Below are 56,183 nucleotides of genomic sequence, written 5' to 3' on the forward strand. Positions count from 1 at the left end.
TGTTTTTCTGGATGTTTCTGGACGCGATAAAACGATGGCCGGTGAAAGTCTCGCAGCACGGTTATAAGCGCAGCACAGCGTTGATGCTGGTCGTCTGGCTTCAGGTCATTGCCGGGGCATTTGTCGCCGGATTGGGCGCAGGCCGCGTCAGTCAGGACTGGCCCGATATGGGCGGCACGTTCGTGCCGTATAATTATTACGTGGCCGAACAGGGCTATCTGAACTTTTTCGAAAATGCCGTGAACGTGCATTTCAATCACCGAATTCTGGCCTATATTTTATTGGCGGGGACAATTGCGGCGCTCTTTACCCTATCCAAACGCAAAAACTCACGCACAAAAGGCGCGGTCTGGCTGCTCCTCTTGGCCATTGTGTGGCAGGCCGGCTTGGGGATCGCAACCGTGGTTAACGCTGTTCCGCTATGGATGGCTTTGCTGCACCAGGCGAGCGCGATAGGCGTGTTTTTGATTGCTGTCTGGATGGTCTGGACAGCGCGGCTCACGCGCTAAGGTGCGGTCGCGACCCCGTCACTCAACTGGCTTTCGCCTTTGATACGGTTTAGGAAGTAGCGGCGCGAAACCACAACCACGCGCGGGCGCTCTGCATCCGTTAAAAAGACGGCGCCCTCGTTAAATGCTGTGCCGCCATAGGGCGAGGTTGCAACAAAAACTGCGCCGATCTTTTCTACGCCTGAAATAGACAGGCCGTTATCAATGGCCAGTCGCTGCGTTACACCCAAAGTTTCTGGCGCGATCTGCACGAGAGTCCCGCCTGAGACCGCGATGATTGTGTCAGGATCCAGATAGGCTGCCGTGGAATATTGTGCTTTTGTTTTGGCGATTACGAGACCGTCCGGCGCGAGCCGGGATAAGCCTGCTTCGCTTGCGACAAGCACAGAGCCGTCCGGTCCCGCGACGCAGTATTGCGTATTGCTTATTTTTGTCACGCGCGGCTTTCCAGCGCTCAATGTCAGAACGCCATCGGCGGATATAACCGACGAGTAACTGACTAAGGCTTCATCTCTAATGGTCGACAATGTGGTCGTGGCCGAGCCATATGGCGTACAGATGATGGTATCCGCACTCGGCGCGCCGACAATGGGCGAGGGGGAGAAGTCGAACGTGTCACTGCTTTCGACATAACCCCGCCATGTTCCCGCTTCACTCAAGACGGCGAAAAGCGCCGGAGCTTTGGGGCGGTCAAAACCAATGGCTGTGCGGTAACGTCCCGAGGCGGTCGTGCTGTTAATGGCTTCAATGTCTGAAAAACGAAGCGCTCCATCCTCTCCAATCATGGCGAGCGCGCCAAGCCAGCTGGCCACGTCATTTGGTGCAAATGCGATATGCGCGATTTTAGACCGTGTTTCAAATTCATAAGTCGCTGTGATGGGCATGATCTCTGCAGCGTCAGTGTCAGATGTATCCGCTTTATTAGAGTTGCTCTTCCCGCAGGCGGAAAGTGCAAGCAGGGCGGCAGTCGATATAATCAGGGCGTGTTTTGTCATGCTTATGATTTAAGGGGGCCGCCACGCCCTTGCAATGGGCAATTTACAGCGTGCAACAATAAGGTATTATTATACCGTATTTGTAAGCTATTGAAAGAGTTCATGTTCTGCTATTTATGCAGAAACAAAGTTGACTGCGACCCCGCGTCTGCTATGCGGCGCCATCGTAAGCGGCGGGGCAATAGCTCCGCCAAAGTCTTTATAAGGTCTACACCATGAAAACCAAGTTTTTGAAGGTTGCCGACATTGATAAGAAATGGATTCTTATCGATGCCGAGAATGTCGTGACAGGTCGCCTTGCCAGCTTTGTGGCAATGCGTTTGCGCGGCAAGCACCTCCCCACATATACGCCGCATAATGATTGTGGTGACCACGTCATCATAATCAACGCTGATAAAGTTGTCTTCACCGGCAAAAAGCGTAGCAACAAGACATATTACCGTCACACAGGCTATCCCGGTGGTTTGAAAGAGACGACAGCAGGAAAAGTCCTCGACGGACGCTTCCCTGAGCGCGTTATGCGCAAAGCTGTGCAGCGTATGCTTCCCAAAGAAAGTCCGCTGGCTCGTAAGCAGCTGTCTAACCTGAAAATCTATGCCGGTAGCCAGCATCCACATGAAGCTCAGACGCCTGAAGTCATCGACTTCAAATCTATGAGCCCCAAAAATACAATAGGAGCCTAGATCATGGCTGGATTAGAAGATCTTAAAAACGTCATGGACGGCGGCGAAGTCGCTGCTGACGGCACAGTCACGGCAGCGCCCGAAGCTGTCATGGCCGAGCCTAAAATTGACGACCTTGGCCGTTCATATGCAACAGGCAAGCGTAAAAATTCTATCGCCCGCGTCTGGATTAAGCCCGGTAACGGCAAGATCACAGTCAATGGCCGCGATCAGGAAACATATTTTGCGCGCCCTGTTCTGCGTCTGATTATCCGTCAGGCTTTCGAAGTGACAGAGCGCGTTGACGGTTATGACGTTATCGCCACTGTTAAAGGCGGGGGCCTCTCCGGTCAGGCTGGCGCAGTGCGTCACGGCATTTCCAAAGCTCTGACATATTACGAGCCTGCTTTGCGTCCCGCGCTGAAAACAGCCGGCTTCCTAACGCGCGACTCACGCGTTGTTGAGCGTAAGAAATACGGCCGCGCGAAAGCCCGTAAGAGCTTCCAGTTCTCAAAGCGTTAGAGCTCGCGATATATTTACGGAAAAGCGCCTCCATTGCGGGGCGCTTTTTTTATGCAGGTTTGTTTTTTAATGCCATTTTTAGGCGTCATCCTGTAAGGAGCGAATATGAGCAATATACTCAAAACAGCCATACTCGGCGCGTCGGGTTATACGGGCGTGGAATGTGTGCGCCTGATATTGGGCCATCCTAATCTCGAGCTGACAGCTTTGAGCGCCCATAGCCGCGCGGGGGAGGTGTTTGGGGAGGTGTTTCCAAGCTATGCGGGGATGGATTTACCGCGTCTTCAAAAGTGGGACGAGATTAACTGGGATGATATTGACGTCGCTTTTGCCTGTCTTCCGCACGGCGCAAGCCAGGACACGATTGCGCAAATATTGCCCAGAGTTGGCACGGTGATTGATCTGTCGGCTGATTTTCGTCTCCGCGATCCTAAGGTCTATGAGAGCACATATGGGCGCAGTCATGACGCGACGGATATTCTGAAAGATGCCGTTTACGGCCTGACCGAATTTGCGCGTGATAAATTGCCCGGCGCAAAACTTGTGGCGTGTCCGGGATGCTACCCGACAGCGGCGCTGCTGACGCTTATTCCGGCGGCGCAAAGCGGATTGATTGATCTGGATGATATCATCATAGACGCCAAATCCGGCGCGACAGGGGCAGGGCGCAAAGCGACGCTCGGCTTGTCGTTCACTGAATTGGCCGAAGGCGCACAGGCTTACGGCGTCGGCACACACCGCCATGCGCCGGAAATCGACCAAATTTTGCAGCGCGTATCCGGTCAGGCAATGCAAGTCAGTTTTACCCCGCATTTGCTGCCGATGAACCGCGGCGAGATCGTCACAATCTATGCCAAGCTTGCCAAAGGGCAGAGCGCGAAAAGCGTTCGCCAGGCCTATGCTGAGCGCTATGCTGATGAGCCTTTCGTCCATGTCGAGGCTAAAGGGGTTGTGCCGCAAACACGTCACGTGCGCGGCTCAAATCATTGCCGCATAGGTATTTTTTCGGATCGCCGTGCTGATCGCGTTATCCTCATCGGCGTTATTGATAATCTGGTCAAAGGCAGCTCCGGACAGGCTGTGCAGAATTTAAACGTTGTCATGGGCTGGGATGAGACGACCGGACTTGGGCATTCTGCGCTCTTTCCGTAAAAAAGACGTGCTTTGACGCGCAAATTACAGCATATCGTGTGTATGTTTGATTTACCGAAGCTAACACTTATATTTGCGGCCATACTGACAGTGACAGGATGCATGTCCATGCCCGATTTTGGCGGTAATGACGTTCCACCTGAGTTTGCAGAACAAATTCGCAATGCCTATAATTATCCGGATGTTGCCGATGCACCCGGTAAACCTGCGCAGCCGCCTGCGGCGTCGGTTTTTGACGGCAAGGCCCGCCAGCTTATGATGGAGCGCGGAAGTTTTGCCGGCATAGAAGTTCCGAATGAAAATATTACAGCGCAGATCCTTCGCGAAATCGAAATTTTGTCTGCGCAAGTCAATGCTTACAAAGCGGATGATCCAAAATGATCGAGCCCTTACCCGGCGAAAAAAAATACGAAGAGTTCTTCCGCATTAAACGCCTGCCGCCTTATGTTTTCGAGAGTGTAAACACGCTTAAAGCCGAGCTGCGCAAAGACGGTGCGGATATTATCGATTTCGGCTTTGGAAATCCCGATATGCCAACACCGCGCCATATTATCGACAAGCTTATTGAGACGGTTCAAAAGCCGAAAACAACGGGTTATTCTGTCTCGCGCGGTATTTTGGGCCTGCGCCAATCCTGCGCGCGATACTATAAACGCCGCTTCGGTGTTGATCTGGACCCCGCTGATGAGATCGTCGCGACCATTGGCTCCAAAGAAGGCTTTGCCAATCTGGCGCAGGCGATCACCGCGCCCGGCGATATTATCTATGCCCCCGACCCGTCTTATCCGCTTCATGCTTATGGCTTTATTATAGCGGGCGCGACTATTCAGGGCATTGCGGCGCTGTCCGCAAATGAATATCTGGCCGGCGTGAAAGCCGCTTTGGCCGCGGCGGATAAGCCGCCTATGGCGGTCGTGGTATGCTTTCCGTCTAACCCGACGGGCTATATTGCCGATTTGTCTTTTTATGAAGAGATTGTGGCTCTCGCTAAACAACATGATTTTATCGTGCTCTCCGATCTGGCCTATTCGGAGATTTATTTTACCGCAGAGCCGCCCTCTATTTTTCAGGTTGAGGGCGCAAAAGACGTTGCGGTTGAGACAATCTCGCTATCGAAAACTTATTCAATGGCCGGATGGCGGATGGGCTTTGCCGTCGGCAGCAAGCGCCTTATCGCCGCGCTGGCGCGGGTCAAAAGCTATCTGGATTATGGCGCGTTTACGCCGATACAGGTTGCGGCCTGCGCCGCGCTTGACGGGCCGCAGGATTGCGTTGAAATGGCCCGCGCCGTTTACCGTTCGCGCCGTGACGTGATGATTGAAAGTTTTGCGCGCGCCGGGTGGAACATGCCGTCTCCGGACGGGTCAATGTTTATCTGGGCGCCGATACCTGAGCCGTTCAGGCATCTGGGTAGCGTTGACTTTGCCAAGCTCCTCATGCGCGAAGCCGATGTTGCCGTGTCACCGGGCGTCGGATTTGGCGCTAATGGTGAAGGCTATGTGCGCTTGGGACTGGTTGAGAACGAGCAGCGCATTCGGCAAGCGTCGCGCAATATCAAAGCGTTTTTCATGCGGCACGCCGCTTCGGACGCAAAATCCGTATAATATACGGTGTGACACCGCTGTCATAAATAATCAGATATGGCTTTGGCGCGAAAATGGCGATATTGCAGCCGCAAAATGGAGATGATTAATGGTGGATATAACCCGATTTGATGCAGCATTGGCTTTGGAAGCGGCGCTGGTCACGGAAAAGGCGGCGATTGCGGCCCATGCTATGGTTGGACGCGGCGATGAGAAGGCGGCGGATCAAGCGGCTGTTGACGCAATGCGTACGGCGCTGAACGCTCTGGATATTAAAGGCCGCATCGTGATCGGCGAAGGCGAGCGCGACGAAGCACCTATGCTCTATATCGGCGAAGAAGTCGGCACGGGAAAAGGCATGGCGATTGATATCGCGCTTGATCCACTCGAAGGCACGACCCTGACCGCCAAAGCGATGGCCAATGCACTCGCCGTTATGGCCTTTGCGCCTAAAGGCGGTCTGTTATATGCGCCCGACACCTATATGGATAAAATTGCGCTCGGCCCGGGCTATCCTGAAGGCATTATTGATCTGGATAGCGCTCCCGCCGATAATGTCCGCGCTGTTGCGGAGCATAAAGGCGTCAGCACAGATCAGATTACGGTTTGCGTGATGGACCGCGCCCGGCATAGCAAAATCATCGCCGAATTGCGCGAGCTCAACTGCCGCATTTATCTGATTACCGATGGCGATGTTCAGGGCGTTATCAACACCACAGATGCGTCTACGGGCGTTGACCTTTATATCGGCACGGGCGGCGCGCCGGAAGGCGTCCTCGCGGCGGCCGCGCTGAAATGTACCGGCGGGCAAATGCAGGGCCGTCTTGTGTTTCGCAATGATGACGAAGTCGCGCGCGCGCGGCGTACGGGCATTGATGATCTGGACGCGAAATACGATCTTTCGGGTTTGGCTTCGGGTCCGACAATTTTTAGCGCAACCGGCGTGACAGCAGGTAGCCTTCTGGACGGCGTTCGCTATGAGGGCGGCTTTGTCAGCACAGAAACGCTGGTCATGAATAGTGTGGATGGCACCGTATCGCGGCTGCGCTCGCGCCGCCCCGTATAGGTGGCCGGCGCGGCTCGTTTTGAGGCCTGCCTGGGCGTAGAAAATTCCGCCGCAGGTAAACGCTGGCGGCTACGCCCTGCCGACGAGCAGCACATCAAAGACTTGCAACAGCGCGCGGGCCTATCCGATTTTACGGCGCGCTTGCTGGCCTCTCGCGGCATTACTGCGGGTGAGGCGGGCAATTTTCTCTCCCCGACTTTAAAACGCGGTCTGCCGGACCCGTCCAGCTTCGCGGATATGGATAAGGCTGCGGGCCTCATTCTCGACGCGCTTGCGGCAGGTCAGTCCGTCACAGTCTTCGCAGATTATGACGTAGACGGCGGCAGCAGTGCCGCGCAGCTCATAAGATGGTCTCGCGACATGGGCTATTCCATGGGGCTATATGTGCCTGACCGCGTAACTGAAGGCTACGGCCCCTCGGCTAAAGCCTTACTTGCGCTAAAAGATGAAGGCGTCGATTTGGTCATCACTGTTGATTGCGGCGCGGCGGCTTATGACGCGCTGACGGCGGCGCATGAGGCCGGACTGCCTGTTATCGTTATTGACCATCATCTTATGGCCGCCGGCGAAATGCCGCCCTGCGCCGCTCTTGTTAATCCCAACCGTGCTGATGATAAAAGCGGGCAGGGACATATGGCGGCGGCGGGCGTGACCTTTATGATGCTTGTGGCCTTATCGCGTGAGGCACGGCGGCGCGGCACGAATGATGTGCCCGATTTACGCCGTTTTTTGGGCATGACCGCCATGGGTACGATCTGCGATGTTGTTCCGCTGACAGGGGTGAACCGGGTGATTACGGCGCAGGGCCTTAAAGTTTTGACCCAGCGGGTAAACCCCGGAATTGCAGCGCTGTGTGATGTTGCCGAGTTGTCCATGGAGGGAGGGTTTACGCCCTATCACGCCGGATTTATTGTCGGCCCGCGTATAAATGCCGGCGGGCGCATCGGGCAGGCTGATATGGGCGCAAAGCTTTTAGCCACAGACGATCCGGATGAAGCGCGCAGTTACGCTAGGCAGCTTGATGTCGTCAATCGCGAGCGGCGCCGCATGCAGGACATGATGCATGTTGAGGCGCTGCAAATGGCGGAAGCTTTGCCGGATGACGCGCCGATGATAATTGTTGCGCGCGAGGGCTGGCATCCCGGCCTGATCGGCATTGTCGCGGGGCGGCTCAAAGACCGGTTCGACCGGCCGGCTCTGGTCATTGGTATTGACGGTGAGGGCATGGGCAAAGGCTCTGGGCGCTCCATGTCGGGGGTTAATCTCGGCGCGGCGATTTCGGTGGCCAAAGACGCCGGACTGCTGGTCAGCGGCGGTGGTCACGCTATGGCGGGTGGGTTGTCCGTAAAAGCAAATAAAATCAAAGATTTAACTGAATTTCTTAATTCATATTTATCCGATGATATCACGGCTGCACGCGCGCAAAGCGGGCGCAATATAGACGCGATCATCACGCTTGGCGCGGCGGGGCCTGAGCTCATCAATGAAATTGATGCCGTAGGGCCTTTCGGAATGGGCAATCCCCAGCCTGTTTTTGCCTTTGAAAATGTGAGAGTCGCCTATTCAAAACGTCTAAACGGAGGCCATGTCCGCGTGACATTTGAAGATGCCGGTGGAGGCCGGTTGAGCGGAATATGTTTTCGCGCAGAAGAGCAGGGCTTTGACACATTGCTGCTGTCTCCCGAATCAAAGCTGCTTCATATAGCGGGACGGCTGAAACGTGATAGCTGGAAAGGGCGGGAGCGGATTGATTTGCAACTCGTCGATATTGCGCCTGCACGCTGACTTTTATATGAAATTTCTGAAAATCTTCCACATATAGGGCTTGCACCCCAAAAACGAGTAAACTATATGGGCGCTCTGCTTGAGTGGTCCCTTCGTCTATCGGTTAGGACGCTAGGTTTTCAACCTGGAAAGAGGGGTTCGATTCCCCTAGGGACTACCAGCAGATGTTTTCTCACATCTGCTACAGAAGTCCCTTCGCAGAAAATGTGACTACCAGCAGCTTTCTTTATTGATGCGCAGTCCTCCCCTTAACCAAACATAATGAGAGGATCGGCAGATATTTTCTGCATCTGCACCATTGTGCCGACCCTTATAGATATGACAACGTGCAGCGTGCACAGCAACCATGGCTTGTCAAAACTCGCAGTTTTGATTATGCGGGGTCTATGATGAAATTTACTACCTTTTTGACCGCTCTTTTTCTTTTTATGAGCGCTTGCGCATCCGCGCAAACGACGCCTGCTCCTTTGGATTTTGGTCCGAAAGAGCCGCTGTCCATTACGTCTCAAGATGGCACGCATGAATTCATGGTTGAGATTGCCGACACAGATGAGCTTCAGGCGCGCGGGATGATGTATCGCGAAGATGTTGCCAAAAATGAGGGCATGTTATTTGAGTTCGACAGTCCTAAAGTCGCGACGATTTGGATGAAGAATACGGCTGTTTTTTTGGATATCATATTCGTACGCGAAAATGGCGAAATCTTGAAAATTGAGCATTATGCCCGCCCTTATACGTTGCGTAGATCCAGTTCCGAAGCGCCTGTTGCTGCGGTCTTAGAATTGCGCGGCGGGGCCTCTAAAGCGCTCGGAATTGCGCCCGGTGACACGGTCAATCATAGTTTTTTTGACAAGAAATAGCATACATAGCGTAATTGCCCCCTTGCGCGGGCAAATCAAATCTTTATGAAGCCCTTCGTCGGGGAGTAGCGCAGCCTGGTAGCGCATCTGTTTTGGGAACAGAGGGTCGCAGGTTCGAATCCTGTCTCCCCGACCATTTTTTTTATGAATTTCAGCGTTCTAGCTTTGCTCTCGCTACCGAGTAAAGATCGCGTTGCGACCCGTGCTCATTTTCTTCGTGGCACTCATTATACCCTTTAAATTATGCTTTTCTCCTTGAAAGTAAGGGAATGCTAACGCGTTTGCCTCTATTTTGGTACAGGGCTTTGTCGCCTTGACCGGGATTTGGAATAGAGCATGGTACCACATAACACTCAGGCGCAATCTCCGGCGAACCATCAACTCGCGCCCTCTAATGCACAGCCGCGCCGAACCTTCAAACAAGTCGAAATCGGGCGGGTTTTGTCAGTGGGTTCATCCAATGCCCGCATTCAAATCGGTCCCCAGATTATCCGTGCAAATTTGCTACATATGGCGCAATTGGGCACTGTGCTTAAGATTATCACAAATGAGTCTATTGTTGTCGCAATGGTGTCATCACTGGATATTGCCGGCACGGATGACGAGGGCATGAGCGATGGCTGCATAGCCAAAATCGATATTCTCGGCGAAATCTCGACAAATGCGACTACGCGTGAGACGAAATTCTTTCGCGGCGTGCGCAGCTTCCCTGTGCTCGGGGCTGCCGTCTATAATATGTCGCCGGACGAGCTAAAGCTTATTTTCTCTAATCAGGACAAACAGACCATTGAAATCGGGCGTTTGCAGCAGGATAAGAATATTGTCGCGCAAGTTCGCACGGATGATCTTCTGTCAAAGCATTTCGCGATTATCGGCTCTACCGGGTCGGGAAAATCCTGCACGGTGGCTCTCGTCTTACAGGCCATTCTTGATAAAAATAAAGACGCCCATGTTGTGCTGTTTGATCCGCATAATGAATATTCCAAATCCTTTGGGGATATGGCGGAAGTCATTAGGCAAGACACGCTTGATTTGCCGTTATGGATGTTTGACTTCGAAGAATCCTGTGAATTGATGACCAGTGATATTGCCCGTCATCGCCATGAAGAAACTGAGGTTCTTTCGGACGTCATTCTAAAGGCCAAGCAGCTTTACGATCGATCACAATCGCAATCCGGCGATACGTCTTCACAAACAAAATTTGACGATATAGAGCGCGATCTGCATCGCACGGCATCCCATATTAGCCTCGACAGCCCTGTACCCTATCGCATCCGCGATCTTCTACGCTTGATTGATCATTATATGGGTAAGCTGGAAAATTCCGGTAATTTACAGCCCTATAAGCGCCTGAAACGCCGTATTGAATCCCTTATGACGGATCCGCGCTACGCTTTTGTGTTTCGCAACCAAGCTTCCCCGCGCAATATTGAAGAGATTATCGGACGTATTTTTCGTATACCGGTTGCGGGAAAGCCAATCTGTATCCTCGATTTCAGCGCTATTCCTTCCGAAGCCCTTGACGTCGTCGTTTCTGTTGTGAGCCGACTGGCCTTTGAACTGGCGATGTGGAGCAAACGCTCCATCCCAATTCTGTTAGTGTGTGAAGAAGCGCATCGGTATATTCCGGCTGATGAGAGCAAAGGTTTTAACTCAACGCGAAAAGCGATCGCGCGAATCGCTAAAGAGGGCCGGAAATACGGTGTGTCGCTGGCGATTATTTCACAGCGCCCCTCTGAGCTTGAAGCGTCAACCTTGTCACAATGTTCGACAATTTTCTCAATGCGGCTTTCAAATGAACGTGACCAAAATTTCGTGAGGGCCGCCATTCCGGACGGGGCAGGGGAACTGCTCACCTTCCTGCCGTCACTCGGCACGGCGGAGACGATGGTCTTTGGAGAAGCCGTCAATTTGCCTATGCGCATCGTGCTCAACACGCTGCACGAAAGTCGCCGCCCGCACAGCAGCTCCGCACAATTTACCGATCTTTGGAATGCAGGCGAGGTCTTGCCCGACTATATGACCAAGGTCTTTGCCAATTGGCGCGGACGTACATTTGACGCCACCGGCAATAGTGCTGCAACGCGAAATAACGGTGGTCAGGCTCCCGTCGTAGATAACCGTTCCCAGCTACGCCGCAGCGTCACACCGACTGTTACAAATATTGGAAAAATTGACCCAACAAAGGCGCGTACGCTGGCCGAGATGAAGGCGATGCTTAATCAGGCGCTGGGGCCAAATCAGTAAGATTTCACCGCCTAGGACAGTTTACAGCGACGCAATTTTGGCTAATGTCCCGCACGTAAGTCTTTCATGGAGCGACGTATATGTTTGCCAAAATTTACCAACCTGCCCGCAGCGCCATGCAGTCCGGTCTGGCCCACACGCAGCATTGGCTACTCGAATTTATGGGACCGGAGCGGCGTTTTATTGATCCGCTGACGGGAACAGCCAGTTCAACAAATACACTGAAACAGGTCGAGCTGAAATTTGAGAATAAAGATGATGCGATTGCTTACGTAAAAGCGAGAAATATCCCCTACCAAGTTAAAGAGACGCAAAAACGCACAAGAATATCAAGGTCATATGCTGAGAATTTCGACTATGATAGAAAGCTGCCCTGGACGCATTAATCTTTGGACCCTTAGCTCAACTGGATAGAGCAGCCGCCTTCTAAGCGGCAGGTTACAGGTTCGAGTCCTGTAGGGTCTGCCATTTTCTTAAAGCCTCTGATTTAAATATAACGTGTGGCCCATGCCGCCAGAACCCGCGCGACATATTCCGCATCTGCCGGGTTTTTAAGCAGTAAATGATCCGCTCCGTCCAGGCTGACAAAGCTTTTAGGGTGGCGGGCTTTGGTATAAATATGCGAGGCGTTTTGAATGCCGACGACTTTATCCTGCGGGCTGTGAAAAATCATCAACGCACAATCAAGGTCGGCGATTTCTGCGGCGATATCATGATTGGCGACATCATCCAAAAACTGTTCACGAATGATGAAGGGCCGTCCGGCCAGCATGACCTGTGCCTTGCCTTCTATCTCAATCTCTTCAAGTTGGTCAGCAAATTGGTGGACGATATGGGTCGTGTCACACGGGCTTCCTATAGTCGCGACAGCTTTGCAATTTTCGATTTCGTCTGCGGCTTTCAGGGCTGCCGTGCCGCCGAAACTATGTCCGATCAGCACGCTGGGCGCAGTCTTATATTCTTCCAAATAGCGCGCGCAGGCCAGAAGGTCTGCTACATTTGTTGAAAAATTTGTCTCAGAAAAATCGCCTGCGCTTTCGCCAAGACCTGTAAAGTCGAACCGCAACATGCCAAAGCCTTCTTCAACAAGCGTTTTTGAGATCGTGCGTATCGGTTTAAGGTCCTTACCGATTGAAAAACCGTGAGCGAATAAGACCCAGCTATGCACGTCTCCATCTGGGCTGTCGATTTTGGCCGACAACATATGGCCTGCGCCGCCCATAAAGCTTACTTTTTCCGTCGGCATAATTCCTCAATAGCTGCTTCGGTCACCCAGAAGGTACCGGATGAGGTCGATAGAATCGAGAGCAAAGGAAATCCCGTTCACAATCAGAAATATCACGATGAACCGGTTGGTCCATTTGCGGTGTGACGGGATGTTTCGGCGTGGCCACAAATAAAGAAATAAGGGCGTCCAGACGATCAAATGTCCGAGACCCAGGATGCGTGTGTAGCCAAAGGCCTGATATAGCCCCAATACGATCAGAGAAAGCGCAATGACAGACGCCGCCATCCACCTCGCCCTCTTGTCAAATATTGCAAAGCCGAAACTTGCTAAATTGACAACGGCCAAAACCGTGAACCAAATATTGAGCAGTCCTTCGGCATTTCCCAGATGATCAGACAAAGTCATAAAAAGCGGCTCATATGGTATATCTCGCTGCCATAGCAATTATAAAGCGCGCCAGATCCGCGCTTGGCAAATGATTAATCCCTGCAGCTGCTGCGCGTCCACCCCCTGTTTCAAAATCAATGGCAATTTTATCCGCGCCTAAAGATGCGTTTTTCGGCGCGCGGATGGACACTAGCCAGCCGCCATCCTGTGCTGTCAATATGGCATGAGCGCGGGCAGGATGGTCCAAGGCAAGACGGTTTCCCAGCGTGCCGGAAATGCGCCGCGACGCTGCTGCATTCGGGAGTTCCAATATATGGACAGCCGATGTGTCGTGAATAATTTTACCATCCCGTGCATGATCCCAATCACTGTCAAATCCGTCCTTAAGTATCTGAAATACATCAGGACATACCGAGATAGCCTGCATTGGAGTGTCAAACTCACGTAGCGATGTAAATAGCTTTGCAGGTTGGATATGAAGGTCTGCTTCGCTGCCGCCATAGCCGTTATAATTCAGGAGTTCACCAAATTCGCGTAACTTTCCGAGCGGCAGATTATGACCGGTTGCATAGGCTTTGGCGAGAGCAGGGAAATTATCGCCATAGGCTGCAGTAACCGCCCAAGCGCGGTAGGCGCCGCCTAGGGCCATATCGATTATCGCTGCAGTGCAGATGCGCGGCGAGGTGTCGATCATAGCGGTCAGGTTTTTGTGGGCTGGAATGTCTCCGGCATTGTGATGATCGGCATAGATAATCTGTGCCCCGTCAGCGAGTAGGCGGCGAACATCATCCATATTACTGCGCATGGAAATATCCAGTGCATAGATGAGGTCCCCTGCTGCGGCCTGAACCCGTGACAGCAGGTTTATATCGCGCTTACGCCCTGTGACGACTCTGGCGTCCGGCTGCGGCGCCTCTCGGTAAAGCTGCACAGCAGAGCATATGCCGTCCGCATCGCCGTTAAAGGCGTAAATTATGCTCACAGGTCAAGACCTTCTAAATATCCGTTATCTTGCAGATATGTAACGATGACTTCTGCAGCCTCCTTAGCGCTCATATCATTTGTATTAATTATTATCTCGGGATTTTCAGGGATCTCATAATCACTGTCAATTCCGGTAAAGTTTTCGATCAATCCCGCCCGCGCTTTGGCGTATAGACCTTTAACATCGCGGGCTTCGGCCACGTCGAGCGGTGTGTTGACAAATATCTCAATAAATTCGCCGTCATCTAAAATGTCGCGGGCCATTCTTCGCTCCGCTTTAAAAGGAGAGATAAAGGAGACAAGTGTCACCAGCCCCGCATCAACCATGAGCTTTGTCAGCTCCGAGACGCGGCGGATATTTTCCACCCGGTCGGCATCTGTAAACCCAAGATCGTTATTCAGGCCATGACGAACATTATCACCGTCCAATATATAAGTGTGACGGCCAAGGTCAAACAGGCGTTTTTCGACCAGATTGGCCACGGTTGATTTTCCTGAGCCGGAGAGGCCCGTAAACCAAAGCGCTGCGGGTTTTTGGTTTTTCTGTCCGGCGCGCTCCGGCTTTGCGACTTCCAGATCCTGCCAGACCACATTTTTTGCGCGGCGAAGCGAAAAGCGGATCATACCTGCACCGACTGTGGCATTACTCTGCCGGTCTATCAGGATGAAGCTGCCCGTATTGCGGTTTTCACTATAGGGATCAAAAGCGATCGGCGCACCAAGAGAGAGTTTAACCTCGCCAATTTCATTTAGGTCAAGCGTTTTGGCCGCAGCTTTGGCGAGCGTATTGACATTTGTGCGGTGATTTATCGAACTGATCGAGGCGGGGACAGTCTTATTGCCGGTTTTCAGCAGATATTGACGGCCGGGAAGAAGCGCATCATCACTCATCCAGATGATGTCGGCTTTAAACTGATCGGATTGTCCGGCTGGATGTTCGGCGGCGCATATGAGATCGCCGCGCGAAATATCGATCTCGTCTTCAAGCGTTAGCGTGACCGCCTGATCTTCGCGGGCGACTTTTAAATCGCCATCAAATGTAACAATCGAGGCGACCGCTGAGCGTTTACCCGAGGGAATAACGATAATTTCATCGCCCACTTTGATTTTGCCGGACGCAACCGTGCCGGAAAACCCTCTGAAATCCAAATTAGGGCGGTTAACCCACTGGACAGGCAGACGGAAGGGGGCGTTTAAATCTGCGCTCTCGACATCGACGGTTTCCAAATACTCCATCAGCGTCGGGCCTGAATACCAACCGGCCCGCGCGCTTCGCGTGCTGACATTATCACCGTCAAGCGCGCTCATAGGGATGAACGCCATATCCGCAAAATCTAGCTGTGTCGCAAAGTCACGAAAATCTGTTTCAATAGCGTTGAACTTGCGTTGATCAAAGTCGAGTAAATCCATCTTATTGACAGCTATAACGACGTGTTTAATGCCTAGTAGCGAACAAATATAGGCGTGGCGGCGCGTTTGTATCTGAACGCCGTGCCGCGCATCAATGAGCAATATGGCAACGTCTGCAGTTGAGGCGCCGGTCGCCATATTACGGGTATATTGCTCGTGTCCAGGCGTGTCGGCGACAATGAATTTGCGCTTATCCGTCGAGAAAAAGCGGTAGGCTACATCGATTGTAATGCCTTGCTCACGCTCCGCAGCCAGACCGTCCACGAGTAGTGCCAGATCGATTTTATCACCCTGCGTGCCGGATTTTTTACTGTCTTTTTCAATTGTAGCGAGCTGGTCTTCATAAATCAGCTTGGAGTCGTAGAGCAGGCGGCCAATCAATGTTGATTTACCGTCATCCACGCTGCCGCAGGTGATGAACCGCAAAAAGCTTTTGCGCTCCTGTGCGTCCAGATAGCCGAGGATATCTGTCGCAATGAGGTCGTCATGATGGCTCATTAGAAATACCCTTCCGCTTTTTTCTGCTCCATGGACGCGCCGGCGTCGCTGTCAATGACCCGTCCTTGGCGCTCTGATGTCGTAGTTAGCAGCATTTCTTGAATCACGTCGGGAAGGGTTGTGGCTTCACTGCGTACTGCGCCGGTCAGAGGGTAGCAGCCGAGTGTGCGAAACCGCACCATAGCCTGTTCTGGCGTCTCGCCATCCGCCAGCGGCATACGGTCATCATCGACCATGATGAGAACGCCGTCACGCTCGACAACAGGGCGCGTCTCGGAAAGGTAAAGCGATGGAATGTCGATATTTTCTTTGTAAATATATTGCCAAATATCCAGCTCTGTCCAATTTGACAACGGGAAGACCCGCATAGACTCGCCCTTATGGACGCGGGCATTATAAATATTCCACAGCTCGGGACGCTGGTTTTTGGCGTCCCATTGATGGGTATCTGTTCGGAAGCTAAAAATGCGTTCTTTAGCGCGCGACTTTTCTTCATCACGCCGCGCGCCGCCAAAAGCGGCATCGAATTTATATTTATCAAGCGCCTGTTTCAGGCTCTGCGTTTTCATAATATCCGTGTGAACCGCGCTACCATGCGTAAATGGCCCGACGCCGCCGCGCACGCCATCTTCGTTAATGTGAACGATTAAATCCATACCGACTTCTTTGGCGCGGCGATCCCGAAACTGTATCATTTCCGAGAACTTCCATGTCGTGTCGACATGCATAAGCGGGAAGGGCGGCTTGCTGGGATGAAACGCCTTTTGCGCGAGATGCAGCATAACAGAGCTGTCCTTGCCGACACTGTAAAGCATGACTGGATTTTCGCACTGCGCGGCCACTTCACGCATAATGTGGATGCTCTCGGCCTCAAGCCGGTCGAGATGGGTTAGGCGCGGACCGTCCAGTCCGGCTTCCAGATCGGCAAGTTTGATCAGCGCTTTTTGCAATGTCTTGGGCAGTATATGTCCGCCATCGGAGAGGCGCGATATGCCCTTGCCGTCATTAAGCAGCTTGCGCGATAAGGTCGACACGCTCTGCCCGGTGTTTTGTGCCAGCCGGTTAACGCGGTCGAGAAAAGTTATTTGATCAGACATATTATCGTGGGATATTTCCCACTCCCTGTTTGTTGAGCTTGATATAGGATTTTTAAGTGCGCTGACAAGACCAAATTTTCAGCAATGACTTAATTTGAATGTGACAAGCCTATTGTGCCGCCATTATGCAATCGCGCAGGCATGCCTCTTTAGATATCTACAAAACTGTTTATATGGGGGGCAAAGGAGACACTCATGACGACTGCCAATGCAACAATTGTGATGAATACGCCCGGCGGCGGTGAATATCGCATCGGAAATGATCAGCCCATGACATTTCTGGCGGGGCCATGCGCTATGGAGAGCCGCGATCACGCTATGATGACAGCCGAGCGCCTCAAAGGTATTGGCGAGCGCGTCGGTGTGAATATAATTTACAAGACCAGCTATGATAAAGCCAATCGCACAAGCATTCACTCGCCGCGCGGGCTGGGCCTTGAAAAAGCCATGCCGATTTTTGACGAAATTCGCCGCGAAATTGGTCTGCCATGCGTCACGGATGTTCACACCGAAGAGCATTGCCGCCTTGCCGGGCAGCATGTTGACGTCCTTCAAATCCCGGCGTTTTTGTGTCGCCAGACAGATTTGTTGGTTGCGGCCGCCGAGACCGGAAAGGTCATCAATGTCAAAAAAGGTCAATTCCTTGCGCCGTGGGACATGAAAAACGTCCTCAACAAAGTTGTCGAGGCCGGGAACGGCAATGTTATGGCGTGTGAGCGCGGGGCAAGCTTTGGCTATAACACTTTGGTGACGGACTTTCGGGGTCTGCCGATTATGAAAAGCTTTGGCAGTCCGGTTGTGTTTGACGCCACGCATAGCGTGCAGCAACCCGGCGGGCAGGGTGGAACATCAGGCGGCCAACGTGAATTTGTTCCTCATCTCGCCCGCGCGGCGGCCTCTATTGGCATTGCAGCGATGTTTATGGAAACGCATCCCGATCCTGATAATGCGCCGTCTGACGGGCCGAACATGATTCCGATGGACCAGTTCGAAGATCTGCTCGAAATGATCATGAAATTTGATCGCCTATCGAAATCTTTAAATTAGTCTCACTTGGCCACTTAATCTGCAGGCGTGACCGGCACGTCTTCAACGTCGATGATGTCCAACGGCTCGAGCTTTGGCGCGCGGCGCGGAAGATCACCTGCGGCGTGGCGGGCCGCAATCCGCTCCATCATATTCTGGCGGATATCCTCTGAAAACAGATTATATGGCGGTGTGCGGTAATGGCCCCCAAACCGCGCCGGACGCCTTAGATTACTGGCTTTCGGCATATCGATAACCAGCAGACCATCCTCGCATTGTGCACCGAATTGATGGTCAATAGCGGGCGGGTCTGTGCCTTCCGGCAGGCCACTCGCCGCGATTGCGCCTTTATGGAGACGTGCAGGGGCGTAGTCGCTTGATTGCTTCCACAATAGCGGGTTGACACATATCGGGATATGTCCGTCAGTTGCTTTCAAATTGCCACCGTCGAAAAACAATGTTTTCGTGACATATTGCCGGGCCAGAAGGCCTTCGCTCTCGCTTACTGTTGTGAACGCTACAGCGCAGCCCGTTTGCCGAGCTGTTTCACAGACAGGAATATCGCCTAAAGCGGCGAGCGGGGTCGGGTGGTCGATGATATAGGCCGCGACCAATCGGGTTTTTATGTTTCGGTCCATTTTGGTTTGCAGCAGTCGCTGAACATGCAAACCGCCTTGACCGTAACCGACAATGACGATGGGACGCTCCGGCGGTGAGACTGACAGAAATACAGCAAAGGCGCGGGCAATATCGCCAAAAGCAAATGTCTGCGCGCGAACGGCGTCATCACGATTTGTAAGAAAGGAATATAGTGCAGCCTCGCGATAATAGGGCGCAAACACGCGCCCCCCGACCCCCAGTGGACGGATGTAATTGGGCGCGATAACATGTTCCACATCGGCTCTGAACTCTGCCGATCCTGCATCCGCAACCCAGTTTTTACCGCCTAAATGCTGCGTCGGTCCGACGACAAATATATCGGCTTGATCAGGGTTTAGCGTTGAACTGTCAAAAGCCCCCGGCAGCTCTATCCATGACGCGCGCGACGTATAATCCGGAGCTAAAGGCGGGTTATATGTCTGAAAAGGCTGTCCGGGATCATTGAAATACCGAAACATATCATCACGGTAAAACCATGTGGCAACAAGCAGAAGGGCCAAGGCTGCCAAGGTGCTTATCAAAAAAATAGTTTTCAGCCTATTGGATGTCATAAAGTTTCCCTGTTATCAGGAGTAGACTACAGCGCTTTGCGGTGAAAGTCATTTACAGCTTGATGAAATCGTGACCATGTTGAGCACAAAAAGGTAATGCCATGACTAAAAGTTCAAGCGCCGCAAGACGTAAACTCAAGGCGGCGCGATATAGTTTTCGCCGCTCAGTGCGCACAAATCTGATTTATGGTCTGGTTGTTGCCCTGCCGATTGCGGCGACCCTCGGTTTTATTTGGTTTGTTGTCAGTAAATTTGATTCCTTCATTAAACCCAAGCTTCCTCCCGAATTTAACCCTGACAGCTATCTGCCGTTTGAAATACCCGGTATAGGTCTGCTGATCACAGTGGTCTTTATATATTTTCTGGGCGCTCTGGCCCGCAATTTTTTCGGTCGCCAGATTATTGCGGCGGGTGAACGCTTCGTTAATCGCGTCCCGCTCATTCGAAATATCTATAATTTTGTCAAACAATTGGTCGATACCTTCACCATCAGTACGGACAAGGCTTTCCGCGAAGTGTGCCTGCTTGAATATCCGCGAAAAGATGTTTGGGTCATGGGGTTTGTGACCTCTAATGTACGCGGCGCGCCGGGCCGTGTTTTGCCGCCCGGATTTATCAATGTTTTTGTGCCGACGACGCCAAACCCGACCAGTGGGTTTTTGATGATGATTAGCCGAGATGATGTCAAAATACTGGATATGTCTCCGGAAGAGGGGGCAAAATTGATTATCTCTGCCGGTGTGGTCAGCGATCCCCAAGCTCCCACAAATGGTGCTGCGTCGTTAATCCCGCCTTTAAAGCCCGGTTAGGAACCTGCGGGTGAGCCGGGGCTATAAGCCTAGGTTCACTACCCTGAACGCATAATCTCGACGCCGCGATCCTGTTCAAATAGATACAATAGCGTGCGCGCAGCCTCGCCGCGCGGTGAAGTGAGCTGCGGATCCGTTGCCGCAATTAGACGCGCCTGTTGAGCTGCTATTTCAAGCAGAGATCTGTGTGCGTCGAGATCAGCCAGTTTAAACGCGGGCAGGCCGCTTTGCTTAGAGCCGAGTAGATCGCCTGAGCCGCGCAGTTCCCAGTCCTGCTCTGCAATGACAAACCCGTCCTCGGTCTCGCGCATGATTTCCAGGCGCTTTTTCCCGCTAACTGATAAGGGGCCTTTATAAAGCAAAAAACATGATGACGGTTTATCGGAGCGTCCGACACGGCCGCGAAGCTGATGAAGCTGCGCCAGCCCGAACCGCTCGGCATGTTCGATGACGATTATCGTCGCATCCGGCGCGTCCACACCGACCTCAATAACTGTTGTGGCAACCAAAATGTCGTAATCTCCGCGTTTAAACGCTTCGGCGATATCCGTTTTCTCCTGCGCCTTCATACGTCCATGCAAAAGTCCGATGCGCGAACCGAATATAGCGGTCAGTTGCCGGTGTCGGTCTTCAACGCTGGAGAGATCTATCAGCTCGCTGTCTTCAACCAAGGGGCAGACCCAATAGACACGCGCACCGTCTTTGACAGCGCGTTGTACGCCGTCGATCAGATCATCCAGACGCTCCATCGGCACAATACGCGTATCAATCGGACGTCGCCCGGCGGGTTTTTCATCAAGGCGCGACACATCCAAATCACCATAGCTGGTCAAAGCAAGGGTGCGCGGGATAGGCGTGGCTGTCATAACTAGAATATCGGGGCGATGACCCTTTTCCATCAGGCGCATGCGGTCATTGACGCCAAAGCGGTGCTGCTCGTCAATAATGACGAGGCCCAGATCAGCAAATTCAACCCCGTCTTGAAATAAGGCGTGGGTTCCGCAAATAACGTCGATATAACCGTCACGCAGTCCGGTCGCCAGCGCCGCACGCGGTTTGCCTTTATCGCGACCTGTCACAGCTTCAACAGTGAGATTGGCGGGCGCGAGCAGGGCCTTAAGACTGTCTGCGTGCTGGCGGGCTAAAATTTCGGTGGGTGCCATAATGGCGACCTGCGCGCCGGCCTCTGCGACATGAGCTGCCGCGAGAGCTGCAACAAATGTTTTGCCTGCGCCGACATCGCCTTGCAGCAGACGCGCCATCCTGTTTTGAGAGCCCATATCAGACTTTATATCTTCAAAGGCCCGAAGCTGGGCGCCGGTTGGCGTAAACGGTGCGCCCGCGAGTACTTCGGCGACGTAATCGCCTTTGGCCGTAAATGTCCGGCCACTGCGGGCGCGGTTTTGCTCACGCACGATCGCGATAGCCAGCTGCTGCGCCAGGAGTTCATCAAAAGCGAGGCGCCGTCGAACAAGGGAGTCCGGTGCGGTTTCCATCTTACTTTGCGGGGCATGCAGGCGCTGTATCGACTCGGCCCAGCGCGGCCACCCTTCACGCTCCATTAGGGCCGGATCCAACCACTCATCAAGCTCGGGTACGCTTTTAAGCGCCTCGCGCATAGCTTTTGCCGCCACTTTTTGCGACAGCCCTACGGTTAAAGGATAAAGCGGTTCAATATCGGGGATCAGGGCGGCGTCCTTTGGCGCGACAACGTGATCGGGATGCGCCATTTGCGCGCGGCCATTATAAATCTCCACTTTGCCAGAAATGATCCGCTGCGCGCCTTCGGGGAGTAGATTTTGCAAAAACGGCCCGCGGCTGTGAAAAAAGACAAGCTCCATATCGCCGCTCTCGTCAAACACTCTAATGCGGTAAGGGCGTCCGCGTCCGCTTGGGGGACTATGCGTGCCTATGGTCACCGTAAAGGTCGCAACAGTGCCGTTTATCGCGTCTGCTATTGCAGGGCGGGCGCTGCGGTCTATGCATCCTGATGGAGGGGTCATGACAAGATCTTTAACGCGGTCTCCCATAGCGCGCGACAAGGCCTGCGCTATCTTATCGCCCACGCCATAAAGCGTGGTGACATTAGCAAAGAGCGGAAACAGGATTTGTGGTCGAGCCATAATGCATCAATGCCGCAGCTGCGGCACGGACACAACATGTTGCGGCTATAATAATTGCCCCTTATGAAGGCCCGCTATGACACAAGAAAATACCCCAGACATAAATCTTGAGGCCCGCCGCAAGCGGTTGATCTACCGATCCAATTACCGCGGCTTCAAAGAGGCCGACATATTGCTTGGGGGCTTCGCGGCGAAATTCGTTCCTGACATGCAGGCCGATGACTTAACGGAGCTGGAAGCCTTGCTCGAAGAAAATGATCATAACATCTATGCATGGATTACGAAATCCGCGCCGTTGCCAGCCCAATTTGATACGCCGCTTTTTGCGCGACTGCAAAACTACCGTCCGTAGATCCTGATGCTCGAACACAAAACATATGCCCGTTTTGACGGCGCGCTTAGCGTTGGCGGTTTGCCCGAAGGCGCGGACGCGCTTGTTTTTGTTAAAGCGTGCCGTGCGCGCGGCGGACGTCATGTTTTTATCGCTGCTGATGACACGCGCGCTGCAAATTTTATCGCAGCGTGCCAATTTTTCGCGCCGGATATTACCCTGCTACACCTTCCGGCGTGGGATTGCCTGCCCTATGACCGCGTTTCACCCAGCCGGACTTTAGCCGCCAGACGCACCGCTACGCTTTACGCCCTGACTGATGATTTAGGCGATATTCCGCTGATCATTGTGACGACAATTAGCGGCGCCCAGCAAAAAGTTGCGCCGCGAAATGTTATGTCCCGCGCCGGCTTTCGCGCGAGAGCGGGCGAGGATATTGATCGCGACGAGTTGCAAAATTATCTGGTGTCTAATGGATATAGTCGCGCCTCGATTGCTGTCGAGCCGGGGGATTTCGCCGTGCGCGGCGGCCTGATTGATATTTTTCCACCGGAGCTGGATCAGCCTGTGCGTCTGGATTTTTTCGGCGATGAGCTGGAAAGCCTGCGCAGCTTCGATCCGCAAACGCAGCGCACGACGGGCAAAGCTCCGTCTCTTTATCTTGCGCCCGTCAGTGAAGCGCTTCTGAGCGAACAGAGTAAAAGCCTGTTTCGGACAGGATATATCGCGGCCTTTGGCGGCGGAATTTCACGCGACCCTATCTATGCGGCGGTGACCGAAGGCATTCGTCCGGCGGGCATAGAGCATTATATGCCGCTGCTCTATGACGGGCTGGAAACCGTATTTGATTATTTTGGTGCCAAGGCCCTTATCGCCATGGATGGCGGCGCAAGCGAAGCTTTGATGGAGCGCCGCACACTCATAGAAGATTATTACGACGCGCGCGTTTCATATGCCAAGACGCAATCCGATAAGGATGGCAAATACCGCGCCTTGGAGCCCGACAAGCTATATCTGTCCAGCGCGGCATGGGACGCGGCGGTTGAGCCGCATGATGTGCGCCTTCATAGTGGATTTGAACGCCCTGCCGCGCCGGGCATTATAAATTTTGGCGCGAAACTAAGCCGTAATTTCTCAGCCGAGCGCCAGACCGAAGGCGTCAATATATTCGAGGCTGCAGCGCAGCATTTAAACGCGCTCGCCAAAGATGGACAGCAAGTCTGGCTGGCCAGTTGGACAGAGGGCAGCTCCGAGCGCATGGGCACGGTTCTAACTGATCACGATCTGCGTACAGGCTTGGCCGAAAATGGCGACCAAGCGCTTGGCATTAAGCCTGGAACAATCCGCCGCGTTATCCTCCCGCTCGAACATGGCTTTACGCTCGGCGGGCTTAGCGTTATTTCCGAACAGGACATTCTGGGTGACCGCTTGGTCAATCGCGGGCGGCGTAAAAAAGCCAAGAATTTTATCTCCGATGCGACGGCGCTGCAAAATGGCGACCTGGTTATTCATATTGACCACGGCCTGGGCCGGTATCTGGGCCTGACAACCTTGCAGGTTCAAAACGCGCCGCATGATTGCCTTGAACTTGAATATGCCAAAGGAGCCAAACTCTTCCTGCCCGTAGAGAATATCGAACTGCTCTCGCGTTATGGTAGCGCGCCGGACACAGTTCTGCTGGATACGCTCGGCAGCGCGTCCTGGCAGGCCCGTAAATCCAAAGCCAAGCAGCGCCTGCGCGACATGGCTGAAGAGCTTATCAAGATCGCCGCAAAACGAGCGCTGCGAACTGCCGAGGCTGTCACGCCCCCCGAAGGGGCCTATGACGAGTTTTGCGCGCGTTTTCCGTATTCTGAGACGGATGACCAGCTCAGCGCTATCGAAGATGTTATTGCCGATTTGGGGAGCGGCCGTCCGATGGACCGCCTGATTTGCGGTGATGTCGGCTTTGGTAAGACCGAAGTGGCGTTGCGCGCCGCCTTCATTATGGCCATGTCAGGTAAGCAGGTCGCGATCGTCGCGCCGACAACCGTGCTGGCGCGGCAGCATTTTAAAACATTCGAGGCCCGGTTTAGAGGCTGGCCTGTCAAAGTGCGGCAGCTTTCACGCTTGGTAACCGGTAAAAATGCGGCGCTGACGCGCGAAGCATTGAAGACCGGGCAGTGCGATATCGTTATCGGCACCCATGCTTTGCTGGCAAAATCCGTTGGATTTCGCGACCTTGGACTTTTGGTTGTTGATGAAGAACAGCGCTTTGGCGTGCAGCATAAAGAGCGGCTTAAAGCCCTTCGCGCGGATGTTCATGTCCTCACCCTCACTGCGACGCCTATCCCGCGTACCCTACAAATGGCGCTGTCCGGTATTCGCGATTTGTCGCTTATAGCCACGCCGCCCGTGGATCGTTTGGCTGTACGGACCTATATCACGCCATGGGACCCGGTTAGCCTGCGTGAGGCGATTTTGCGCGAACGTTACCGCGGCGGACAAAGCTTTTTTGTTGTGCCGCGTATTGCCGATTTGAAACGCACAGAAGAGTTTTTGCAGCTTCATGTGCCGGAAGTGAAATACGTTATCGCCCACGGACAGATATCGGGCGGGGCGCTCGAAGATGTCATGACGGCATTTTATGACGGGCAATATGATGTGCTCTTGTCGACCTCCATTATCGAGAGCGGCATTGATATCCCGACGGCCAATACAATGATCATCTACCGCGCAGACCGCTTTGGACTCGCCCAGCTCTATCAGATGCGCGGACGTGTCGGACGGTCCAAAACCCGCGCCTATGCCTATATGACTTTGCCGGATACGCATCAGGTCACAGCCGGCGCGCAGCAGCGTCTCAAAGTGCTACAATCTCTGGATACGCTTGGCAGCGGATTCTCACTGGCCAGCCACGATCTGGATATGCGCGGGGGCGGTAACCCTCTGGGCGAAGAGCAGTCCGGGCACATCAAAGACCTCGGCGTGGAGCTTTACCAGCACATGCTTGAAGAGGCGGTCGCAGCCTTACGCGACGATGTGGAAGTGTCCGATCAAAGCTGGACGCCGCAAGTCAATTTAGGCATATCCGTGCTTATTCCGGAGAGCTATGTCGAAGACCTCAATGTTCGGTTGTCACTCTATCGCCGCACGTCAGAAATTGAGGATGATACGGGCAGCGAAAGCTTTGCAGCCGAACTCATTGACAGGTTTGGGCCGCTACCCCGTGATGTTGAAAATTTACTAAAAATCATGCAAATCAAAAGATTATGCAGAGTAGCTCATGTTGAAAAAGTTGACGCTGGACCGAAAGGCGCTGTCCTTACTGTCCGTCATGGCGATGTGAAGAAGCCGGAGGTTATTATTAATGCACTGCAGAGCCAGATGAACTGGAAGCTCCGTCCGGACCAAAGTATTTTCGTGCGCGCGCATATGGATGATGAGCGCTTGCGGATTTCAGGTGTCATACGCGCGCTAAAATTGCTCATGCCGCCTAAAGATTAAGCATAGATCTAGGCGCTGACCGACTGCCTGTCGTCATATTGCCGCGCAATCGTGTGGGGCGTTAACGTCACCTGGAATTTCCGGTCCATATCATCAAAGGCGGTTAGCTCAATCATATCTGACAGACGCGCCAAAACACTCTGGACGTCATCACTTTTCGTATCCGGAAATATAATACCTATGCAGTCGGCGGATAAACGCGCTGCAAAATCCTGCACACGAATAACCCCGGCAATCATGCGCTCAATTTCGAGTTTGGCATGAAAGAAGGCCGCATCCGATATCCGGCCGTGTTCCGGCGCAATACTCAGGCGTACGACCCCGACAGAAACGCTGCGGTTACGGCGCGCTGCATCGAGTTTTACGCGGTCCAGATGCGCGTGGAAAGCCGCTTCGGTAAATAGCCCGGTATTTGCATTTACCGACTCACCTAGATTTAACGCTGAAAAAGCTTGGCGTAAATGTTCATATGCGCGCTGCCCGCGGGCTAGTTCTAATATCCGCCCGGAAATTTCATTCGTTTCCGCTGACGCGTAAATAACATCAGTAATACCTCGCAATTGAGCGGCGGATGACAGCTCAGGGTCATCTTCCGGCGACAAAACCAAGACGGGAACATTATATAACCGGGAATTTTTACGCATTGTCGATGCTATACTATAAGCGGGTTCCTCTCCGTTTAGCCCGCTTACAACAACTGCGTCGAATTTTACGCTATGTAAGTAATCAAATGCCGTAAAACTGGTGAAAGCTGCGGTTAAATCTGCATCCGATCGATCAAGAGCGTGAAGAACGGACATAAATTCGGGAACCGGACTGCCAACAAAAAGGATCTTTAGATTTGGCAAATCAGTGGTGATGGGCTCTGCCGGAAGGTCGAAATGGGCCGCTAATGTGCGTTGGCGCAGCATAAATTCGTGATTCATTGTCTGGAGGCGAAAGAGAGATGACAGACGGCTTGATAGTTGCGCGGGATGCACGGGATGGCGCAGTACAGAATCGAATATTTTCAGATCATTATGCGGCGTGCTTGCCGGCGCAACCATGATAAGGGCGGGCGGTGATTTACGGAATGTAGATTTTATCCGTGTGGCCAGTGCCAGTATTGCTGTATCTATTTCCGTTGGAAAATAGAAAATGACCCCCCGTAATTGCCGGCTTGGCAATGCCGGCAGGGCGCGTCCATCAAATGACGCCGTAAAAATCTCGCAGCCCAATCCCGCTAGGCGGTCTTTGAGGCGCAGAATCTCGACATCCTCGCATTCCGGCCTGTGGATAATCCACAGACGCGGTAATGGCGCAGAGCTGTCCTCTGATGGCGTATTTGCGATGTCGACAAAATCGTTCACACCCCTAGTCTAGGGCAAACGCGTTATTGACCCGTTAAATTTACCCGCCTTGCGGCATATCCCAGCCGCACTGACGGCCTTCATTTTGGTCCTCTAACCAGGTTTGCAGGGGCGCGAAATACTCAAGTAATGCTGAGCCGTCCATTGTCCGCTGTCCGGTAAAGGCTTCCAGAGCATCCGGCCAAGGTTTTGACGCACCCATTTCCATCATCGCGTTAAACCGCGTGCCAACCTCTTTATTTCCATAAACTGAACAGCGGTGAAGCGGACCCTCAAATCCTGACATGTCACAGGCCGCCTTGTGGAATTGGAACTGTAAAATATGGGCCAGGAAATAGCGCATATACGGTGTATTTCCGGGAATATGATACTTAGCGCCGGCATCAAAGGCACCAGCTGGACGGGCCGCCGGCGGGCGAATGCCCTGATATTCAGTGCGCAGCTTCCACCATCCATCATTATAAGCAGATGGTGCAATCTTGCCGGAAAACACCTGCCAGCGCCATTTATCAACCATCAGGCTAAACGGCAGGAAAGCGACTTTATCCATCGCTTGACGGAGTAAAATTGGGATGTCGCCGCTGGCATCAGGAATGTCAGCTTCGTTCATAAGGCCGATTTCCACCAGATATTCGGGCGTGATCGACAGGCCAATCATATCACCAATCGCTTCATGGAAGCCGTCATTCGCGCCTGTCTTGTAAAATACAGGCTGGTTTTGATAGGCGCGTTGATAGATATTATGACCCAGTTCGTGATGTACTGTCTGGAAGTCTTCGCCGGTTATCGTCGTGCACATTTTGATGCGGACATCTGATTTATCATCAATATCCCATGCTGAGGCATGGCACTGAACATCACGGTCAGCCGGTTTTGTTATCAGCGAACGTTCCCAGAATGTGTCGGGCAGGGGATCAAAGCCCAGTGAAGTGAAGAAGGCTTCGCCGGTTTCCACCATTTTCTTTTGGGTGTATTTTTGCTTTTCTAAGAGAGACGTAATATCAATCGACTTCCCGCTAAACCCTTCTGGCTGTACGACAGGGTAGATATTCCCCCATTGCTGAGACCACATATTGCCGAGCAAATCTGCGCGGATCGGCTGATCCAACGGTACGATTTCATTGCCGTATTCATCATTAAGTTCGTAACGGACATAACAATGCAGCTGTGTGTAGAGCGGCTTAACTTGATTCCATAAGCGCTCGGATTCTTGGGTGAAATCATCCGCCGACATATCATAACCGCCGCGCCATAGCGCGCCTGTATCGGCAAATCCCAGCTCGGCAGAGCCTTCATTGACGATCTCAACCATACGGCCATATTCACTGGCCATAGGCGGCGAGATCGTGCGCCATCCTTCCCAAATTGTTTTGAGCAAGCCAGGGTCACGTGATTCGGCTATAATCTTACTGGCTTGACCAAGATGAATTGTGCCCTCCGGCGCTTCTTCGCCAAGTTTGCCGTAATCCGCGTCGCCTCTTTTGTTCTCATCAAGAATTTTGATGATGCGTTTGTCCGTAACGTCAACAGCAAAGCGGCCCTTGGCATAACGCCCGTCTAGCGATGTCATAATGGTCGATAGCTCGGCTGCTGCGCCGGGTTTTTCCGGTGCCGGAAAGTTGCTACCGCGTTTCAGCGCGCTCATTTTGCGCTCCATATCCGCAGGCAATTTGATGTCGTTGAACCGTTTTGCGCCATTGGCAAGACGGGTTTGCATTTGCGAATATTCAGTTGACGCTTTGGTAAGCAGCCAAGCTGTGTCTTCAGTGACGAAATTGGCATTCACCCAAGCCGCGCGGGACGCATATTCATTCATCCGCTCAATATCTTTAGCCGCGGCTTCAAGAAATTCTTTAGCTTGTTGCGGCGTGGCTCCATCGCCGCCGCGCAGCATTTCTGCGGCGCGTGACTGGGTTGTGCTGGCAGGTGTCGGGGTGTTGATGTCCGGATCGGTTGTGACCTCGCGCGTCGCATCCACTTGATCCTGATACGTCGATCCCGCTTCAGTTTTGCGGGTTTTTTGATCACAGCCGGAGGCTAGAATAAGCGCAATCGCGCTGACCCCCAAAGCCGTCCATTTTAGCGAAGAGCGGGTAGCAGCGGAGCGCAAAGCCATGGTCATAAACATTATCCTATTGTGCGGTTATGTCCGCCCCAGAGGCAAGACAAGTCTGTTACCTTTGTCTTGCCAGAAATTTTCCTGTAAAAAAAGCCTTTTCCTTGCGTCTATCGGTCAGGCGCATACGTAATGTGAAGTAAATTTAGTGAAAGCGCGTGTGATGACCCCAAAAACAGGACTGTTACTTGTCAATCTTGGCTCGCCGGATGCGCCGACACCTAAAGCCGTGCGCCGTTACTTATTCCAATTTTTACATGACCACCGCGTGATTGAACTGACCCGCTGGATTTGGTGTTTCATTTTGCATGGAATAATTCTGCGTGTAAGGCCGGCGCGGTCAGCGAAAGCTTATGCAAAAATATGGGGAGCCAAAGGTCGCGAAGCCCCGCTGATTGAAATTACGCGCGCGCAAGCTACGAAAATCCAAAAGAGGCTTGGGCAAAATGTGTCCGTAAATGTGGCCATGCGGTACGGCAATCCGTCAATCCCTGCGGCAATGGACGTATTTGCGGCGGCGGGTATAGACCGCATTGCGGTTTTGCCGCTCTATCCCCAATATGCGGCGGCCACGACGGCCTCTGTCTATGACGACGTTTTTAAAGCGCTAAAAAAGAAGCGCGATATGCCTGCCTTGCGGTTTTTACGCAATTATTACGAAGAGCCCGCTTATATTGCAGCTCTGGCCGACTCAATATCCGCGCAAATTGATCGTCAAGGCTGGGAGCCTGACGCGATCATTGCCAGTTTCCATGGCTTGCCCGTTGAGATGGTTGAAAAGGGCGATCCTTACAAGGATGAGTGCCAGAAGACCGCAGAGCGGCTTGGGGAAGCGCTCGGCGCTCGCGCGGATAAACTCATATTGACATTCCAATCGCGATTCGGTCCCAAAGAATGGCTACAACCATATACTGATAAAACCCTAGAGAAACTGGCTGGCGAGGGGAAAACAAAAATCATCTGTATCACGCCCGGATTTGCTGCGGACTGCTTGGAGACTTTGGAAGAGATTGCGATCGAAGCCCGAGATGACTTTATTTCGGCAGGCGGGACGCATTTTGAGATGGTGCCGTGCCTGAATGCGCAGGATGATCATTGCGACCTGCTGGCCGATATTGCGCGGCGTGAGCTTTTATCCGGTTGGGAGTGAGCGCCCAATTAAAGCTGCTATGGCCTCGCCGGACATATCACGAAACCGCTTTGATGGGATACTGATATCCGCGAGTGCAATGTAAGCGGACTTACGGCTTTCCAGAAGCTCCGGATAGCAACGCCGCATAGCCGATTTGCTATCCTCATTGGCGGATGTGGTAAAAGCGCTACGCCAGATCAAAGGTTTCGGATTTTCAAAAAACAGATCTTTCAAACGCGTTATGTCCCGCTCGCTAGCCGATATGTGCACAATTAGCGCGTCTTGTTTAAGCGCGGATAAGACTGCCGGATCGCAATAAATGGCGCTTCCCGTCAGATCAAATATCGCGCCTTTGCTAGGTTTCAGAGCCTTTTTAATTAGCCCGGTTTCTTCTGTGATATAGCGAGCGGCGCGCTCATCATGGTGCGGATGATCCGGATAGTGCATCCAATCGGCCAGAGCCTGCATATCAACAAGCCCAAAAGTTTGAGCAATCTGGGCGTCATTTTCATAAATACGCAGATCAAAGGCGTCTGCCATAGCCCGTCCGGCATAGCTTTTTCCAATATTAGACATGCCGACAAAAGCGAGCCGCAATGTGCCGTTTGCCAGATGGTTTATATAGTCCTGCTGGCTAAGCTGCATCAGGCTTTGCCGGACAGCATGTCCGAAAGAGCTGCGAGTTCCGGCTTCATTTCAGTGATATACGGCGTTTTCTTCTTAAGCTTTTTGAGCGCATTTGGCATAGCAATGTCATCATGAATGATCCGTTCAACCTCACTGTGGAATTTGGCTGGATGCGCCGTCGCAACAGTAATTTGTGTAAAATCAATATCGACATCTTCACGAAAGGCTTGGGCAGCCAAATGACCAATTGTCGTATGCGGGCACATGGCGTATCCCGTCTCGTTATAATAACGACGCATATGGCGCATGGTTTGCTCATCCGTAAAACTCGCGCCCCAGACGGCCTTGCGAAGAGCTTTGATGTCCCCGTCGAACAACTCTAAAATACGCGGGAAGTTATTGGGCCGGCCAATATCCATCGCATTAGAGAGGGTTGGGACAGACGGACGGGGCGTATATTCACCGCTGCGTAAATAGTCGATAAAAGGATCATTAGCATTATGCCCGACGACGAACCGGTCAATGGGCGCGCCCATCTTTTTCGCGATAAGTCCTCCTGTCAGATTCCCCAAATTACCTGAGGGAATTGAGAATACTAAAGGACGCTGCGGGTAGGCGGCTCTCGCCTGTAGGGCCGTCCAGAAATAATAAAAACTCTGCGGCACGACGCGGCCGACATTGATGGAATTTGCACTCATCAAATTATGCTGCGCGGTCAAGTCTTTATCTGCAAATGCGGCTTTCACCAGCGCCTGGCAATCATCAAAACTGCCTGTCACGCGCAGAGCCCGCACATTACTGCGCTTGCCCATAGTGGTGAGCTGCTGCTCCTGAATGGCGGACACTCCCCCTTCAGGATAAAGAATGAACACGCGCGTGCCAGGTTGATTCAGAAAGCTATAGCCAATGGCCCCGCCCGTATCACCGGATGTTGCGACTAATATGGTTCGCGTGTCATTTTCGCCCGAGAGGTGCGAGACGCTGCGACCCATAAAGCGGGCCGCGAAATCTTTGAAGGCCAGCGTCGGGCCGTGAAACAATTCTAAAAAGAAATCATTGCGCGGCTCATTGAGGGCAGGATCCAGTACGTATCCGTCTGCCGTCACCATAGGTACAGGGAAGTTATAAGCATCCTCGCAGATGCGTTCTAAATCTTCGTCGGAAAAGCGGTCATCAACGAAATGCCGAGCCAGTTTCGCCGCGCAGGCATGGAATGGAAGTGCGCCGAGCTTGGCCATTTCATCAAGTGTAAAAGACGGAATTTCACTTGGCATATAAAGCCCGCCATCTGGCGCGAGGCTCGAAAGCAGAGCTTCCCCGAAGCTTGAGGTCAAATCCGGATTAGAGTGCGAATAGTAATGCATGGCTGTCGCTCGCAATGTTGGGAGCGCTTTCTAGCGCAGCCCTGCTAAATGGCAAGTCAAAGACGGGCGGGTGTCGGGACGTGTGCCGCGTTTGACGTCATGTGAGGCCTTAACGCACAATTTTTGCAAGAATGTTGACCATAGATGCATGCGCCGGTTCGTTACCAATATTTGTGATGCAATGCGGACGGTCCGCGCGGTATCGCAAGGTTTCGCCCGTGCGGCCCTCAAATATCTCTCCCGCGACATCGACGCGGATATGACCCGACAAAATAGACAGGTTTTCAATAGAGCCGGCAGGATGCGGCGAGCTCTGCAACTGCCCGCCGGGTTGAGCCAAAAAGTCATACCATTGGACAAATTCGACCGTATCAATGCTGCCAAGAATTTTTAGAGTTACAAGCCCATCATCACTGCTCAGTAGCGGGATGTCTTTACGCTTGGCATGTTCAATCAATGCGGGAAGGTCCTCATCGTTTTCATTGACCGCAGACAAAACCGCTTCCACAGTCGTGCCCAGGGCAACAGACAGGCGCGTTATTGTTGCCAGCGTCGGATTAGACTCGTTTTTCTCGATTTTGGAGATCAGGCTTTTGGCAACGCCGGAATGTTCGGACAAATCGCCGAGTGACATGTCTTCAGCTTGGCGTAGACGCGAAATTGTCGCGCCGAAATGCGCGCCAATGGCGCTGCAGGCCGCATTTTTTTGTCGTTTTGGTTTGCTCATTTTGCTGTTCACAGTTCTATGATTAAAAAAACACGTATTTGATCTTTAAAAATCTTAATCGTTCTATATATAGAACACTTGAGTTAAACAAGTCCCGTTTTGGATGAAGGCCGCTATGCGTTACTTACCGATACATATTGATACCCAAGACGGGCGCATTGTCATCGTCGGCGGGGGAGCTGCGGCCGAAGCGAAATTGCGGACGCTGGTGAAGACCGAAGCCGTGCTTGATGTCGTCGCCACCCGGATCACTCCTGAAATCGCGCGCTGGGCAGAGCAGGGCAGGGTCAACCATAGCGCCCGCGAATTTGTAGAGAGTGATTTAGACGGTGCTTTGCTCGTCTATGCGGCCAGCGAGGACGACTCTGATAATGCCATGATCTCGGCTCTGGCCCGCGCACGCGGCATTCCCGCAAATGCTGCTGACCAGAAAGCCGCTTGTAGCTTTATTACGCCGGCTCTGGTTGACCGCTCACCCGTGGTTGTATCGATTGGCACAGAGGGCACATCACCGGGATTGGCGCGCGCGATTAAAGCTGAATTTGAAACATTGCTTCCCTCTACATTAGGCACACTTGCGTTACATATCAAAGATTTGAGAGCTAAAGTTAAACGCTCTTACCCCGAGCTTGCGGCGCGTCAGCGCTTCTGGGCTGCTATTTTCGGCAAGGGCGATTTGAATTCGCAGCTGCGCCTGAGTGAGGCGGCTTTAACGCAACACGTCGAGATGGCAATCGAGCAGGGCGAAGCAGCCTTAGGCGGCACGATCAGTCTTGTCGGCGCGGGTCCGGGTAATCCTGATCTATTAACCCATCAAGCGCGGCAAAAACTGCATAGCGCTGACGTTGTCATATATGACCGTCTGGTCAGTCAGGGCGTATTGGATTTCGCCCGCCGTGAGGCTGAGTACATCTATGTCGGCAAAGAGGCGGGCGGCGTGTCTACGCCCCAAGAGCATATTAATGCATTATTGATAGAAAAAGCGCGCCAAGGGCTAGCTGTCGTGCGGCTGAAAGGCGGCGATCCGCTCATTTTTGGGCGTGCAGACGAAGAACTGGACGCGGCACGTGCCGCCGGCATACCCGTGGAGATTTGCCCGGGAATCACCTCTGCGGCGGCGGCTGCGGCGGCTATCGGGCAGTCTTTGACATCACGCGGGGTGAATAAGTCTATAACCTATATGACGGGTCACGATACCAAAGGTTTTGCGGAGCAGGATTGGGCGCGATTCTCAAAGCCTGGCGCCCGTGCGGCGATCTATATGGGCGTTGGCGCGGCGCGCTTTATCCAAGGGCGGCTTATGCTGTACGGAGCAGTCCCTACGACGCCTGTCACTATAGTTGAAAATGCATCACGTCCCGAGCAGATCATTCTTGCAACAACAGTTTCCACATTGCCGGAGGCCCTGAAGCGCGGGGGCATTACGGGGCCGGCCATATTGCTTCTAGGGTTTACGCCCGCGCAATCTGTTGCCGCTTCATTGTCCAGAAAGGCCGCCTTATGAGCAGTTTGAAACATAAAGGCGTCGGCCCGCAGGCCATGACCGCCAATGGTCTTCGTAAAGGGCCGGTTGTCTATATGCGCGAGCAGCTGGATTGGAGCACGGATTATGCCGAGGCGCTGATTACCGAGGATGAAGAGATAATCGCGCATATGGACGAAGCTGCCCAATTGGCGTCTGTAAATAATCTGGTGGTGGGCGCCTACTTTATTGATATTGACGCCGATAGTCGGGAGCCTGTTCGATATAGAGAACGGTTTCGGATGAATGGTCCAAGCTTTGATCCGGGGCGTCCCACATACGCTGAGCATGCCAAAACCCACGGCGCAACGCGATTAAGCGAGAGCTAATATGTATAGATATGACGAATTTGATCATCAATTTGTGCAGTCCCGCACGACGCAGTTCCGCGACCAGGTTATGCGCCGTTTGGATGGCCGCCTGACAGAAGAGCAGTTCAGGCCACTGCGCCTAATGAACGGGCTATATCTGCAATTGCACGCTTATATGCTCCGCGTGGCTGTGCCATATGGAACGCTGCGCAGTGACCAATTGCGCAGGCTTGCTGATATAGGCGAAAAATATGATCGCGGCTACGGCCATGTCACAACGCGCCAGAATATGCAGTTCAATTGGCCTGAACTGGTCAATGTACCGTCAATATTGGACGATCTGGCCGAGGTTGAAATGCACGCCATTCAAACCTCCGGAAATTGCATTCGTAATGTGACGTCTGACCCTTGGGCCGGTGCGGCGCAGGACGAAGTTGAAGACCCGCGCCCGACCTGCGAGCTTTTGCGCCAATGGAGCAGTCTGCATCCGGAATTCACATTCTTGCCGCGCAAGTTTAAGATTGCGGTTACCGCATCTGAAAATGACCGCGCTGCAATTCGCGCCCATGATATCGGTATCAAGATTGTTCGCAACGCGGCAGGTGAGGTCGGTTACCACATCTATGTTGGTGGTGGTCTGGGCCGAACGCCCATCATCGCAAAGAGCCTGAATGATTTTGTCCCGCGCGACGAGCTGCTCAACTATCTGGAAGCTGTCATGCGGGTTTATAACCGTTATGGGCGCCGCGATAACAAATATAAAGCGCGCATCAAGATATTGGTGCAAGAGACTGGAATTGAACAGTTTCGCTGTAATGTAGAGGCCGAATATGCCGCGATGATCCCTGCCGACATTACGGTTGACGCAGAGGAGCTGGAGCGCATTGCAGAATATTTTTCGCCGCCGAAATTTGAAGCCGTGAGTCAGAATTCCGGCGAAATAGAGGCGCAGCGCAAGGCTGACCCTGAATTCGCGCGCTGGTGCAATGCCAATTTAGGTGAGCACCGCATGGCCGGCTATGCCATCGTCAATGTCTCGCTAAAGCCCATCAAGGGCGCGCCGGGTGATATCACAAGCGAGCAAATGCGCGTTGTTGCGGATTTAGCGGATGACTATAGCTTTGGCGAAATTCGCTTCACTCATGAGCAAAATGTTGTCTTGCCGCATGTGAAACGCTCTGAGGCTTTAGCTGTTTATGACGGCCTAAAAGCGGCTGGACTAGCAGCGGCGAATATTAACAAAATTACCGATATAATCTGCTGCCCCGGTATGGATTATTGCGCGCTGGCGACGGCCCGCTCAATTCCGGTCAGTCAGGCGATAGCCCAGCGTTTCGCCGATCCTGAGCGCCAGACTGTTATCGGCGAAATGAAGATCAAAATCTCAGGCTGCATCAATGCCTGCGGTCATCATCATGTCGGTCATATTGGCATTTTGGGTCTCGAGAAATCCGGCGTGGAATTCTATCAGGTCACGTTGGGCGGCGATGCGACAGAGACGGCCACAGTGGGCGATAAGACCGGTAAGGGCTTTTCACAGGACGAGCTTATTGACGGTATTGAGCGGATGGTTGATTTTTATATTGAAGCCCGTGAGGGACAGGAGCGTTTCTTGGACACTTACCGCCGCATGGGCATAGCCCCCTTTAAGGAGGTGCTTTATGCCGATCATTAATGCCGGTCGCGCTGTGACGGATCACGGTGATACGCCGCCTCCAATGGAGGATTTCCTTGGCCGTAATCACGGGCGCAGCGTCACGCTGCCGCCGGACGCGGATCTCAATACGCTGGAACCAAGATTATCCGGGCTAACTGACATAGAGGTTGGATTTCCGGCTTTTACCGATGGGCGCGGTTTTTCCATCGGAAAACAGCTTCGCAGAATGGGCTTTGAGGGCAGGTTGACCGCCACAGGGCCGATTATTCCCGATCAATATGTTTATGCATTGCAATGCGGATTTGACCAGATCAAAATTGATGAGGAGACATTTTCGCGCTTTGGCGAGGCGGATTTCAAAACGGCGCTCGATGCTTTTGCGCTGACGTATCAACCCGGCTACGCACATCCGCTCGGCCCGGCGACCAATATATTTAAAGCGCGCGCTGCGCTGCGTAAAAAAAAACCCGATGATTCGGTCTTAGACCCTAATCCTGATCTATATTCAGGCTTGTCGGGACAGGACTCACTTCGTCGCGCCATTACACAGGACTTCAAGGGTGAGATTGTCCTAGCGAGTTCATTGGGCGTTGACAGTGCTGTATTGCTGCACATGGTCAGCGAGATTGATCCCGGATTGCCCATATTGTTCCTCGAAACCGGTCAGCATTTTAAAGAAACTCTGGCCTATCGCGACCAGCTTGTTGCGCGTTTGGGGCTGACGCATTTTCGCTCGATCCCCCCATCTCCGAAAGAAGTCGCCGATATTGACCCGGACGGCACGCTAAACCAGCGCGACCGTGATTTGTGCTGTAATCTACGTAAAGTGCGCCCGCTTGACCGTGAAATTGAACCGTTCAAGGCCCGTATTACAGGCCGCAAGCGTTACCAGACGCCGCAGCGCGCCACTATGCCGATATTAGAAACAGGCGGCCGCCAGATTAAGGTTAATCCGCTGGCGTTCTGGTCTGCCAAAGATGTTACGGCCTATATTCGGGCCCATGACCTGCCGCCCCATCCGTTACTTGCGCTTGGCTTTTTATCGATAGGCTGCGAGCCGTGCACGACGCGCGTCACTGATGGTGAAGATCCGCGGGCGGGGCGCTGGCGCAATTCGGATAAAACCGAATGCGGAATTCATATGATTGACGGCAAATGGGTCAGCGTTGCGCCAGAGGTGCAAACGCATGAGGTGTTTTAGCTAAATCTGACTAACCTTCAGCGATTTGAACGCGGGCCTCTTCCATCAACGCGTCCATTTTTGTTCTAAGGTCAACGTCCGTAATGCTCGCGCCGGCCTTGTCGAGATCCGCCTTAACCTTACGGAAGACATCCATATCGCCGGCTTCTTCGAAATCGGATTTAATGACCTCTTTTGCATAGGCGTCAGCGTCTTTGTGACCGATGAGCGGCGCGGCCCATAAGCCCAGCAGCTTGTTACGTCGCGCGCCGGCTTTGAATTCCTGTTCAGCGTCCAGCTCGAACTTTTTCATGGCTGCGCCTTTGCGCTCGTCAAAACCACTCATGGTGAAATCCTTTCAAAAGATATGTTACTTTGATGTGGCGGTTTTATCGCGCAGGTCAAGAGCCGTTAGATAAGCCATGCAACTTTTGTGTGTATGGGCCGCGCCGCGCCATTGTCGCGGCAGAGGCTTTAAGCTAAGGGGGTCGCTTAACGATTGCAGGCCGATTCAGGTATGGGCTGCGACCAGTGAAAGTCATGCTATGAGCCGCCGCAAGCAAATATATGAAGGTAAAGCCAAAATCCTTTACGAAGGACCTGAGCCGGGCACTTTGGTGCAATATTTCAAAGATGACGCGACCGCGTTTAACGCTCAGAAAAAAGCGACACTTCAGGGCAAAGGCGTCCTTAATAACCGGATCAGTGAACATATTATGGTCGCGCTGGGCCGCGTCGGTATCCCGACCCACTTTATCAAACGCCTGAATATGCGCGAACAGCTCATCCGCAAGGTTGAGATTATTCCGCTGGAAGTGATCTGCCGGAATGTGGCTGCCGGATCCATGTCTAAACGCCTGGGCATTGAAGAGGGTGAGCCGCTCCCCCGCGCGATCGTCGAATTCTGCCTGAAAGACGACAAATTGGGCGATCCCTTAGTGGCCGAAGAGCATGTTACAGCCTTTGGCTGGGCCAGTCCGTCCGAGATTGACGAATTGATCGCGATGACTCTGAGGATCAATGATTTTCTGCAAGGCATGTTCTTTGGTATCGGGATTCGCCTTATTGACTTTAAAATCGAATTTGGACGTCTATATGACGGTGATATGATGCAAATCCTGCTGGCCGATGAAATTAGTCCTGACAGCTGCCGTCTGTGGGACTTGGAGACAAACAAAAAGCTCGACAAAGACCGTTTCCGCCGTGACCTGGGCGAGGTGACTGAAGCTTACGCCGAAGTTGCGACGCGTCTGGGCATTATGAAAGATAATCCGGGCCCGGTGACAAAGCTCTCCGTGGTTCGCAATGAAAAAAGTGACGAGGATTAATATGAAGGCGATTGTTTATGTAGGCCTCAAGCCCGGCGTTCTGGATCCGCAGGGACGGACGATTGCGGGGTCATTGCAAAACCTTGGATTTGACGAGGTCAAGAGCGCCCGCCAGGGCAAAGTTATTGAGCTGGATCTGAAAAGTGAGAATGCAGAAGCCGCTGAGGCCCGCGTGACTGAGATGTGCGAAAAATTACTCGCCAACACGGTTATCGAAAGTTACCGCATTGAGATTGAAGCCTAGCCGTGCGCACTGCTGTCATTGTTTTTCCGGCCAGTAATTGTGATCGCGATGCCCGCGACGCTCTGGCTAAAGTCACGGGCCGCGAGCCTATTATGGTCTGGCACCGAGAAACAGAATTGCCTGATGTCGATTTTGTTGTAATTCCGGGCGGCTTTTCCTATGGCGATTATCTCCGCTCCGGCGCAATAGCTGCGCGCAGCGAAATTATGGCCGATGTCAAAACCAAAGTGGAAAAAGGCCTACCGGTTGCGGGGTTTTGCAATGGTTTTCAAGTGTTGACCGAGGCCGGAATTCTGCCTGGCGCCCTGATGCGCAACCGAAGCCTGAAATATATTTGCAAGCCACAGCCTCTGACGATTACAAATACGAAAACCCGTTTTACCTCCGGCTTTAACGGACAAAAAGAAGTGGTTTTCCCGATTGCCCATCATGATGGCAATTATTTTGCCGATAAGAAAACGATCGACCGTCTGGAGAAGAATGGTCAGGTGGTTTTCCGCTACAACGGCAACCCTAATGGGTCGATCAACGATATCGCCGGCATCACAAATGAAGCGGGGAATGTGCTGGGCATGATGCCTCATCCCGAACGGGCTGTGGACCCGCTGCATGGCGGAACTGACGGTCTGGCTCTCTTCAAATCTGTTCTGGGCGCGCTTCAGTAGCGCGAAATTATAATGAGCAAATCTATCAAAATTACGCCTGAAATAGTTGCGGAACATGGTCTGTCTACCGGCGAGTACCAGATTATTCTGGATCGTTTGGGCCGCGAGCCGAACATTAACGAACTGGGTATTTTTTCGGTGATGTGGTCAGAGCATTGCTCTTACAAATCCTCGCGCCGTCATTTGGGGAAGTTTCTGACCAAAGGCAAACGTGTCATACAAGGCCCGGGTGAGAATGCAGGCGTTGTAGATATCGATGATAACCAAGCCATAATCTTTAAAATGGAATCCCATAACCACCCGTCCTATATTGAGCCCTATCAAGGCGCGGCCACGGGCGTTGGCGGCATTATGCGCGATGTGTTCACGATGGGCGCACGGCCGATTGCGTTGATGAATGCCCTGCGCTTTGGCGAGCCGGATCATCCTAAGACCCGTAGTCTTGTCTCCGGCGTTGTGGCCGGTATTGGCGGCTATGGCAATTGCGTCGGGGTTCCGACGGTTGGCGGTGAAACCAATTTCCACAAGGGGTATAACGGCAATATTTTGGTCAACGCCATGTGTGTCGGCCTCGCCGATCAGGACAAGGTTTTCTACTCTGCGGCCAAAGGCTCAGGGAATCCGGTCTTTTATGTGGGCTCTAAAACCGGACGCGACGGCATTCACGGCGCCACCATGGCATCGGCTGAATTTGATGACGACAGTGATGAGAAGCGCCCGACTGTGCAGGTTGGCGACCCATTCACGGAAAAACTGCTGATCGAAGCCTGTATGGAGCTGATGGCCACTGATGCAATTATAGCTATTCAGGATATGGGCGCAGCAGGACTAACGTCGTCTTCCGTTGAAATGGCTGACAAAGGCGGCGTCGGTATTAAAATCAATCTTGATAATGTGCCGCAACGCGAAACAGATATGACCCCGTACGAGATGATGCTTTCGGAGTCTCAAGAGCGCATGTTGATGGTGTTGCAGCCCGGCAAAGAACATTTGGCCTTCGATATTTTTAACAAATGGGAACTCGATGTTGCGCAAATCGGCGTCACAACTGATACCGGCCATCTTGTTCTAACCCATAAAGGCAAAACGGTTTGCGATATCCCAATTGCGCCTTTAGGCGATGATGCCCCCAATCTGAACCGCCCGCATAGCGCCACCCCGCAGCGCGAATATCTTGCCCCGGGCGATGCCCGCGCGCCGGAGAACTGGAACCAGACCATGCTGCAAATCATGGCATGTCCCGATGTGGCGTCCAAGCGTTGGATTTGGGAGCAATATGACCGTCACGTTATGGGAGACACAGTTGATAGCAGCCAGTCCGGCGGAGATGCGGCCATTGTGCGTATTCATGGCACCAACAAAGCTGTGGCGATCACGACTGACTGCACGCCGCGCTATTGCTATGCTGACCCGTATGAGGGTGGCAAACAGGCCGTCGCGGAAACTTATCGTAATTTGTGCGCCGTGGGCGCCGAGCCGATAGCAATTACGGATTGCCTGAATTTCGGCAATCCCGAACGTCCTGAAATTATGGGCCAATTCGTTGGCTGTGTTGAAGGCATGAATGAAGCCTGCCGCGCGCTGGATTATCCGGTCGTCTCCGGAAATGTATCTCTTTATAATGAAACCAATGGCGTTGCTATTCCGCCAACCCCTGCCATAGGCGGCGTGGGACTGATCGATAATCTGGGCAAGCATGCAACGCTGTCCGGCGCAAAAGACGGAGATACGCTTGTGCTCATCGGTAAAACCGATGGTTGGCTAGGCTGCTCTCTCTATGCACGTGAGGTTTTGGGTCATGAAAATGACGGCGTAGAGCAAATCTGTGCCCCGCCGCCTGTCGATCTGACGGCTGAGAAGGCTCATGGCGACTATGTCCGCCGGCTGATCCGGGACCGCCGCGTTACGGCCGTCCATGACTGTTCTGACGGCGGTATTGCGCTGGCCGCGATTGAAATGGCGTTTTCAAGCGGACAGGGGGTCACTCTCAAAAACCATCCGGATCTCCCGCTTCATGCCTGGATGTTCGGTGAAGATCAGGGGCGCTATATTCTTGCCGTTGATGAAAACAGCGTTAATCCGGTTATCAGTACGGCAAATAGCAAGGGGCTTGAGGCGCGGATCATAGGAAAAGTTAGCGGCGAGCAGGTTCAAGTTGAAGGCGGATTTAATATCAGTCTCGAGAAATTGCGCGAGACTTATGAAGGCTGGATGCCTGAATTTATGGCAGAGATTGACTAATGGCGATGCGCGCAGACGATATTCGGGATTTGCTCGCTAAAACGTTCCCGCAAGCGCAGATTGAGATTCTCGATCTGGCAGGGGACGGAAATCATTATAAAGCTATCATCACCAGTGCCCAATTCACCGGATTATCCCGTGTTGCGCAACATCAATTGGTCTACGCCGCGCTCAAAGGCGCAATGGATGGCACCAATGACGCGCAGCTTCACGCACTGGCGCTGGAGACCAAACCCCCATCTTAGAGTGTGCTCGGTAGGTCTATTGCGGCAAATGCAGTACATTTACCGCGCAGGCCTTGATATCGTTATCATGCAGTCTTAGCTGAGAGATATCATAGGAGTTTTACATGTCCAATCCCGCTCACGCGCAAATCAAAAAAACCAACAGTGAACATGACGTTGTTCTCTACATGAAGGGAACGCCTGTCTTCCCACAATGCGGGTTTTCTTCAACTGTTGTACAAATCCTTGATTATGTCGGCGCGCCCTATCACAGCGTCAATGTGCTGGAAGACATGGACGTGCGTCAGGGGATTAAAGAGGTCAATAATTGGCCGACTATTCCGCAACTCATAGTCAAAGGTGAATTTATCGGCGGATGCGATATTCTGCGCGAGATGTTTGAGTCCGGAGAGCTAAAGTCGTTTCTTGAAAATAAAGGTGTCGCGCTCACAGCCGCTTAATTTTTATGTCTTAAGCGATCATTGACCCCTTTGCTCTATTTTACCGTGAAACGCACTCACGGAGGCTCTTTAAATGAGCAAGTCAGCAGAACAGATCCAGCTTGACGCCAAGATGAGGCGGTCGGAAAAAAACCATAAAAAATCAAAAGGTGGCAGCAAATCCGGCGGATTTTCAATAGGCTCCATATTGTTGTTCGGTATCACGGCGGCTCTGGTCTATGCCGGCCTTCATTATGTCGGCGCCTTTATTGATCTCAACAAAATTGCAGGCGTTTCTGCAAGGACGCTTGATCTGAATGCAGGGCCGCAGGGCGTCCGCAAATTAACCGCGCCATTGACTAACCGCTCCAATGTGAAGAAAATATTCCTGCGCGAGGGGCAGGCGCTATCTGTCGAATATGCTCTGCCGGATAATGCCAATCTTGATTTGATTGTATCGCGGTGCAGTCCACGGCCTATCATAGAGGTCTTTAACTGCGAACCCGTAAGTAGTCGCATCGTTAAAATCCGCAACAAGACACAAGGCAGTTCGACAATTTTTGTTCAAGAGCCCGGCTTTTATAACTTTTCTGAAAAAGTCGTTATGGGCGCTGGCAAAACGGCAAAACGCGGCAAATCTTATGCTTTGGTCTGGCGCCGCGCCTAAGAGCGTCAAAATCTATCGGTTCGGCCCCGGACATGTCAGGTCAAAATTCTCGCCGTCGCGTAAAGCGATTTGCTTTAATCCAGATATATGTGCCTTCATGGCACCTGCATCATAGGTCATGTTTACACATCCAAGGCTGCGTTTAGTGTCTGGATCAACAATGACAGCAAAACCGGTGAGTCCGGCCCACATGTTATATTGGTCAACTACATTGGCATCAAAAGCGACATTGGCGACCTGCATGCTTGCGCCATTGGTCGTATCGATCGTCACAACCTGAATCTGAGGGTCGTTAAGCTGGCGCAAAGCGGTTTTGAGAGACGGCTCCATAATTTTGCATGGTCCGCACCAATCAGCACGAAAGACGACGACTTGGATTTCGGGTTTGACATAGGATCTCGCGCTGGCGGGAACAACCGCAGCAAAGAGCAAGGCGCAGACGCCTATTAGCTTTTTCATATTTATCTCCGGATGCCGATAACGGCTTATAACAGGACAAATATGAACGCAGCCCTTTACGCGAACCTCTATAAGCAAAAATCCCGCCAGATGGCGGGGTCTTAATGCAAAATTAGTGTGGTAATTTATTTTTTACGGGCGGACATTGATAATTGCCGGACAAGACAGGGGAGCTACCTTGGCGCGACGCTGCCGCCGTTTGTATCAAATCGGTTATCTTGGATGAGTTGTCATCGTCGTCCACACATCCGATAAGGCTGTCCGTCTTAGGGTCAACCACGGCTGTAAACCCGGTCAGTCCGGCATATTGGTTAAAGGTCGGAACAACATCAGCGTCAAACGCCCCGTAGGCGCTGCCTTCCCATTTGGCCGCATTAGACGTATCGATTGTAACACTGGTCACGTTAGCCGTGCCAACCCGCGCAATCGCTGTGTCGACAAGGTTTTCCATCGTGCTACAGTTCTGGCAGTCATCTGCAACAAATTTCATGACCACAACATCTGTTGCGCTAACCGGCGAGGCGAGTGCAATGGCTGTCATAGCCGCGGTAAAAATGAATGTTTTTCTCATAACTAAGTTCCCCTTAGGTGTGTCTGTAAAATTCCATCATATATTGATGTCTTTTTAAAGTGGTTAATGCGGTTTCCACTGTAAAAAATGCCCTACGAGGATGTCATAGAACATTCTTGAAGATTTTGCACTTAAAATTTATTGTACGGAGCCGGGCAGCGGTAGTTCTCTATGGCGACTGATGCGCTGCTTTGATGCGGAATTCTGGCCGCGCTTTTGATCAGATTAGCGACATCATTCGGATTATAATTGCTGTTCACACAGCCAATCAGGCGTTTGGATTGCGGATCCACAATTGCTGCAAATCCCGTCAGTCCGACATATTGATTAAACACAGGCACAACATTGGCATTAAATGCATCATGCGCGCTGCGTTCCCAGAGCGCCGCATTTGAAATATCGATTGTGACAGTCTTGACAGATCTGTCCCCAACCAGAGACACAGCGGTATCAACATTTGTTTCTAGTGGCGCACAGGTTTGGCAATCACTGGAAACAAATTTCATGACAACAACCTCGGAGGCATTGGCTTGAGTTGCAAAAGACGCAAGAAGAAGTGCTGCGCCCACCATAGACGTTAATTTTATCATCTCTGAAATCCTTTTCGTTAGAGAAATTATTGTGTGCCGTCTGAATACACTCCAATGGTTTATAAACCGCGAATCACGCGCTAACGCCTCGTTTACGATGTTTAAAATCAGGCTTTAATTATTATTAAGCGATTGAAATATATACATAAAAAAGAATGTGATATTTTTTAATGTTCACTGCATCAGAATATTTTATGCTAATATCTCCCTTACACCTGCCTCAATCTCGTTCATAAATCACTTCTGTTATGGGACCGGGCTGTGAAATCGCCGACTTTCGCGCTTTACCCTCTATCCACGCTGCGCCATAACGCCATATAATAACCTTTATTGAGTCTGAGACACAGTTATGGCCAAATTTTTCAAACGACTATTTGCCTGGTGGGATGGCGCGACGCTGGGGACCCTGCTGCAGATTGCCCGTAAAGGCACTAAGATCGGCAGTGATGATTATGGCAACACCTATTTTGAGGAAAAAGGATCTGGCTATGACGGCCGCAAACGGCGCTGGGTCACCTATAAGGGCTATGCCGACGCCTCGCGGGTTCCGTCCGAATGGCATGGCTGGCTCCACCACATGTTCGACGCGCCGCCCACCGTAGCGCCGACGGCTCATTATGCGTGGGAAAAACAACACCGGCCCAATATGACCGGAACAGTTCACGCCTATAAACCCAAAGGCAGTTTAGATCGGGGCGGCAAGCGCGACCGCGTTCTCGGTGATTATGAAGCGTGGAAACCCGATGCTTAGAGCGATATGTTGTCTTGCGGCTTTGGGGCTGACCTTTACAGCCCAGGCCGAAAATCTGATGGGCGTGTCAGCAAAGCTGCGGACTCTGGACAAGGTTACGGCAAATACGCAGGATTTCGACGTAAAAATTGGCGAGAATCTTAACTTTGGCTCTTTGGTGGTCTCCGTTCCGCATTGCGAAAAACGTCCTCCCGAAGAAACGCCCGAAACCTATGTATTCTTGCAAATTAAAGATAAGCGGCTGGACGGCAAAGGTAAAGCCGGGGAACCGGAGACGGTATTTTCAGGTTGGATGTTCGGGTCAAGTCCTGCCCTTAACGCGCTTGAGCATCCTGTATACGATGTCTGGGTTATTGATTGCGATGCGCCGCCTAATGAAGATGAACTCCGTTAGTCAAACCGCGCCTGTATTGTAATCGCGTCTTGTAACATTGCCTGATAATCAGCCCGCGAGACTTCTATCCCGCCCAATGTTCGCAAATGATCGGTGATGAACTGTGTGTCCAGCAAAGTAAAACCGCGCGCATTTAAACGCTCGACCAAAGCCACAAGCGCAACTTTACTGGCATCCGTTCTCAGTGAAAACATGGATTCACCGAAAAACGCGCCGCCAATACTGACGCCGTATAGACCGCCGACACGCTCATCATCAAGGTAAGCCTCGACGCTGTGGGCGTGACCCTGTCGGTGTAAATCCGAATATAGTCTCGCAATGGGCGCGTTTATCCATGTATTTTCCCGCCCGATAGAGGGCTTGGCGCAATCGGCCAATGTACCGTCAAAGTCAGCGTTGAATCGGATGGTAAACTCATTTTTGCGCAAACGTTTGGCCAGTGACCGGGATATTTTAAGCCCGTCCAGCGGAATGATACCCCGCTCGTCCGGATCCAAAAGGTAGATATGAGGATCATCTTGGCTGTCAGCCATAGGAAAAACGCCGCGGCGGTAGCACTCTAAAAGCTGTGATGAACCGAACAAAGTTGACATGTGCTGACCATATCATAAAGCGCGCGATTGTCAGTATCGCTAATATGTACTGTTATGACGGCTATAGAATGCCTCTGATATAAATAAGGTCCAAAGCTCTTAAAGGCTATTTTTCCTCTTGCTCCTTCAGCCAGTTTTCAAGCCAGTGGATATTATAATCACCGGACACAATATCGGGCTGGTTCAGCAAGTCTTCGAACAGTGGGATCGTGGTATTGATGCCGCCGACAACCATCTCGCCTAAAGCCCGCTTTAGACGCAAAATCGCGCCTTCACGGGTTTTGCCATGGACGATTAACTTGCCGATGAGGCTGTCATAATAAGGCGGAATTTTATAGCCAGCATAGAGCGCGCTATCGAGACGGACATTGAGACCGCCCGGAGCGTGAAAATCTGTAATTGTACCGGGCGAGGGGGCAAAGGTGCGCGGATGTTCAGCATTAATGCGGCATTCAATAGCGTGACCGTGAAAAACGATGTCTTCCTGTTTAAATGATAATTCCAACCCTGCGGCAACGCGGATTTGTTCGCGCACCAAATCAATATCAGTGATTTCTTCGGTGACAGGATGCTCGACCTGAAGACGCGTATTCATCTCAATGAAGAAGAATTCGCCGTTCTCATACAGAAACTCAATCGTCCCCGCACCGCGATAGCCGATCTTTGCCACGGCTTTGGCGACAACGTCGCCGATTTCCGTACGCTGTTTTGGGGTAAGCGCGGGCGAGGGGGCTTCTTCAAGAATTTTTTGGTGCCGCCGTTGCAGGCTGCAATCGCGCTCACCCAAATGAACGACATTGCCATGTGTGTCGGCCATGATTTGAACTTCAATATGACGCGGAAGCGTAAGGTAACGCTCCAGATATACGGAGCCGTCACCGAAAGCTGCTAAGGCTTCCTGACGCGCGCCGGATAAAGCTTCGTCGAGATCATCAGCTGTTTTCGCCAGACGCATGCCGCGCCCGCCGCCGCCCGCCGCCGCCTTAACGAGGAGCGGAAAGCCCACATCTTTGGCCACGCGGTGCGCGTCTTCGAGCGTGTCAACGCCGCCTTCAGAGCCGGGAACAACCGGAATTCCAGCCTCCATAACCGCTTTTTTGGCGGCAATCTTGTCCCCCATCAGGCGGATATGATCCGCCGTCGGACCGATAAAGACCATACCATGTGCTTCGACGATTTCGGCGAATTTCGCATTTTCAGAAAGGAAACCATATCCGGGGTGTACAGCATCGGCATGCGTGATCTCGCAGGCGCTGATAATGGCGGGTATGTTTAAATAACTTTTCCCAACAGGAGCGGGCCCGATACATACGCTTTCGTCGGCAAGCCGGACATGCATAGCGTCGCGGTCAGCTTCGGAGTGTACGGCTACCGTTTGCAGCCCCATTTCCTTGCAGGCGCGGTGGACGCGCAGCGCGATTTCACCGCGATTAGCGATCAGAACTTTGGTAAGCTTGGGCATTAGCCGATCACAAATAAGGGTTCGCCGAATTCAACGGGCTGTGCGTCCTCGACTAAAATGTCGAGTATTGTGCCCGACTTTTCTGCGCCAATGGGATTGAAAGTCTTCATCGCCTCAATCAGCATAATGGTATCGCCCTCTTTAACCGTGTCGCCGACGGAGACAAAGCTGTCAGCTTCCGGGCTTGGGCGGACATAGGCTGTGCCGACCATAGGAGATTTTTGCGCGTCCGTATGAGCCTCGGGCTTAGATGCAATTGGAGGCGTAGCTGCGGCAGGCGCAGCTGACGGCGCGGGCGTTTGCATCGGAGCAGAGGCGGGAGCGCTCATCATCACGGCCGCGCCGCCGCGGGCGACGCGGATCTTCAGTGTCCCTTTTTCCATCTCAATTTCGGACAAATCCGTCTCATTAAGAATTTTGGCCAGTTCACGAACCAGCTTAGTCTCTGCGGTGGACGTTTGAGGCGGTTTTTTGGGAGAAGATTTAGACGGGGTCCGGGCCATGTGATTGCTCTTTATTGCGACCGCGGGCGGCCAGAATCTTTTATTCGCGCGTCTATAACAAGTTTATCGCAGCTTGTAGCCCCAAAAGGTAACTTTGCGCGCCAAAACCGCTGACCGTGCCCGTTGCGCCCATAGCGACATAAGACAGAGTGCGAAATGTTTCGCGCGCAGCAGGGTTGGACAAATGAATTTCAATGACGGGAATATCCAGCGTTTTGATGGCATCCAGCAGCGCTACAGATGTATGGGTATATGCGGCAGGATTGATCAAAAGCGCGCTGCCATAGGTTCGCGCTTCGTGGATCTGGTCAATCATCGCGCCTTCGCTGTTATGTTGAGAAAAGACGATGTCACGTTTTCCGGCAGCATCGCGGCATAGAGCCTGTATGTCGGTAAGTGTCTGAGATCCGTAAATGTCCGGCTCGCGCTGCCCAAGCAGGTTTAAATTCGGCCCGTTAATGATGTAAATTGGTTTTGTCATATGTCCCGGCGGGGTTTATCTTGAACTGAATTGTCTACGCTACTATGCCCCCATATGACAAGACGAGGATGAATAAACGCATGAAGCTGAAAATAAACGGAGAATGGGTCGATGATTTGCCGGACGCGTTGAGCGTGTCAGCATTACTAACCCACTTGCAGCTTCCCGTAAAAAAAATCGCCGTCGAAAGAAATTTGAAAATCGTCCCTAAATCCACATTTGATACGGCGACATTGGCCGAGGGTGACCAGCTTGAAATCATACATTTTATCGGAGGCGGATAATGCGCGATACTGCACTGAAAATTGCCGGACACTCATTTGGCTCCCGCCTTATTATCGGCACCGGAAAATTTAAAGACTATGCCGAGAACGCCGCTGCACTTGAGGCTAGCGGAGCCGAAATCGTTACAGTCGCGCTACGCCGGGTTAATCTGTCTAACCCGAAAGAGCCAATGTTGGTTGATTATCTTAATCCTAAGACGGTAACCTATCTGCCTAATACGGCAGGATGTTTTACTGGCGAAGACGCCGTGCGGACATTGCGTTTGGCGCGCGAAGCCGGCGGATGGAATTTGGTCAAACTCGAAGTGCTCTCTGATCCACGTCACCTTTATCCGGATATGGAAGAGACTTTGCGCGCGGCAAAGCTGCTGATCGCAGACGGTTTTGACGTCATGGTCTATTGCACGGATGATCCCGTTTTTGCCAAAAAGCTCGAAGATATTGGCTGCTGCGCCATCATGCCTTTGGCCGCGCCGATTGGATCGGGATTGGGTATTCTTAATCCGGTGAACATCAGGCTTATTATTGAACAATCCTCAGTTCCTGTATTTGTCGATGCCGGTATAGGGACGCCGTCAGATGCTACGATCGCTATGGAACTAGGCTGTGACGGCATTATTGCTAATACGGCCATTGCTGGGGCGAAGCACCCTATTTTGATGGCTGAGGCCATGAAACACGCTGTCATCGCAGGGCGCAAAGCCTATCTTGCGGGGCGTATGCCCAAGAAAAAATACGCTGATCCGAGCAGTCCATTGGCAGGGTTGATTTAGGTTTCAGGGTTATAGCTTATGCTACCCGGGCTGTTGCGCTGTCTATTGCTGTATCGGAATGTGATAAGACTTTTCCGGCAGAAAACCGGGCCTGGAATGTGGACCCTTTTCCCTGTTCGCTTTCAACCGTTATGTCGCCATCCATTAAACGCATAATTCTGCGCGATATGGATAACCCCAATCCTGTGCCGCCATATTCGCGCGTTGTACTATTATCAGCTTGGGTGAAGGGTTCAAAGAGTGCTTCTGTCGCTTCGGTATTGAGACCAATCCCGCTATCACTCACGCTCACCGTAATGATGTGATTTTGCGGTGTTTCGACACTCGACACATGAGTTCTAACAAAACCTTTATGTGTAAATTTTACCGCATTTGAAATGAGGTTGCTAATACATTGTCCGGCGCGTTGGGCGTCGATTTGCAGTAAAGACGGAAAATCGGGTTGAATTGTTGTTGAGTAAGTAAGGTTTTTCTTTTCAGCAGTGGCTCTGTGCAACTTGGTGATACGTTCCAAGGTCATTCTAAAGTCGCTTTCTTCTGGCGCGATTAAAATATGCCCGTCTTCAATTTTTGACATATCAAGAACATCGTTAAGGACTGTGAGGAGCGTTTCCCCGGAGACTTTAATGATATTAATCATCTCTTTTTGACGCACGCTTAACCCGTCCGCGCCGATAACCTCCGCCATACCCAAAATCCCGTTTAGAGGCGTTCTGAGTTCATGACTCATTGTGGCCAAGAATCGTGTTTTCGAATGGTTAGCCGCTTCGGCCGCGAACTTTTCTTTTCTTAAATCTGTGGCCATAGTCCGGGCTTCGTTTAACAGGCCTTGATATAGTTTTGTCGCAAACAAGAAATCCATCGAACTATCTGTCGGGGGGAAATCTTCAAACCCGAGTTTTACGCGGTCTATGTCCTTGGGCCTCACCGGAACGTGACCCAGATACATGATAAGACGGCTTTCCCGGTAGATTACAGGGCCGCGCAGTTCCAATCCTAGAGCTTTTCCTTTGCCTTTGACTTTTACGCTACGCATCTGCTTTGTCAGCTCACGGTTCTTAAGGCGATCATCGAGTTGAACACTAAAAAATTCAGATATGGGCCGGCCAATCGCAGCGTGACCAATATGGCTGAGCAGAGACGGCCCAAACCCGATAATTCGGCCCTGCTTGTCACATTGTAAAAATGCGGGGACAAGCACGCCGAGTTCATCATTGGAGAGTTGAACCGTCATTTTAAGCTGTTTTAGACATTGTCATAGGGGGGTTCAATATCGAACCTTTTAATACGAAATCCCCACTTAGCTTATATTTGCCGTCTGTACTGTTTTCAGAAATTGAAGTTAGGCTTTGCCGGTGTTTTAGACTAAATCGAATGCCATCTTTGTCATCTTCAAAAATAATATGCATGGGCGTATTATAATACTCGCATAAGCCCATGAGAATGCCTTCTACAAATGTTGCAAAGCCCGTACGCTGTGACCGATAGATGAGTTCAAAACCTTCATTCGTCGATTTGATGAGTTGAAAAGACGGCATGACGGCATTGGGTAATGTTACCGTTAGGCTATTGTGCATGCGATCCAGGTTGATCAGGAATTTCTCAAGCGTATCCCCTGCATGTGTGAAAATGGAATTATATCCTTCACTGACCGTGAATTCCACCCAATGTTCACCGACGATTTTGAGCACTTCATCGCGGCTTTTTCCAAACTTTGTTGCGACAGCATCAACAAGGCGCATCGTGACTTCGTCATCATAATAATCTGCACTTAAAACGACTTCAGATTGACCGGCATCAGATAGAATGTCGTCCCAGGAGTTCTTGTCTGAGATGTTGATCACAGCACTTCGCGCAGCTTTATGAATTAGTCCGTACAATAGAGTGACCTCATGAACAGCTTTAATTAAACACCTAATATCTGTAAGTAATTCAATAATATGACGTTAATATACAGTGTGGATAGTTCCAAACCATGGTATATAGTTACTTTGACGGGCTGAGGATTAGCTTATCCACTTTGGCCAACCTAATCTCCCGTCGTGAAGACGACATCCGGCGGCAGGCTGTCATCAAGAAAAACGCCATTGCGTAGGTAATACAGCGTCTGCGTGATCACCTCGTCATTATTCATCATATAGGTGTGGCTGACGGGTAGGGTGATATGCCCGCTCATCCCTTCGACTTTGGTGTAATCGACGGCGACTTTGCCATCATCTTCGCCGGGGATTCGGTCGGAGAGCAGCGGGTTTATCGATTTATCACCCGCTATTACGCCCAGCTCGAATGTCACAGGCGGCAAATGGGCGGGCAGGCTGTCCTCACCCGTACCGAGCTGTGCTCCCGCAGGACCGTTGAATAAGTCAAAGCCGATCCAGTCTCCCATTTCATCGGGAATATGGCTGCCTTGGTTTGGCGGGGCGAGCATAACACTTCGGCCCAAATTAAGGATCTCAGCTTCCGTCAAATATTGCCGCAGTAATATTCCGCCTAGCGAATGGGTCACGAAGTGAATGCGCGATCCGCTTTCGCATCTGTTCAGCGCGGGAGGGATGGCGATGAGGGCGAGCTCTTCAATGGGGGCCTCCCGGGACGGATAACCCAAATTGACCACCTGATAGCCGTCTTCATCCAAAGCGCGCTCAAGTTTGGACATGGAGCGCGGCGTGCGGATCAGCCCGTGAAGCAGGATAGCGCAATGCGGCTGCGCGGCCTGCTCGCCGGTATCGCCTTGAACTGAAGGCGTAATGCCCGCAATCAATGCCAAAATGAAGACAAGCGGGAGTGAGTGGGTAGCGCGGCGGATCATGGTCCAATTAAACCATATAATATATGTATGTGAAATGAATTTGCGGTCATGGAGATATTAAAACTAAGCGCACGGAATTGCCGGCAGACTGTGCTGCATAACCCCGAATAGAATTTCAACGGTTAAGGCGATGCCCTTGCGCGTTTCTCCCCGCCAAATATCTCATCAATTGCCGTTTGGCGTGAGATGTCTTCCCATCCCGAGCGCCAATCCTGAGGGACGGCTTGGGCGGCAGGCCTAGCTTTTAACGGGGCGCGCGTGCGCGGCGAAGGCGCCGCGTATTGAGGGGTCGTGGGCGCAGGCGCGACAACGTCCCCGCCGCCTCTCAATTCAGAGGGAATAAAATAAATCGTCGGCAGCGCATCTAGCCTGTGCGGGGGCCGCGCCTCCCGCCGCGCGAGGCTGCATCCGCGCAGCACGCTCGGCCCGCGCTTAATCGGCTCCAGCGCATAGTCCGGGGTTCCGGCATAGATCAGCGGATGTTCATCACAGGGCCGCGCCCATCCGGCTGTGCGCAGGGCCTTTGCCCGCAATTTGGCCTGATGCTGCTCTATCCACCATAGCGGCTTAGGCTTACGGTGGGACGCCCCGATACGCGCCGCCTCGGACGCTTTGCGCCGCTCCCATGCGGACAGCGTTCTCTCGCCGCCGAGACGGCACATGACCCGCCCGCGCCACTGCGGTGAGGCCAAAATCTGCGCCTTGCGCCGGATCACAGCATTGAGGCGCTCAAGGCGCGAGAGCTTGCGCGCCGCGCGGCGCAGATCATCGCTCAGCTTAAACAGCTCGCGCCCCATCGGCAGAGCGCCCAGCGCCGTGAGCATCGCATGTATCGTGGCCACCAGACCGCGCGTGCATATCAAATCCTTACTCATAATTGCATCATAAGGGTAAACGGACAGGCGTGGATTGATTGATATCCAGTGTGACTATAAACTTTAGCGAATTAGGGCCGTGCAAGCTTTTAAACTCACTTGTTAATAGAATAATTGCCGTCGATTTCCTGTTTACTTATTACCGTCCTCACCATACGAAAGATGTAATGCGTCACTTATTGACATCTTTGTTTTGTATCATGTTTTTGGTGTCTGGAGGGCTGATAACGGCAGCCCATATGACGGCGCATATACAACCATTTGTTGGGGATGTGCTGTCTGCAGATCATCATCAACACCTACAAGACGATGAAGATCATGACAGCCTTCAAAGTGTGGACATATCGGATCATCATGATAATTCTCATGACACATCTGAACATGGTGCCGAGCTTCACTTTACAGTGCTTGATGTGGCCGCATTATCCATATCTGTAACAGTTACGACTCGGAGCCTGGACTCGCCTTACGCTCAGACCTCTTATCCGACCCATAAGCTCCCCCCTGATCCGTTCCCTGACCGCGCCTGATTTTGAGTATTACCGGCTGACTTAGAGGTTAGCCGGCCAATTATTCTTGGTCAGGAGGGTATAATCCCATGTTACTTAAATTATCAGGGTGCGCATTTGCATCACCCCAATTTGCAAGTGTTATGCACGCGCAAACCATGTCCTTTAGCGGCGACATTTATGACGCTAATTCGAATTTTGTCATGCATATCGCCGCACACTCTGCGGAGGTATATGTATGATGTATTTTATCATTAAATCTGCTGCGTCGGGAATTTTGATTGCCGTCATCTCCATAATTGCGAAGCGTTATCCAAGCTTTGGAGGACTAATTGCATCGCTACCCTTGATTTCGCTGCTGGCCATTATCTGGCTCTGGCGGGATACGGGCGGCGACATTGCGCAGGTGGCAGGACATGTCCGCGCAACGCTTTGGTATGTGGTGCCGAGCCTGCCGTTTTTTCTAATCTTGCCGGCTTTGATGGAGCGAGGCGTTAATTTCTGGTTTTCGCTACTGGTCGCCAGCCTCATCACAATCAGCCTTTACTGTGTCGCGATCTGGATCGCTGCTCGGTTCGGCATCACATTTCAATAGGATATTTATCATGGTAAAACTTAATTCAAAGTTGGGCCTAAGCCGCATGAGAGTAGGGGAGGTGAGAGATGCATCTTAACTCTCCAAACCCTGCTTTTCGCGGCGTGACAGCCCGGCTTCTCATCATCACGCTGTTTCTTCTCGCAATGATTTTAACGATCTCCGGCGAGGCCTTTGCACATGCCGTTGCCGAGGGCGATAAGGGCTATATCCAAGAAATCACGGGCGTCAATTTAATCGCGTTTCTCTATCTTGGGGCTAAACATATGGTGACAGGCTATGATCACATCCTGTTCCTTTTAGGCGTCATATTCTTTCTCTACAAAATGAAGCATATTGGCATTTATGTCAGCCTGTTTGCTATCGGTCATTCCACGACAATGTTAGCGGGTGTCTATTTTAATTTCGGGATTAACAGCTATCTCATAGACGCAATTATCGGGTTATCAATCGTTTACAAAGCCCTCGACAATATGGGGGCTTATCAGCGCTGGTTTGGCGTTCAGCCCGATACCAAGGCCGCGACGCTGATTTTTGGGTTTTTCCATGGCTTTGGTCTGTCCTCTAAAATACTTGATTATGAAATTTCGCCGGACGGGCTGCTGCCGAACCTGCTCGCCTTCAATGTCGGTGTTGAGGCCGGACAACTGCTTGCACTCGGAGCAATCCTGATTGTTATGGGATTTTGGCGGCGAACGCCCAGTTTCTTCAAACACGCTTTCACGGCAAATGTCGTTATTTTGGCCGCTGGCTTTTTGCTGATTGGCTA

At 52.1% G+C, this 56,183-nt stretch carries 59 protein-coding genes and 3 tRNA genes (2 of these 62 running past the window's edge); 37 read left to right on the forward strand and 25 right to left on the reverse strand.

Features of this window, described 5'->3' with window-relative positions; translation table 11 throughout:
• Positions 1–509 carry the final stretch of a COX15/CtaA family protein gene (locus H142_RS13970; RefSeq protein WP_017930418.1) on the forward strand. It extends 520 nt beyond the left edge of the window, so only the last 509 of its 1,029 coding nucleotides appear in the window; its start codon lies off the left edge, out of view; the stop codon is at positions 507–509.
• Here the strand turns inward: H142_RS13970 and H142_RS0101985 are convergent.
• Positions 506–1,504 (reverse strand): hypothetical protein, encoded by a 999-nt coding sequence (locus tag H142_RS0101985; RefSeq protein ID WP_017930419.1) that lies wholly within the window; start codon positions 1,502–1,504, stop codon positions 506–508. The genes H142_RS13970 and H142_RS0101985 overlap by 4 nt on opposite strands.
• A gap of 215 nt (positions 1,505–1,719) precedes the next feature.
• Between H142_RS0101985 and rplM the strand changes: the two genes are divergently transcribed.
• From rplM to H142_RS0102050, 13 genes are all read left to right on the forward strand, one after another.
• A complete protein-coding gene (gene rplM / locus H142_RS0101990; RefSeq protein ID WP_017930420.1) occupies positions 1,720–2,187 on the forward strand; it encodes a 50S ribosomal protein L13 in 468 nt (155 codons plus the stop codon).
• 3 nt (positions 2,188–2,190) lie between these two features.
• Positions 2,191–2,688 carry a 30S ribosomal protein S9 gene (gene rpsI / locus H142_RS0101995; protein WP_017930421.1) on the forward strand — a complete coding sequence of 166 codons (498 nt, stop codon included), beginning with the start codon at positions 2,191–2,193 and terminating at the stop codon, positions 2,686–2,688.
• A 105-nt stretch (positions 2,689–2,793) separates the two neighbouring features.
• Complete coding sequence (gene argC / locus H142_RS0102000) at positions 2,794–3,840, forward strand: N-acetyl-gamma-glutamyl-phosphate reductase (protein WP_017930422.1); 1,047 nt, start codon at positions 2,794–2,796, stop codon at positions 3,838–3,840.
• Positions 3,841–3,882: 42 nt separating this feature from the next.
• Positions 3,883–4,221, forward strand: a complete 339-nt coding sequence (locus H142_RS0102005) for a hypothetical protein (protein WP_017930423.1) — start codon at positions 3,883–3,885, stop codon at positions 4,219–4,221.
• The gene (locus H142_RS0102010) at positions 4,218–5,444 is read left to right on the forward strand and encodes an LL-diaminopimelate aminotransferase (RefSeq protein WP_017930424.1); all 1,227 of its coding nucleotides are present in this window, start codon (positions 4,218–4,220) and stop codon (positions 5,442–5,444) included. Before H142_RS0102005 ends, H142_RS0102010 begins: the two co-directional genes overlap by 4 nt.
• Before the next feature lie 91 nt (positions 5,445–5,535).
• Entirely contained in the window at positions 5,536–6,489 is a 954-nt protein-coding gene (glpX, locus tag H142_RS0102015; protein WP_407689916.1) for a class II fructose-bisphosphatase, read from the forward strand.
• Complete coding sequence (recJ, locus tag H142_RS0102020; protein WP_017930426.1) at positions 6,490–8,274, forward strand: single-stranded-DNA-specific exonuclease RecJ; 1,785 nt, start codon at positions 6,490–6,492, stop codon at positions 8,272–8,274.
• Between the two features lie 85 nt (positions 8,275–8,359).
• Positions 8,360–8,434 (forward strand) — tRNA-Glu (locus H142_RS0102025).
• A gap of 226 nt (positions 8,435–8,660) precedes the next feature.
• On the forward strand, positions 8,661–9,134 hold the full coding sequence (locus H142_RS0102030) for a DUF192 domain-containing protein (protein WP_051048534.1): 474 nt from the start codon (positions 8,661–8,663) through the stop codon (positions 9,132–9,134).
• Between the two features lie 59 nt (positions 9,135–9,193).
• Positions 9,194–9,270: transfer RNA gene (locus H142_RS0102035), tRNA-Pro, on the forward strand.
• A 200-nt stretch (positions 9,271–9,470) separates the two neighbouring features.
• Complete coding sequence (locus tag H142_RS17300; protein WP_083898906.1) at positions 9,471–11,381, forward strand: ATP-binding protein; 1,911 nt, start codon at positions 9,471–9,473, stop codon at positions 11,379–11,381.
• Between the two features lie 80 nt (positions 11,382–11,461).
• Positions 11,462–11,767, forward strand: coding sequence for an ETC complex I subunit (locus H142_RS0102045; RefSeq protein ID WP_017930430.1), 306 nt, complete (start codon positions 11,462–11,464; stop codon positions 11,765–11,767).
• A 5-nt stretch (positions 11,768–11,772) separates the two neighbouring features.
• Positions 11,773–11,849: transfer RNA gene (locus H142_RS0102050), tRNA-Arg, on the forward strand.
• A 19-nt stretch (positions 11,850–11,868) separates the two neighbouring features.
• On the opposite strand, the gene H142_RS0102055 is transcribed toward H142_RS0102050, so the two are convergent.
• Genes H142_RS0102055 through cysD form a run of 5 tightly spaced genes read right to left on the reverse strand, consistent with a single transcriptional unit; the run spans position 11,869 to position 16,985 of the window.
• Positions 11,869–12,627, reverse strand: coding sequence for an alpha/beta hydrolase (locus H142_RS0102055; RefSeq protein ID WP_017930431.1), 759 nt, complete (start codon positions 12,625–12,627; stop codon positions 11,869–11,871).
• A gap of 6 nt (positions 12,628–12,633) precedes the next feature.
• Entirely contained in the window at positions 12,634–13,014 is a 381-nt protein-coding gene (locus H142_RS0102060) for a hypothetical protein (RefSeq protein WP_017930432.1), read from the reverse strand.
• Positions 13,015–13,024: 10 nt separating this feature from the next.
• On the reverse strand, positions 13,025–13,978 hold the full coding sequence (locus H142_RS0102065; RefSeq protein ID WP_017930433.1) for a DHH family phosphoesterase: 954 nt from the start codon (positions 13,976–13,978) through the stop codon (positions 13,025–13,027).
• Positions 13,975–15,888 carry a sulfate adenylyltransferase subunit CysN gene (gene cysN / locus H142_RS0102070; protein WP_017930434.1) on the reverse strand — a complete coding sequence of 638 codons (1,914 nt, stop codon included), beginning with the start codon at positions 15,886–15,888 and terminating at the stop codon, positions 13,975–13,977. Before cysN ends, H142_RS0102065 begins: the two co-directional genes overlap by 4 nt.
• Positions 15,888–16,985, reverse strand: a complete 1,098-nt coding sequence (cysD, locus tag H142_RS0102075) for a sulfate adenylyltransferase subunit CysD (RefSeq protein WP_017930435.1) — start codon at positions 16,983–16,985, stop codon at positions 15,888–15,890. The genes cysN and cysD overlap by 1 nt, the downstream gene beginning before the upstream one ends.
• Positions 16,986–17,180: 195 nt before the next feature.
• On the opposite strand from cysD, the gene kdsA reads away from it, so the two are divergent.
• Complete coding sequence (gene kdsA / locus H142_RS0102080) at positions 17,181–18,032, forward strand: 3-deoxy-8-phosphooctulonate synthase (protein WP_017930436.1); 852 nt, start codon at positions 17,181–17,183, stop codon at positions 18,030–18,032.
• A 14-nt stretch (positions 18,033–18,046) separates the two neighbouring features.
• On the opposite strand, the gene H142_RS0102085 is transcribed toward kdsA, so the two are convergent.
• On the reverse strand, positions 18,047–19,222 hold the full coding sequence (locus H142_RS0102085) for a DUF3089 domain-containing protein (protein ID WP_017930437.1): 1,176 nt from the start codon (positions 19,220–19,222) through the stop codon (positions 18,047–18,049).
• Between the two features lie 101 nt (positions 19,223–19,323).
• On the opposite strand from H142_RS0102085, the gene H142_RS0102090 reads away from it, so the two are divergent.
• On the forward strand, positions 19,324–20,031 hold the full coding sequence (locus H142_RS0102090; RefSeq protein ID WP_017930438.1) for a DUF502 domain-containing protein: 708 nt from the start codon (positions 19,324–19,326) through the stop codon (positions 20,029–20,031).
• A 38-nt stretch (positions 20,032–20,069) separates the two neighbouring features.
• Here H142_RS0102090 and recG read toward each other — a convergent pair whose 3' ends face one another.
• Positions 20,070–22,154 (reverse strand): ATP-dependent DNA helicase RecG, encoded by a 2,085-nt coding sequence (recG, locus tag H142_RS0102095; protein WP_017930439.1) that lies wholly within the window; start codon positions 22,152–22,154, stop codon positions 20,070–20,072.
• Between the two features lie 76 nt (positions 22,155–22,230).
• Between recG and H142_RS0102100 the strand changes: the two genes are divergently transcribed.
• Positions 22,231–22,506, forward strand: a complete 276-nt coding sequence (locus H142_RS0102100) for a succinate dehydrogenase assembly factor 2 (protein WP_017930440.1) — start codon at positions 22,231–22,233, stop codon at positions 22,504–22,506.
• A 6-nt stretch (positions 22,507–22,512) separates the two neighbouring features.
• A complete protein-coding gene (gene mfd / locus H142_RS0102105) occupies positions 22,513–25,971 on the forward strand; it encodes a transcription-repair coupling factor (RefSeq protein WP_017930441.1) in 3,459 nt (1,152 codons plus the stop codon).
• 8 nt (positions 25,972–25,979) lie between these two features.
• Here mfd and H142_RS0102110 read toward each other — a convergent pair whose 3' ends face one another.
• The gene (locus H142_RS0102110) at positions 25,980–27,320 is read right to left on the reverse strand and encodes a PleD family two-component system response regulator (RefSeq protein ID WP_017930442.1); all 1,341 of its coding nucleotides are present in this window, start codon (positions 27,318–27,320) and stop codon (positions 25,980–25,982) included.
• Positions 27,321–27,360: 40 nt separating this feature from the next.
• Positions 27,361–29,448: a M2 family metallopeptidase gene (locus tag H142_RS0102115; RefSeq protein ID WP_017930443.1), complete on the reverse strand. Its 2,088-nt coding sequence runs from the start codon at positions 29,446–29,448 to the stop codon at positions 27,361–27,363.
• Positions 29,449–29,599: 151 nt separating this feature from the next.
• On the opposite strand from H142_RS0102115, the gene hemH reads away from it, so the two are divergent.
• Positions 29,600–30,586, forward strand: coding sequence for a ferrochelatase (gene hemH / locus H142_RS0102120; RefSeq protein WP_017930444.1), 987 nt, complete (start codon positions 29,600–29,602; stop codon positions 30,584–30,586).
• On the opposite strand, the gene H142_RS0102125 is transcribed toward hemH, so the two are convergent.
• From H142_RS0102125 to H142_RS0102135, 3 genes are all read right to left on the reverse strand, one after another.
• Complete coding sequence (locus H142_RS0102125; RefSeq protein WP_017930445.1) at positions 30,569–31,213, reverse strand: nucleoside/nucleotide kinase family protein; 645 nt, start codon at positions 31,211–31,213, stop codon at positions 30,569–30,571. The two genes, hemH and H142_RS0102125, sit on opposite strands and share 18 nt — an antisense overlap.
• The gene (gene thrC, locus H142_RS0102130; protein ID WP_017930446.1) at positions 31,213–32,559 is read right to left on the reverse strand and encodes a threonine synthase; all 1,347 of its coding nucleotides are present in this window, start codon (positions 32,557–32,559) and stop codon (positions 31,213–31,215) included. The genes H142_RS0102125 and thrC overlap by 1 nt, the downstream gene beginning before the upstream one ends.
• Before the next feature lie 109 nt (positions 32,560–32,668).
• Positions 32,669–33,286: a helix-turn-helix domain-containing protein gene (locus H142_RS0102135; protein ID WP_017930447.1), complete on the reverse strand. Its 618-nt coding sequence runs from the start codon at positions 33,284–33,286 to the stop codon at positions 32,669–32,671.
• A 115-nt stretch (positions 33,287–33,401) separates the two neighbouring features.
• Between H142_RS0102135 and cysG the strand changes: the two genes are divergently transcribed.
• Genes cysG through H142_RS16975 form a run of 4 tightly spaced genes read left to right on the forward strand, consistent with a single transcriptional unit; the run spans position 33,402 to position 37,977 of the window.
• A complete protein-coding gene (gene cysG / locus H142_RS0102140) occupies positions 33,402–34,790 on the forward strand; it encodes a siroheme synthase CysG (RefSeq protein WP_017930448.1) in 1,389 nt (462 codons plus the stop codon).
• Positions 34,787–35,137 (forward strand): DUF2849 domain-containing protein, encoded by a 351-nt coding sequence (locus H142_RS13980; protein ID WP_017930449.1) that lies wholly within the window; start codon positions 34,787–34,789, stop codon positions 35,135–35,137. Before cysG ends, H142_RS13980 begins: the two co-directional genes overlap by 4 nt.
• A gap of 1 nt (position 35,138) precedes the next feature.
• The gene (locus H142_RS0102150) at positions 35,139–36,794 is read left to right on the forward strand and encodes a nitrite/sulfite reductase (protein WP_017930450.1); all 1,656 of its coding nucleotides are present in this window, start codon (positions 35,139–35,141) and stop codon (positions 36,792–36,794) included.
• Positions 36,781–37,977, forward strand: coding sequence for a phosphoadenylyl-sulfate reductase (locus H142_RS16975; protein WP_017930451.1), 1,197 nt, complete (start codon positions 36,781–36,783; stop codon positions 37,975–37,977). The genes H142_RS0102150 and H142_RS16975 overlap by 14 nt, the downstream gene beginning before the upstream one ends.
• Positions 37,978–37,987: 10 nt before the next feature.
• Here the strand turns inward: H142_RS16975 and H142_RS0102160 are convergent, their stop codons facing one another.
• A complete protein-coding gene (locus H142_RS0102160; RefSeq protein ID WP_017930452.1) occupies positions 37,988–38,302 on the reverse strand; it encodes a DUF1476 domain-containing protein in 315 nt (104 codons plus the stop codon).
• A gap of 199 nt (positions 38,303–38,501) precedes the next feature.
• Here H142_RS0102160 and purC point away from each other — a divergent pair, with 199 nt between their 5' ends.
• From purC to H142_RS0102195, 7 genes are all read left to right on the forward strand, one after another.
• Complete coding sequence (gene purC / locus H142_RS0102165; RefSeq protein ID WP_017930453.1) at positions 38,502–39,284, forward strand: phosphoribosylaminoimidazolesuccinocarboxamide synthase; 783 nt, start codon at positions 38,502–38,504, stop codon at positions 39,282–39,284.
• 1 nt (position 39,285) lies between these two features.
• A complete protein-coding gene (gene purS / locus H142_RS0102170; protein ID WP_026147719.1) occupies positions 39,286–39,528 on the forward strand; it encodes a phosphoribosylformylglycinamidine synthase subunit PurS in 243 nt (80 codons plus the stop codon).
• Between the two features lie 2 nt (positions 39,529–39,530).
• Positions 39,531–40,193 carry a phosphoribosylformylglycinamidine synthase subunit PurQ gene (gene purQ / locus H142_RS0102175; protein ID WP_017930455.1) on the forward strand — a complete coding sequence of 221 codons (663 nt, stop codon included), beginning with the start codon at positions 39,531–39,533 and terminating at the stop codon, positions 40,191–40,193.
• 12 nt (positions 40,194–40,205) lie between these two features.
• On the forward strand, positions 40,206–42,434 hold the full coding sequence (purL, locus tag H142_RS0102180) for a phosphoribosylformylglycinamidine synthase subunit PurL (protein WP_017930456.1): 2,229 nt from the start codon (positions 40,206–40,208) through the stop codon (positions 42,432–42,434).
• The gene (locus H142_RS0102185) at positions 42,434–42,679 is read left to right on the forward strand and encodes a BolA/IbaG family iron-sulfur metabolism protein (RefSeq protein WP_017930457.1); all 246 of its coding nucleotides are present in this window, start codon (positions 42,434–42,436) and stop codon (positions 42,677–42,679) included. Before purL ends, H142_RS0102185 begins: the two co-directional genes overlap by 1 nt.
• Positions 42,680–42,783: 104 nt before the next feature.
• A complete protein-coding gene (grxD, locus tag H142_RS0102190; RefSeq protein WP_017930458.1) occupies positions 42,784–43,119 on the forward strand; it encodes a Grx4 family monothiol glutaredoxin in 336 nt (111 codons plus the stop codon).
• A 73-nt stretch (positions 43,120–43,192) separates the two neighbouring features.
• Positions 43,193–43,765: a hypothetical protein gene (locus tag H142_RS0102195; RefSeq protein ID WP_017930459.1), complete on the forward strand. Its 573-nt coding sequence runs from the start codon at positions 43,193–43,195 to the stop codon at positions 43,763–43,765.
• A gap of 12 nt (positions 43,766–43,777) precedes the next feature.
• On the opposite strand, the gene H142_RS13990 is transcribed toward H142_RS0102195, so the two are convergent.
• From H142_RS13990 to H142_RS0102210, 3 genes are all read right to left on the reverse strand, one after another.
• Positions 43,778–44,224 carry a thioredoxin family protein gene (locus tag H142_RS13990; protein WP_017930460.1) on the reverse strand — a complete coding sequence of 149 codons (447 nt, stop codon included), beginning with the start codon at positions 44,222–44,224 and terminating at the stop codon, positions 43,778–43,780.
• Between the two features lie 112 nt (positions 44,225–44,336).
• A complete protein-coding gene (locus H142_RS0102205; protein ID WP_017930461.1) occupies positions 44,337–44,795 on the reverse strand; it encodes a hypothetical protein in 459 nt (152 codons plus the stop codon).
• A gap of 131 nt (positions 44,796–44,926) precedes the next feature.
• Positions 44,927–45,385, reverse strand: coding sequence for a hypothetical protein (locus H142_RS0102210; RefSeq protein ID WP_017930462.1), 459 nt, complete (start codon positions 45,383–45,385; stop codon positions 44,927–44,929).
• A gap of 349 nt (positions 45,386–45,734) precedes the next feature.
• On the opposite strand from H142_RS0102210, the gene H142_RS0102215 reads away from it, so the two are divergent.
• Positions 45,735–46,136, forward strand: coding sequence for an NADH:ubiquinone oxidoreductase subunit NDUFA12 (locus H142_RS0102215; protein WP_017930463.1), 402 nt, complete (start codon positions 45,735–45,737; stop codon positions 46,134–46,136).
• Complete coding sequence (locus tag H142_RS13995; RefSeq protein WP_017930464.1) at positions 46,129–46,530, forward strand: DUF2155 domain-containing protein; 402 nt, start codon at positions 46,129–46,131, stop codon at positions 46,528–46,530. Before H142_RS0102215 ends, H142_RS13995 begins: the two co-directional genes overlap by 8 nt.
• On the opposite strand, the gene aat is transcribed toward H142_RS13995, so the two are convergent.
• The 4 genes from aat to H142_RS0102240 all read right to left on the reverse strand — a co-directional run bounded on the left by aat (position 46,527) and on the right by H142_RS0102240 (position 49,569).
• Positions 46,527–47,123: a leucyl/phenylalanyl-tRNA--protein transferase gene (gene aat, locus H142_RS0102225; RefSeq protein ID WP_017930465.1), complete on the reverse strand. Its 597-nt coding sequence runs from the start codon at positions 47,121–47,123 to the stop codon at positions 46,527–46,529. The genes H142_RS13995 and aat overlap by 4 nt on opposite strands.
• Before the next feature lie 106 nt (positions 47,124–47,229).
• Complete coding sequence (accC, locus tag H142_RS0102230; protein ID WP_017930466.1) at positions 47,230–48,585, reverse strand: acetyl-CoA carboxylase biotin carboxylase subunit; 1,356 nt, start codon at positions 48,583–48,585, stop codon at positions 47,230–47,232.
• The gene (gene accB / locus H142_RS0102235; protein ID WP_017930467.1) at positions 48,585–49,088 is read right to left on the reverse strand and encodes an acetyl-CoA carboxylase biotin carboxyl carrier protein; all 504 of its coding nucleotides are present in this window, start codon (positions 49,086–49,088) and stop codon (positions 48,585–48,587) included. The genes accC and accB overlap by 1 nt, the downstream gene beginning before the upstream one ends.
• 52 nt (positions 49,089–49,140) lie before the next feature.
• The gene (locus tag H142_RS0102240) at positions 49,141–49,569 is read right to left on the reverse strand and encodes a type II 3-dehydroquinate dehydratase (protein WP_017930468.1); all 429 of its coding nucleotides are present in this window, start codon (positions 49,567–49,569) and stop codon (positions 49,141–49,143) included.
• Positions 49,570–49,649: 80 nt separating this feature from the next.
• Between H142_RS0102240 and thiS the strand changes: the two genes are divergently transcribed.
• Together thiS and H142_RS0102250 are read left to right on the forward strand one after the other, a co-directional pair.
• Positions 49,650–49,853 carry a sulfur carrier protein ThiS gene (gene thiS, locus H142_RS0102245; protein ID WP_026147720.1) on the forward strand — a complete coding sequence of 68 codons (204 nt, stop codon included), beginning with the start codon at positions 49,650–49,652 and terminating at the stop codon, positions 49,851–49,853.
• Positions 49,853–50,626, forward strand: coding sequence for a thiazole synthase (locus tag H142_RS0102250; RefSeq protein WP_017930470.1), 774 nt, complete (start codon positions 49,853–49,855; stop codon positions 50,624–50,626). Before thiS ends, H142_RS0102250 begins: the two co-directional genes overlap by 1 nt.
• Positions 50,627–50,642: 16 nt before the next feature.
• Here the strand turns inward: H142_RS0102250 and H142_RS14000 are convergent, their stop codons facing one another.
• The 4 genes from H142_RS14000 to H142_RS0102270 all read right to left on the reverse strand — a co-directional run bounded on the left by H142_RS14000 (position 50,643) and on the right by H142_RS0102270 (position 54,310).
• On the reverse strand, positions 50,643–51,860 hold the full coding sequence (locus H142_RS14000; RefSeq protein ID WP_017930471.1) for a sensor histidine kinase: 1,218 nt from the start codon (positions 51,858–51,860) through the stop codon (positions 50,643–50,645).
• Position 51,861: 1 nt separating this feature from the next.
• A complete protein-coding gene (locus H142_RS0102260) occupies positions 51,862–52,506 on the reverse strand; it encodes a heme NO-binding domain-containing protein (protein WP_169331788.1) in 645 nt (214 codons plus the stop codon).
• 149 nt (positions 52,507–52,655) lie between these two features.
• A complete protein-coding gene (locus tag H142_RS0102265) occupies positions 52,656–53,435 on the reverse strand; it encodes an esterase/lipase family protein (protein WP_017930473.1) in 780 nt (259 codons plus the stop codon).
• 122 nt (positions 53,436–53,557) lie between these two features.
• Positions 53,558–54,310, reverse strand: a complete 753-nt coding sequence (locus H142_RS0102270; RefSeq protein WP_017930474.1) for a hypothetical protein — start codon at positions 54,308–54,310, stop codon at positions 53,558–53,560.
• Between the two features lie 239 nt (positions 54,311–54,549).
• Between H142_RS0102270 and H142_RS16755 the strand changes: the two genes are divergently transcribed.
• From H142_RS16755 to H142_RS0102290, 3 genes are all read left to right on the forward strand, one after another.
• Positions 54,550–54,840, forward strand: coding sequence for a hypothetical protein (locus H142_RS16755; protein ID WP_156811856.1), 291 nt, complete (start codon positions 54,550–54,552; stop codon positions 54,838–54,840).
• A gap of 217 nt (positions 54,841–55,057) precedes the next feature.
• A complete protein-coding gene (locus tag H142_RS0102285; RefSeq protein ID WP_026147721.1) occupies positions 55,058–55,414 on the forward strand; it encodes a DUF3147 family protein in 357 nt (118 codons plus the stop codon).
• A 146-nt stretch (positions 55,415–55,560) separates the two neighbouring features.
• Positions 55,561–56,183: the 5' portion of a HupE/UreJ family protein gene (locus H142_RS0102290; protein ID WP_407689918.1), read on the forward strand. The gene runs 28 nt beyond the window's last position; only the first 623 of its 651 coding nucleotides appear in the window; it begins with the start codon at positions 55,561–55,563; the stop codon falls past the right edge of the window.

This window comes from Robiginitomaculum antarcticum DSM 21748 (assembly GCF_000365025.1).
Taxonomy (GTDB): Bacteria; Pseudomonadota; Alphaproteobacteria; order Caulobacterales; family Maricaulaceae; genus Robiginitomaculum; species Robiginitomaculum antarcticum.

Excerpts from the sequence above, each read along its gene's own strand:
- H142_RS0101985 (WP_017930419.1), bottom strand. The coding sequence starts at position 1,504 with ATGACAAAACACGCCCTGATTATATCGACTGCCGCCCTGCTTGCACTT.
- rplM (WP_017930420.1), top strand. The coding sequence starts at position 1,720 with ATGAAAACCAAGTTTTTGAAGGTTGCCGACATTGATAAGAAATGGATT.
- rpsI (WP_017930421.1), top strand. The coding sequence starts at position 2,191 with ATGGCTGGATTAGAAGATCTTAAAAACGTCATGGACGGCGGCGAAGTC.
- argC (WP_017930422.1), top strand. The coding sequence starts at position 2,794 with ATGAGCAATATACTCAAAACAGCCATACTCGGCGCGTCGGGTTATACG.
- H142_RS0102005 (WP_017930423.1), top strand. The coding sequence starts at position 3,883 with ATGTTTGATTTACCGAAGCTAACACTTATATTTGCGGCCATACTGACA.
- H142_RS0102010 (WP_017930424.1), top strand. The coding sequence starts at position 4,218 with ATGATCGAGCCCTTACCCGGCGAAAAAAAATACGAAGAGTTCTTCCGC.
- H142_RS0102030 (WP_051048534.1), top strand. The coding sequence starts at position 8,661 with ATGATGAAATTTACTACCTTTTTGACCGCTCTTTTTCTTTTTATGAGC.
- H142_RS17300 (WP_083898906.1), top strand. The coding sequence starts at position 9,471 with ATGGTACCACATAACACTCAGGCGCAATCTCCGGCGAACCATCAACTC.
- H142_RS0102045 (WP_017930430.1), top strand. The coding sequence starts at position 11,462 with ATGTTTGCCAAAATTTACCAACCTGCCCGCAGCGCCATGCAGTCCGGT.
- H142_RS0102055 (WP_017930431.1), bottom strand. The coding sequence starts at position 12,627 with ATGCCGACGGAAAAAGTAAGCTTTATGGGCGGCGCAGGCCATATGTTG.
- H142_RS0102060 (WP_017930432.1), bottom strand. The coding sequence starts at position 13,014 with ATGACTTTGTCTGATCATCTGGGAAATGCCGAAGGACTGCTCAATATT.
- cysN (WP_017930434.1), bottom strand. The coding sequence starts at position 15,888 with ATGAGCCATCATGACGACCTCATTGCGACAGATATCCTCGGCTATCTG.
- cysD (WP_017930435.1), bottom strand. The coding sequence starts at position 16,985 with ATGTCTGATCAAATAACTTTTCTCGACCGCGTTAACCGGCTGGCACAA.
- kdsA (WP_017930436.1), top strand. The coding sequence starts at position 17,181 with ATGACGACTGCCAATGCAACAATTGTGATGAATACGCCCGGCGGCGGT.
- H142_RS0102085 (WP_017930437.1), bottom strand. The coding sequence starts at position 19,222 with ATGACATCCAATAGGCTGAAAACTATTTTTTTGATAAGCACCTTGGCA.
- H142_RS0102090 (WP_017930438.1), top strand. The coding sequence starts at position 19,324 with ATGACTAAAAGTTCAAGCGCCGCAAGACGTAAACTCAAGGCGGCGCGA.
- recG (WP_017930439.1), bottom strand. The coding sequence starts at position 22,154 with ATGGCTCGACCACAAATCCTGTTTCCGCTCTTTGCTAATGTCACCACG.
- H142_RS0102100 (WP_017930440.1), top strand. The coding sequence starts at position 22,231 with ATGACACAAGAAAATACCCCAGACATAAATCTTGAGGCCCGCCGCAAG.
- mfd (WP_017930441.1), top strand. The coding sequence starts at position 22,513 with ATGCTCGAACACAAAACATATGCCCGTTTTGACGGCGCGCTTAGCGTT.
- H142_RS0102115 (WP_017930443.1), bottom strand. The coding sequence starts at position 29,448 with ATGTTTATGACCATGGCTTTGCGCTCCGCTGCTACCCGCTCTTCGCTA.
- hemH (WP_017930444.1), top strand. The coding sequence starts at position 29,600 with ATGACCCCAAAAACAGGACTGTTACTTGTCAATCTTGGCTCGCCGGAT.
- H142_RS0102125 (WP_017930445.1), bottom strand. The coding sequence starts at position 31,213 with ATGCAGCTTAGCCAGCAGGACTATATAAACCATCTGGCAAACGGCACA.
- thrC (WP_017930446.1), bottom strand. The coding sequence starts at position 32,559 with ATGCATTACTATTCGCACTCTAATCCGGATTTGACCTCAAGCTTCGGG.
- H142_RS0102135 (WP_017930447.1), bottom strand. The coding sequence starts at position 33,286 with ATGAGCAAACCAAAACGACAAAAAAATGCGGCCTGCAGCGCCATTGGC.
- cysG (WP_017930448.1), top strand. The coding sequence starts at position 33,402 with ATGCGTTACTTACCGATACATATTGATACCCAAGACGGGCGCATTGTC.
- H142_RS13980 (WP_017930449.1), top strand. The coding sequence starts at position 34,787 with ATGAGCAGTTTGAAACATAAAGGCGTCGGCCCGCAGGCCATGACCGCC.
- H142_RS0102150 (WP_017930450.1), top strand. The coding sequence starts at position 35,139 with ATGTATAGATATGACGAATTTGATCATCAATTTGTGCAGTCCCGCACG.
- H142_RS16975 (WP_017930451.1), top strand. The coding sequence starts at position 36,781 with ATGCCGATCATTAATGCCGGTCGCGCTGTGACGGATCACGGTGATACG.
- H142_RS0102160 (WP_017930452.1), bottom strand. The coding sequence starts at position 38,302 with ATGAGTGGTTTTGACGAGCGCAAAGGCGCAGCCATGAAAAAGTTCGAG.
- purC (WP_017930453.1), top strand. The coding sequence starts at position 38,502 with ATGAGCCGCCGCAAGCAAATATATGAAGGTAAAGCCAAAATCCTTTAC.
- purS (WP_026147719.1), top strand. The coding sequence starts at position 39,286 with ATGAAGGCGATTGTTTATGTAGGCCTCAAGCCCGGCGTTCTGGATCCG.
- purL (WP_017930456.1), top strand. The coding sequence starts at position 40,206 with ATGAGCAAATCTATCAAAATTACGCCTGAAATAGTTGCGGAACATGGT.
- H142_RS0102185 (WP_017930457.1), top strand. The coding sequence starts at position 42,434 with ATGGCGATGCGCGCAGACGATATTCGGGATTTGCTCGCTAAAACGTTC.
- grxD (WP_017930458.1), top strand. The coding sequence starts at position 42,784 with ATGTCCAATCCCGCTCACGCGCAAATCAAAAAAACCAACAGTGAACAT.
- H142_RS0102195 (WP_017930459.1), top strand. The coding sequence starts at position 43,193 with ATGAGCAAGTCAGCAGAACAGATCCAGCTTGACGCCAAGATGAGGCGG.
- H142_RS13990 (WP_017930460.1), bottom strand. The coding sequence starts at position 44,224 with ATGAAAAAGCTAATAGGCGTCTGCGCCTTGCTCTTTGCTGCGGTTGTT.
- H142_RS0102205 (WP_017930461.1), bottom strand. The coding sequence starts at position 44,795 with ATGAGAAAAACATTCATTTTTACCGCGGCTATGACAGCCATTGCACTC.
- H142_RS0102210 (WP_017930462.1), bottom strand. The coding sequence starts at position 45,385 with ATGATAAAATTAACGTCTATGGTGGGCGCAGCACTTCTTCTTGCGTCT.
- H142_RS0102215 (WP_017930463.1), top strand. The coding sequence starts at position 45,735 with ATGGCCAAATTTTTCAAACGACTATTTGCCTGGTGGGATGGCGCGACG.
- H142_RS13995 (WP_017930464.1), top strand. The coding sequence starts at position 46,129 with ATGCTTAGAGCGATATGTTGTCTTGCGGCTTTGGGGCTGACCTTTACA.
- aat (WP_017930465.1), bottom strand. The coding sequence starts at position 47,123 with ATGTCAACTTTGTTCGGTTCATCACAGCTTTTAGAGTGCTACCGCCGC.
- accC (WP_017930466.1), bottom strand. The coding sequence starts at position 48,585 with ATGCCCAAGCTTACCAAAGTTCTGATCGCTAATCGCGGTGAAATCGCG.
- accB (WP_017930467.1), bottom strand. The coding sequence starts at position 49,088 with ATGGCCCGGACCCCGTCTAAATCTTCTCCCAAAAAACCGCCTCAAACG.
- H142_RS0102240 (WP_017930468.1), bottom strand. The coding sequence starts at position 49,569 with ATGACAAAACCAATTTACATCATTAACGGGCCGAATTTAAACCTGCTT.
- thiS (WP_026147720.1), top strand. The coding sequence starts at position 49,650 with ATGAAGCTGAAAATAAACGGAGAATGGGTCGATGATTTGCCGGACGCG.
- H142_RS0102250 (WP_017930470.1), top strand. The coding sequence starts at position 49,853 with ATGCGCGATACTGCACTGAAAATTGCCGGACACTCATTTGGCTCCCGC.
- H142_RS14000 (WP_017930471.1), bottom strand. The coding sequence starts at position 51,860 with ATGACGGTTCAACTCTCCAATGATGAACTCGGCGTGCTTGTCCCCGCA.
- H142_RS0102265 (WP_017930473.1), bottom strand. The coding sequence starts at position 53,435 with ATGATCCGCCGCGCTACCCACTCACTCCCGCTTGTCTTCATTTTGGCA.
- H142_RS0102270 (WP_017930474.1), bottom strand. The coding sequence starts at position 54,310 with ATGAGTAAGGATTTGATATGCACGCGCGGTCTGGTGGCCACGATACAT.
- H142_RS16755 (WP_156811856.1), top strand. The coding sequence starts at position 54,550 with ATGACGGCGCATATACAACCATTTGTTGGGGATGTGCTGTCTGCAGAT.
- H142_RS0102285 (WP_026147721.1), top strand. The coding sequence starts at position 55,058 with ATGATGTATTTTATCATTAAATCTGCTGCGTCGGGAATTTTGATTGCC.